40 protein-coding genes and 1 riboswitch are annotated in these 43,378 nt (G+C 66.8%); of the genes, 31 read left to right on the top strand and 9 right to left on the bottom strand.

Translation table 11 applies throughout. From position 1 onward, the window contains the following. The 5 genes from PHI64_RS16240 to PHI64_RS16220 form a co-directional block, all read right to left on the bottom strand. A partial coding sequence (locus PHI64_RS16240) for an LON peptidase substrate-binding domain-containing protein (RefSeq protein ID WP_299884791.1) occupies nt 1-521 on the bottom strand: 521 nt, incomplete at its 3' end. Between the two features lie 46 nt (nt 522-567). Continuing rightward, on the bottom strand, nt 568-1,239 hold the full coding sequence (locus tag PHI64_RS16235) for a flavin prenyltransferase UbiX (RefSeq protein ID WP_299884788.1): 672 nt from the start codon (nt 1,237-1,239) through the stop codon (nt 568-570). Between the two features lie 76 nt (nt 1,240-1,315). Next, nucleotides 1,316-2,818: a sodium:solute symporter family protein gene (locus PHI64_RS16230; RefSeq protein WP_299884785.1), complete on the bottom strand. Its 1,503-nt coding sequence runs from the start codon at nt 2,816-2,818 to the stop codon at nt 1,316-1,318. A gap of 63 nt (nt 2,819-2,881) precedes the next feature. Beyond that, nucleotides 2,882-6,166 (bottom strand): EAL domain-containing protein, encoded by a 3,285-nt coding sequence (locus PHI64_RS16225; RefSeq protein ID WP_299884782.1) that lies wholly within the window; start codon nt 6,164-6,166, stop codon nt 2,882-2,884. Nucleotides 6,167-6,185: 19 nt separating this feature from the next. Then, on the bottom strand, nt 6,186-7,181 hold the full coding sequence (locus PHI64_RS16220) for an ABC transporter substrate-binding protein (RefSeq protein WP_299884779.1): 996 nt from the start codon (nt 7,179-7,181) through the stop codon (nt 6,186-6,188). A gap of 179 nt (nt 7,182-7,360) precedes the next feature. Between PHI64_RS16220 and PHI64_RS16215 the strand changes: the two genes are divergently transcribed. From PHI64_RS16215 to PHI64_RS16065, 31 genes are all read left to right on the top strand, one after another. Continuing rightward, nucleotides 7,361-8,374, top strand: a complete 1,014-nt coding sequence (locus tag PHI64_RS16215; protein ID WP_299884776.1) for a peptidase U32 family protein — start codon at nt 7,361-7,363, stop codon at nt 8,372-8,374. Nucleotides 8,375-8,379: 5 nt separating this feature from the next. Beyond that, nucleotides 8,380-9,285, top strand: a complete 906-nt coding sequence (locus PHI64_RS16210; protein ID WP_299884773.1) for a U32 family peptidase — start codon at nt 8,380-8,382, stop codon at nt 9,283-9,285. A gap of 22 nt (nt 9,286-9,307) precedes the next feature. Continuing rightward, a complete protein-coding gene (locus PHI64_RS16205) occupies nt 9,308-9,778 on the top strand; it encodes an SCP2 sterol-binding domain-containing protein (protein ID WP_299884768.1) in 471 nt (156 codons plus the stop codon). Nucleotides 9,779-9,876: 98 nt separating this feature from the next. Beyond that, nucleotides 9,877-10,959 carry a VanZ family protein gene (locus tag PHI64_RS16200; RefSeq protein WP_299884766.1) on the top strand — a complete coding sequence of 361 codons (1,083 nt, stop codon included), beginning with the start codon at nt 9,877-9,879 and terminating at the stop codon, nt 10,957-10,959. A gap of 79 nt (nt 10,960-11,038) precedes the next feature. Continuing rightward, complete coding sequence (locus PHI64_RS16195) at nt 11,039-11,347, top strand: (2Fe-2S) ferredoxin domain-containing protein (protein WP_299884763.1); 309 nt, start codon at nt 11,039-11,041, stop codon at nt 11,345-11,347. Between the two features lie 2 nt (nt 11,348-11,349). Beyond that, nucleotides 11,350-11,988, top strand: a complete 639-nt coding sequence (locus PHI64_RS16190; RefSeq protein WP_299884760.1) for an alpha/beta fold hydrolase — start codon at nt 11,350-11,352, stop codon at nt 11,986-11,988. Continuing rightward, entirely contained in the window at nt 11,985-12,593 is a 609-nt protein-coding gene (locus tag PHI64_RS16185; RefSeq protein WP_299884757.1) for a glutathione S-transferase, read from the top strand. Before PHI64_RS16190 ends, PHI64_RS16185 begins: the two co-directional genes overlap by 4 nt. Next, nucleotides 12,593-13,537, top strand: a complete 945-nt coding sequence (locus PHI64_RS16180) for an ATP-binding cassette domain-containing protein (protein ID WP_299884754.1) — start codon at nt 12,593-12,595, stop codon at nt 13,535-13,537. The genes PHI64_RS16185 and PHI64_RS16180 overlap by 1 nt, the downstream gene beginning before the upstream one ends. A gap of 17 nt (nt 13,538-13,554) precedes the next feature. Further along, nucleotides 13,555-14,949: a diguanylate cyclase gene (locus PHI64_RS16175; protein ID WP_299884751.1), complete on the top strand. Its 1,395-nt coding sequence runs from the start codon at nt 13,555-13,557 to the stop codon at nt 14,947-14,949. Between the two features lie 6 nt (nt 14,950-14,955). Beyond that, on the top strand, nt 14,956-15,747 hold the full coding sequence (locus PHI64_RS16170) for an ABC transporter permease (protein ID WP_299884748.1): 792 nt from the start codon (nt 14,956-14,958) through the stop codon (nt 15,745-15,747). Between the two features lie 3 nt (nt 15,748-15,750). Beyond that, nucleotides 15,751-16,089, top strand: coding sequence for a divalent-cation tolerance protein CutA (gene cutA, locus PHI64_RS16165; RefSeq protein ID WP_299884745.1), 339 nt, complete (start codon nt 15,751-15,753; stop codon nt 16,087-16,089). 60 nt (nt 16,090-16,149) lie between these two features. Further along, nucleotides 16,150-17,967, top strand: a complete 1,818-nt coding sequence (locus PHI64_RS16160; RefSeq protein ID WP_299884743.1) for a protein-disulfide reductase DsbD — start codon at nt 16,150-16,152, stop codon at nt 17,965-17,967. Between the two features lie 86 nt (nt 17,968-18,053). Continuing rightward, nucleotides 18,054-18,153, top strand: a riboswitch (S-adenosyl-L-homocysteine riboswitch). Nucleotides 18,154-18,256: 103 nt separating this feature from the next. After that, a complete protein-coding gene (ahcY, locus tag PHI64_RS16155) occupies nt 18,257-19,669 on the top strand; it encodes an adenosylhomocysteinase (protein WP_299884740.1) in 1,413 nt (470 codons plus the stop codon). 92 nt (nt 19,670-19,761) lie between these two features. Further along, nucleotides 19,762-20,601 carry a methylenetetrahydrofolate reductase [NAD(P)H] gene (metF, locus tag PHI64_RS16150; protein ID WP_299884737.1) on the top strand — a complete coding sequence of 280 codons (840 nt, stop codon included), beginning with the start codon at nt 19,762-19,764 and terminating at the stop codon, nt 20,599-20,601. A 147-nt stretch (nt 20,602-20,748) separates the two neighbouring features. Further along, nucleotides 20,749-22,821 carry an EAL domain-containing protein gene (locus PHI64_RS16145; protein WP_299884734.1) on the top strand — a complete coding sequence of 691 codons (2,073 nt, stop codon included), beginning with the start codon at nt 20,749-20,751 and terminating at the stop codon, nt 22,819-22,821. 248 nt (nt 22,822-23,069) lie between these two features. Beyond that, complete coding sequence (locus PHI64_RS16140) at nt 23,070-23,348, top strand: DnaJ domain-containing protein (protein WP_299884732.1); 279 nt, start codon at nt 23,070-23,072, stop codon at nt 23,346-23,348. Further along, the gene (locus tag PHI64_RS16135; RefSeq protein WP_299884730.1) at nt 23,345-23,857 is read left to right on the top strand and encodes a hypothetical protein; all 513 of its coding nucleotides are present in this window, start codon (nt 23,345-23,347) and stop codon (nt 23,855-23,857) included. The genes PHI64_RS16140 and PHI64_RS16135 overlap by 4 nt, the downstream gene beginning before the upstream one ends. A 12-nt stretch (nt 23,858-23,869) precedes the next feature. Continuing rightward, complete coding sequence (locus PHI64_RS16130; protein WP_299884728.1) at nt 23,870-24,640, top strand: hypothetical protein; 771 nt, start codon at nt 23,870-23,872, stop codon at nt 24,638-24,640. A 45-nt stretch (nt 24,641-24,685) separates the two neighbouring features. Continuing rightward, nucleotides 24,686-25,915, top strand: coding sequence for a hypothetical protein (locus PHI64_RS16125; RefSeq protein WP_299884727.1), 1,230 nt, complete (start codon nt 24,686-24,688; stop codon nt 25,913-25,915). Nucleotides 25,916-26,651: 736 nt separating this feature from the next. Continuing rightward, nucleotides 26,652-29,186: a nitrite reductase large subunit NirB gene (gene nirB / locus PHI64_RS16120; RefSeq protein WP_299884724.1), complete on the top strand. Its 2,535-nt coding sequence runs from the start codon at nt 26,652-26,654 to the stop codon at nt 29,184-29,186. A gap of 10 nt (nt 29,187-29,196) precedes the next feature. Further along, on the top strand, nt 29,197-29,535 hold the full coding sequence (nirD, locus tag PHI64_RS16115; RefSeq protein WP_299884722.1) for a nitrite reductase small subunit NirD: 339 nt from the start codon (nt 29,197-29,199) through the stop codon (nt 29,533-29,535). A gap of 162 nt (nt 29,536-29,697) precedes the next feature. Next, nucleotides 29,698-30,510, top strand: a complete 813-nt coding sequence (locus PHI64_RS16110; protein WP_299884719.1) for a formate/nitrite transporter family protein — start codon at nt 29,698-29,700, stop codon at nt 30,508-30,510. A 26-nt stretch (nt 30,511-30,536) separates the two neighbouring features. Beyond that, nucleotides 30,537-32,276, top strand: a complete 1,740-nt coding sequence (locus tag PHI64_RS16105; protein ID WP_299884716.1) for a bifunctional protein-serine/threonine kinase/phosphatase — start codon at nt 30,537-30,539, stop codon at nt 32,274-32,276. 89 nt (nt 32,277-32,365) lie between these two features. After that, nucleotides 32,366-33,250 carry a ModD protein gene (modD, locus tag PHI64_RS16100; protein WP_299884714.1) on the top strand — a complete coding sequence of 295 codons (885 nt, stop codon included), beginning with the start codon at nt 32,366-32,368 and terminating at the stop codon, nt 33,248-33,250. Then, nucleotides 33,217-33,918, top strand: coding sequence for a L,D-transpeptidase family protein (locus tag PHI64_RS16095; protein ID WP_299884711.1), 702 nt, complete (start codon nt 33,217-33,219; stop codon nt 33,916-33,918). The genes modD and PHI64_RS16095 overlap by 34 nt, the downstream gene beginning before the upstream one ends. A 65-nt stretch (nt 33,919-33,983) precedes the next feature. Then, entirely contained in the window at nt 33,984-35,234 is a 1,251-nt protein-coding gene (locus tag PHI64_RS16090) for a nucleoside recognition domain-containing protein (RefSeq protein WP_299884708.1), read from the top strand. A gap of 260 nt (nt 35,235-35,494) precedes the next feature. Then, on the top strand, nt 35,495-35,728 hold the full coding sequence (locus PHI64_RS16085) for a hypothetical protein (RefSeq protein WP_299884705.1): 234 nt from the start codon (nt 35,495-35,497) through the stop codon (nt 35,726-35,728). 431 nt (nt 35,729-36,159) lie between these two features. After that, complete coding sequence (locus PHI64_RS16080) at nt 36,160-36,738, top strand: YfbM family protein (protein WP_299884702.1); 579 nt, start codon at nt 36,160-36,162, stop codon at nt 36,736-36,738. A gap of 64 nt (nt 36,739-36,802) precedes the next feature. Continuing rightward, the gene (locus PHI64_RS16075) at nt 36,803-37,123 is read left to right on the top strand and encodes an antibiotic biosynthesis monooxygenase (RefSeq protein ID WP_299884700.1); all 321 of its coding nucleotides are present in this window, start codon (nt 36,803-36,805) and stop codon (nt 37,121-37,123) included. 5 nt (nt 37,124-37,128) lie between these two features. Beyond that, nucleotides 37,129-37,521: a VOC family protein gene (locus PHI64_RS16070; protein WP_299884697.1), complete on the top strand. Its 393-nt coding sequence runs from the start codon at nt 37,129-37,131 to the stop codon at nt 37,519-37,521. A gap of 7 nt (nt 37,522-37,528) precedes the next feature. Beyond that, entirely contained in the window at nt 37,529-37,732 is a 204-nt protein-coding gene (locus tag PHI64_RS16065; protein ID WP_299884694.1) for a hypothetical protein, read from the top strand. A gap of 24 nt (nt 37,733-37,756) precedes the next feature. Here PHI64_RS16065 and PHI64_RS16060 read toward each other — a convergent pair whose 3' ends face one another. From PHI64_RS16060 to PHI64_RS16045, 4 genes are all read right to left on the bottom strand, one after another. Further along, entirely contained in the window at nt 37,757-40,153 is a 2,397-nt protein-coding gene (locus PHI64_RS16060) for a TonB-dependent receptor (RefSeq protein WP_299884692.1), read from the bottom strand. Next, on the bottom strand, nt 40,150-40,668 hold the full coding sequence (locus PHI64_RS16055) for a YfiR family protein (protein WP_299884794.1): 519 nt from the start codon (nt 40,666-40,668) through the stop codon (nt 40,150-40,152). Before PHI64_RS16055 ends, PHI64_RS16060 begins: the two co-directional genes overlap by 4 nt. 18 nt (nt 40,669-40,686) lie before the next feature. Beyond that, nucleotides 40,687-41,949 (bottom strand): diguanylate cyclase, encoded by a 1,263-nt coding sequence (locus PHI64_RS16050; RefSeq protein WP_299884689.1) that lies wholly within the window; start codon nt 41,947-41,949, stop codon nt 40,687-40,689. Between the two features lie 226 nt (nt 41,950-42,175). Continuing rightward, entirely contained in the window at nt 42,176-43,162 is a 987-nt protein-coding gene (locus PHI64_RS16045) for an integron integrase (protein ID WP_299884687.1), read from the bottom strand. Between the last annotated feature and the right edge of the window lie 216 nt (nt 43,163-43,378).

Raw genomic sequence — 43,378 nt, 5'->3', positions numbered from 1 at the left:
GGGCGGGCCTGCACCGGGATGGGCAGGATCTCGGCCAGGCGGTAGCCCACCCAGGTGGCGTCGTCAAAACGATGGGGCAGCTGAAAGGCCTCCTCGCCCGCGTCGGCCACAATGGCCCGGAGCAGGGGCAGCACATCCTCAAGGGCTTGCGGCACGGGCTGCACCGGCGGTTCGGGCAGCAGGGTGATGTGCGCGGTGAGCAGGCGGTCGGGGCGGGTCGTCTGCTCCACGATGCGGAAGCGCTCACCACCTTGGGCGGTGATGAAGAGCAGGCCGGGCTTGTCCATGTCCCAGCCGGTGATGCGGGCTATCGTCCCTACCCCGTGGGGGACCGCAGGCGCACCCACCTCGCCGCCCTCACGGATCAGGCACACGCCGAAGGGCGCATTGGCCCGCATGCAGCGGGCCGCCATGTCCAGGTAACGCGCCTCGAACAGCTTGAGAGGCAGCACCCCGTCCGGAAACAGGACTGTGCCCAGGGGAAAGAGGGGGATCTCGACGGTGTCGACGGTGGTGCTCATGCTTCGCGCTCCTGACGGCCTGCTCCCGGGGGTACCGGGGAATGTGTCACTGCTGCGACGGGGGCGCGGGCATGAGCTCGGCCACGGCCGGCACCTCCCCCCAGCGCGCCATCAGGGCGTGGGGCACGGCGAGTTGATCAAGGATGCGGGCAATGACGAAGTCCACCAGGTCTTCGACGGTTTTCGGGTGGTGGTAGAAGCCCGGATTGGGGGGCAGGATGACCACGCCCATGCGCGCCAGGCGCAGCATGTTCTCCAGGTGCAGGGCCGAGAAAGGTGTCTCCCGGGGCACCAGGATGAGCTTGCGGCCTTCCTTGATGGCCACGTCGGCGGCCCGTTCGATGAGGTTGCCGGCCAGGCCGGCGGCGATGGAGGCCAGGGTGCCCATGGTGCATGGGCACACCACCATGGCATCCGGCGGGTTGGAACCGGAAGCCGGCGGCGCAAACCACTCCTCGCGGCCAAACACCCGCAGCTGCCCCGGCGCCGCGTTGAAGCGGGCGCCGAGCTGGGCCTCCACCTCATCGGGGCGGGCCGGCAGGGCCAGGTCCATCTCCTGCCGGGCAACGATCTGGGCCACCTGGGAATACAGCAGCCACACCCGGCAACCGGCGGCCAGCAGGCACTCCACCAGGCGCAGGCCATAGGGCATGCCCGAGGCCCCGGTGAGGGCGACGGCGACGGTCTTGTGGGCAGACGGCAAGGCGCTTGGGGTCAAGGCTGAAGAGTCCTGGTTATCGGCGGGCATCCGGAGAACAGACGCGCCGGGGCGCCCGGGGTTCCCCGCGCTGCGCTCAATGGCGGTGGATGGCGCCGATGCCTTCGTGGGCGACACCATGGGCGGCCGCGACATGGTGGCCACGGCGCAGGCTGTCGTGCACCTCATGGTCATGGGGCAACCATTGCTTCACCAGCGAACCGGCGATCATGCCAATGACACTGGCCAGCAGCCCGGCCAGCTGGGCCGGGATGAAGGGGTCGTCACCGCCGGCGATGTGCACCGTCAACCACACGCCCACGCCGCAGCAGATCGAGGTCAGCGCGCCCTGATTGGTGGCACGGCGCCAGTAAAGCCCGCACAGCAAAGGGATGAAAGCCGCCACCAGGGTCACTTGGTAGGCGTTCTCCACCATCTTGAAGATACTGGCGTCGGAAACCATGGCGTAGAGGGTGACCAGCACCGTGAAACTGAAGGTCACCACACGCATCCACAGCAGCAGCTTCTTGTCGGTGAGATTGGGCAGCGCTGGCCTGAGGATATTCTCGGTGAAGGTCACCGAGGGAGCCAGCAGGGTGGCCGAGGCGCAGCTCTTGATGGCCGACAGCAGGGCTCCGAAAAACAGGATCTGGGCCACCAGCGGGGCCTTGGACAGGACCAGCTCGGGCAGGATCATCTGGGAGTCGGTGTTGATCAGGCGCGACACCATGGCTGGGTCGATGAGGGTGGCCGAATAGGCCAGGAACATGGGCACGAAGGCAAAGGCGAAATACAGGGTGCCACCGAGCACCGAACCCCACACCGCAATCTTCTCGGATCTGGCCGACTGGACCCGCTGGAAGACGTCCTGCTGGGGGATGGACCCGAGCATCATGGTTACCGCGGCGGCAATGAAGGCGATCACCTCTTTCGGATCGGCCGCCGGGAAGAAGGCGAACTTGCCTTCGTTCATGGCGTGATTCACCACTACGCCGACACCGCCGGCCAGGCTGCTCACCTCACCGCCGATCCACAACATGCCGATGACGATGATGATCATCTGCAGAAAGTCGGTGACCGCCACCGCCCACATGCCACCGAACAGGGTGTAGACGAGAATGGTGATGGAGCCGATCCACATGCCCGCCACCTTGCTGATCTCGCCCCCCGACACCACGTTGAAGACCAGCCCCAGGGCAGTGATCTGCGCCGCGACCCAACCCAGGTAGGAGATCACGATGGCGATGGTGGTGAGCACCTCGACCCCCCGACCGTAGCGTTTCTTGTAGAAGTCGCCAATGGTCAGCAGGTTCATGCGGTAGAGGGGCGCAGCAAAGAACAGGCCTACCAGAATCAGGCACATGGACGAACCGAAGGGGTCGGCCACCACGCCGCGCAGGCCCTCGTTCAGGAAGGTGGCCGGCACCCCGAGCACCGCCTCGGCCCCGAACCAGGTAGCGAACACCGTGGCGGTGACCATGTAGAAGGGCAGATGCCGGCCGGCGACGGCGAAATCCCGCGTGTTGCGGACCCGGGTGGCGGCAATGAGGCCGATAGCCACCGAGATCAGCCAGTAGACGATGACGAACCAGAACAGCATGGGGCAAGGAAAAGCGTGGGGGACGGACCGATTATAGGGGCGCCGGGCCCGGCGGGGGCGTCCTCAGCGCACCAGTCTTGCGGCAAAAACATCTGCTGGTTCGGCCCGGCCATAGTGCCACCCCTGGAACTCGTCACAACCCAGCTCCCGCAGGGTGGCCGCCATGGCCGGAGTTTCAACCCCTTCGGCCACCAGCTCCAGTCCGAGGTTGTGGCCTAGGCCGACGATGGCGGCGACGATGGCTTTGTCCTCCGGCCCCTCGTTGATCTCGCGTACGAAGGATTGATCCACCTTCAGCTTGTCGAGGGGGAAGCGCTTGAGATAGGCGAGGCTGGAGTAGCCGGTGCCGAAATCGTCGACGGCGATGGAGAGGCCGAGGGCCTTCAATTCGGCGAGCTGGCGGGCGGCCCGCTCCACATCGCGCATCACCATGCTCTCGGTCACTTCCAGGGTCAGCCAGCCGGCCGGCACATCATGGCGACGCAGCACCGCCGCCACCGTCTCGACAAAATCCGCCCGCCGGAACTGCAGGGCCGAGATGTTGGCGGCCACCGGCACCAGGCTCCGCCCTTCAGCCCGCCAAGCAGCCAGCTGGGCACACAGCATGTCGAGCACCCGGTTGCCGATGGGCAGGATCAGGCCGCTCTCCTCGGCCAGGGGGATGAAGCGCCCCGGCGACACTTCGCCCAGCTCCGGGTGGGTCCACCGCAGCAGCGCCTCGGCGCCGACCAGGCGGCCGTCTTCGGCGGCCACCACCGGCTGGTAGTGCAGGTGGAGCTCGTTGCGTTCGAGGGCACGGCGCAGGGCGTGCTCCAGGGACAGGCGCTCGCTGGTCGGGGTGGTCACCCCATCGGCAAAGAACTCGATGGCATTGCGCCCCTCCTCCTTGGCGCGGTACATGGCCATGTCGGCCCGGTCGAGGAGAAGGTCGGCGTCCTCGCCGTCCTCGGGCCAGACCGCCACGCCGATGCTGCCGGAGAGGGTGAACTCGCAGCCGGCGAGATGAAAGGGCGCTTCCAGCACCCCCAGCAGCCGCCCGGCCGCCCGGGCCTGCACCTCGCGCCCGCCCTTCACCGGCATCACCACCACGAACTCGTCCCCGCCGTGGCGCAGCGCGCACTCGCCCTCGGCCATCACCGACTGCAGGCGCTGGGCCACCTCCACCAGCAGCTGGTCGCCGATGTGATGGCCCAGGGTGTCATTGACGTTCTTGAAACGGTCCAGATCCAGAAAGCACAAGGCGACCCCACAGGCCTCACTTCGCGCAGCGGCGATGGCCCCGCTGACCGTGTCCTCAAGGGCGGCCCGGGACGGCAGACCGGTGAGAAAGTCATGGCTGGCCAGGAAGCGGATGCGTGCTTCGTCAGCCTTGCGTTGGCTGATGTCGGAGAAGACGCCGACGTAGTGGGTCACTTCACCATCCGGCGCGCGCACCGCGCTCACCGACATGTCCGCCGGGAAGGTATCCCCGGCGCTGCGACGAATCCACACCTCGCCCTGCCACAGCCCGCCCTCCGCCGCCACATCACGGATGGCAGTGGCAAAACCACGGGGGTGGTGTTCCGGATCGAGGAGCACCAGGGGTTTGCCCCGCACGGCCTCCTCGGACAGCCCGGTGAGGGTGGTGAAGGCCCGGTTGATCATCACCACCTGCCGGTCCGGCGCCACCACCACGAAGCCCTCGGAGTTGTTCTCGAAAACCCGCGCGGCCAGGTTCAGGCTCTCATCGCGACGGTAGTTGCGCAGGGCGAAGCCGATGTCGGTGCTCATCTCGTCGAACAGACTGACCGCGGGAGCATCGAAGAACCCGTCCGCCGCACTGCGCAGCACCAGCACCCCCTCGCCGCCCTCCTCGGCGCGGATCGGGAAGACCGCACAGGAGCCGTGCGCCGACGGCGCGCCTGCAACGCAGATGCCGGCGCCGGCCATGGCCGCGCCGTCATTGAAGACCCGGGCTTCGGTCGGCACCCCACCCGGCAGCCCCCAGGCACCACCGAGCACGGCCCCGGCGCCCTCGCCCGACGCGGCCACCGCCTTGAGCTCGCCGTCCTCACGCAGGCCGATCCAGGCCAGGTCCAGGTCACCGAACTCGACGGCGATGCGCGCCGCCTGAGCCAGCAGGGTGGCCGCGTCGCGGGTATGCACGATGGCCTTGTTGGTGGCCGACAGGGCCTGGTAGAGGTGCTTCATGCGGCGGATATCGCGGGCGTTGTCGCGTGCCGGCTGCAGGTCGTAGCAGGACCCGACAAAGCCGGCAAACACGCCATCACCATCGAAGAAGGGGGCGCCGTGGTCGGCGATCCAGTGGTAGCTCCCATCAGCAGTGCGCAGGCGGTATTCGCTGGTCAGTTTGCGGCGGGTGAGGAGGGCAGCCTTCCAGGCCTTGAGACAGGCCTCCTGGTCATCCGGGTGCACCCCGTCGAGCCAGCCCCAGCCCTGCTCCTCGGCCTGGCAGCGCCCGGTGAAGTCATACCAGGCCCGGTTGAACCAGTCGCAGTCGCCGTTGATCTTCGCTCGCCAGGCCAGATGGGGGAAGGATTCCAGCATGGCCAGGTGCTGGTCACTGGCCCGGGCCAGCTGCCGGTTACGGGTCCGCAGGGTGAGCAGCAACTCGTTGAGGGCCTCGGCCAGCTCGCCAATCTCATCCCGGCGCATCACCGGCACGGGCAGATCGCCACCTGTCTCCCGACGATGGGCAAGGACGCCGCGAATCGCCCCCGCCGGGCGCAACACATAGCGCGCCACCATCAGGTAGAACAGCCCGGCCACCGCGCTGAGCACGGCCCCCAGCCACACGGACAGCTGGATCACCGTATCCCGGGTGGCCTGCCACAGGCTGCCGGCGTCGAGCTGCAACTGCAGCACGCCGTCTTCGAGACGCCCGCTTTCCCCGTCGGAACCAACCAGCAGCAAGGGCTCAAGCACGTCCAGGCGGCGCTCGGTCATGTCCAGCCGACGCCAGCCCTGGCGGGACTGCAGAACCTCACCGAGGCGGGCAACGATGGCCGGCTCCAGGGCATCGGCCGGCTTGCCATGGAGGCCGTGATCGCTGGCTGCCACGACACGCAGGGGCGAGCCGGCCAGCAGGGTCACCCGGCGCACGTCCCGAGAGGCCCCAAGGGTGGAGATGAAACGGCGCAAGTCGGCGGGCTCGCGGGCCGTCTCGGCCGCCGAATACACTGCCGCCGCCATTACGTCGGCGCGCTGATCCACGAGGGTGCGGAAACGCTCCAGGATGTTGGCATAGAGAATGCCGACCAGCAGCACCAGGCCCATCGCCCACACCCCCAGCAGCGGGCCCATCAGGCGCCAGCGCAGGGACAGGAAACGTGGTGTCCTCACACTCATGCTCCAGCGCCGCCCGGCCTCATGCGCGGATGCCGGTGGTGGCAATCAGCTCGCGGGCGATCAGAAAATCCTTGAGGGTCCGGCTCTGGCGCAACTGGGCCAGCGCCATCATGGCGCCCTGGAGCTGATCAAGGGAACGCTCCACCGGGCCACCGGGAGCGAGCAGCTGTGGCTGCTCCTTGCGACTCACGTAGTGCAGGCCGGCGAGGGTCTCGCGCAGCTCTTTGATACTCATGTTCTCGCGGTGAGCCATGATGGCGTGGGCCTCATCCGGATTGGCCTCCATGAAGGCCATGGCCCGGTAGTAGGCGCCAACGAAGGCCTGCACCTCATTACCCCGGCGGGCCACGAAGCCCCCGTCGAAGACCAGTGTATCCACGACCTGGCCCGGCACCTGGCCGCTGTGGAAGACCACCTTGCCGCCCTTTTCGAGCAAGCGATTCGATTCCGGCGGAAAGCACACCGCCGCCGCCACCAGCCCGTCGGCAAAGGCGGCCGGCATGGCGTTCTGCGGCATGGGCACCAGGGCCACGTCACGGACGGTAAGCTGCACGCTGGCCAAGGCCAGGGCCAGCAGCTGGATGTGCAGGGTGCCAGGTTCGATGGCCACCCGGCGCCCGCGCAAATCGGCCAGGCTCTTCACCGAAGCGGCTGCCACCAGAACGTCGGCACCGTCCGAGTAATCCACCACGGAGGCGATCTGCGGCCGCAACCCGGACTGATCGGCCGCCAGCAGGATCTCCACCAGAGTGGCCCCGCAGCCATCCACCTGCCCCCGCTCGAAGGCACGCCGCGAGGCACCGATGGAGGTCAGATCCACCAGCACCACCTCGATACCCGCATCGCGGAAGTAGCCCTTGTCCCGGGCCACGTAGAGGGGGTCGTAGCCGGGCCATGGGTTGGTGGCGAACTTGATCGGCTCCTGGTAACTGGCACTGCAGCCGCTGCCGAGCAGGAGGCAAGCCGAACCAAGTCCGGCACTCAGAAATCGACGGCGAGGCAAGGAGGAAGGCATGGCCCGGGCAAGTCGTGTGAATACCCAAAGTATGCCCGAGCCGAAACCGAAATCCCATTCTACGAGGAGGGACTTCACATCACCCCAGCACATCCGAACCACCCCGTTGACCCCGGTCAAGGCCGGGGGGTGCCGCCCCGCCTATAGTCCGCCCGCGTCATTTCCGCTGCCCGCCGCCCATGACTTCTCCCCGCCCCATCGAGCTGGTGTGCCCTGCCGGCAGCCTGCCCGCCCTCAAGACCGCCATCGACCACGGCGCCGACTGCGTCTATCTCGGTTTCAAGGACGCCACCAACGCCCGCAACTTCAGCGGCCTCAACTTTGACGACAAGGCCATGGCCGAGGGCATCCGCTACGCCCACGATCGGGGCCGCAAGGTGCTGCTGGCCCTCAACACCTATCCGCAGACCGACAACTGGCAGCGCTGGACCGGCGCCGTGGACCGGGCCGCCACCTTCGGCATCGACGCGGTGATCCTGGCCGACCCGGGCCTCATGGCCTACGCCCGCAAGACCCACCCGGACCTGCGTCTGCACCTGTCGGTGCAAGGCTCGGCCACCAGCTACGACGCCATCAACTTCTATTACGAGCACTTCGGCATCTCCCGCGCGGTGCTGCCCCGGGTGCTGTCCCTGGCCCAGGTGGAGCAAGTCATCGCCAACACCCCGGTGGAGATCGAAGTCTTCGGCTTTGGCGGCCTGTGCGTGATGGTGGAGGGGCGCTGCGCCCTGTCGGCCTACGCCACCGGAGAATCCCCCAACTGTGACGGAGCCTGCTCGCCCGGCAAGCATGTGCGCTGGGAGCAGACCCCCAAGGGCATGGAGACGCGCCTCAACGGCATCCTCATCGACCGCTTCGCCGACGGCGAACGGGCCGGCTACCCGACCCTGTGCAAGGGCCGCTTCGAGGTAGGCGACGAGACCTACTACGCCATCGAGGAACCCACCAGCCTCAACACCCTGGAGCTGCTGCCCGAGCTGGCCCGTATCGGCGTGCGCGCCATCAAGATCGAAGGCCGCCAGCGCAGCCCGGCCTACGTGGCCCAGGTCACCCAGGTATGGCGCGCCGCCATCGACCGGGTATTGGCCGGCGGCCAGCCCTTCCGCATCGAGCAGGCCTGGATGGCCGAGCTCAACAAGGTCTCCGAAGGCCAGAGCCACACCCTTGGCGCCTACTACCGCCCCTGGAAATAAGCACGATGAAGATCGCCCTCGGCCCCCTGCTCTACTACTGGCCCCGCCAATCCACCCTGGCCTTCTACGCCGACATGGCCGACGCCCCGGTGGATGTTGTTTACCTGGGCGAGACCGTGTGCTCCCGCCGTCATGAACTGCGCCTGCCCGACTGGCTGGAAGTGGCCGAGATCCTCACCGCGGCCGGCAAGGAGGTGGTGCTCTCCAGCCAGGTGCTGGTGGAGTCCGAGTCCGACCTGAAGACCCTGCGTCGCATCGTTGCCAACGGCAGCTTCCGGGTCGAGGCCAACGACATGGGGGCCGTGCGCCTGCTCTCCAGCGGTGACGCCCCGGCGCGCAACTGGATCGCCGGCCCTACCCTCAACATTTTCAACCCGACCACCCTCAGCCTCTTTGCCGACCTCGGCGCCACCCGCTGGGTCGCCCCGCCGGAGATGTCCCGGGATCAGATCCGCGCCCTGCGCGACGGGCTGGGCCACAACATGGAGGTGGAGATCTTTGCCCACGGCCGTCTGCCCCTGGCCTATTCGGCCCGCTGTTTCACCGCCCGCCACTACAACCTGCAGAAAGACACCTGCGAGTTCCGCTGCCTCCAGTTCGCCGACGGCATTCCCCTGAAGACCCGCGAAGGTGCTCCCTTCCTGACCCTGAACGGCATCCAGACCCAGTCCGCCCAGGTGCACACCCTGCTCGGCGACCTGCCCGCGGTGTGCGCCGAAGGTGTCGACCTGCTGCGCGTCAGCCCCCAGGGCCAGCACACACTCGAGATTCTGCAGATCTTCCGCCAGGCTCTCGACGGCCTCATCCCGCCTGCCGACGCCCTCCACGAGGCCCTCCCCCTATTGCCCGCCGAGCCCTGCAACGGCTTCTGGCACGGCCGGCCGGGTGTCGACCAGCACATCCCCGCCTGAACCTCCTGCGGAACTCCACACCATGAAGATCCCCGCCTTCACCCTGCCTGCCCCCCTGGCCCGCGTGGGCGCCCGCCTGCCCCAGCTGCCGCCAACCCTGGCCCTGGTGGCGGGCCTCAACCTGGCCCTCGACCGGGTTCTGCCCCGGGACACCCTGGAGCCCCTCGCTGGCAAGCGCCTGCTGCTCAAGGTCACCGATGCGGGCATGGCCCTGCGCTTCACCCTGACACCGCGGGGCTTCAGGCCCCTCCTCGACAGCGGCAGGCCCGACCTCACCATTTCTGCCACGACCCGCGACTACCTGGCCCTGGCCCTGCGCGAGGAAGACCCGGACACCCTGTTCTTCAGCCGGCGCCTGCTGATGGAAGGCGAAACCGACCTGGGCCTGCTGGTCAAGAACACCCTGGACGCCGTGGACTGGGACAGCGTGAGCACCCGGCTGGCGGCCCTCAAGCTGCCCTTTGCCAGGCAGCTGTTTGCCAGGGCGCACTGACCCGCAGCCCCTGCCGCAGACCATGGCCTTCCTGGCCAGATCCTTACTCGGCCTCATCCTCGGGCTAGAATGGCCCCGACGCGCCATTCTCCCAGCCCATGCCCCTTCAACGCCGCAGCTCCCCCCTTGCCGCCTATTTCGCCGCTGCCATCGGAGTGCTGATCGTCTACGCCTGCCTGCATCCCTTTTCTGGCTGGCGTGATCCGGGGCTGCCGGCCTTCGAGTTCCTCAGTGCCCCCTGGCCGCGCTACTACACCTGGGTGGACCTGACCGTAAACGTGATTGGCATCGTGCCCTTCAGCTTCGCGCTGGTCTCGGCACTGCTCGGGCGCCTGCCCCGCGCCGGGGCAGTGGCCCTGGCCGTGCTCCTGACCTTCCTGCTCAGCCTGTCGGTGGAGACGCTGCAGAACTTCCTGCCCAGCCGGGTGCCCTCCAACGTGGACGTGGGCTGCAACACCCTGGGCGGGCTGCTCGGCGCCCTGGCCGGCGGGCGCTGGGGCGGCAGCCTGTTCCACCCACGCAGCGGCCTGACCCGCTGGCGGCGCAAGCGTATCGTTGCCGGCCACCCCGGGGAGCTCGGCCTGGTGCTGATGGGCCTGTGGCTGCTCACCCTGCTCACCCCGGGGAACCTGCTTTTTGCCAGCGGTGACCTGCGCCCGCTGCTGGATCTGCCCACGCCGCTGCAGTTCAACCCGATGCGCTTCGTCAAGGTGGAAGCCGCCATCGCCGCCTGCCAACTGGTGGCCGTAGGGCTGACTGCACGCTGCATGATGCGTCAGTTCAGCCCGTGGCCCCTGGTGCTGCTCGTTCTTCTTGGTCTTGGCGCCAAGACCCTGGCGGCGGCGGCCTTCTTCTCCCCGGGTGACCCCTTCCACTGGGCCACCCCCGGCGGGCAGCTTGGGCTGGCTGCCGGCGCCGCCCTGCTCGGCGTCAGCCTGCTGCTACCCGCCCGCAGCCACACCATGCTGGCCGGGCTGGCCCTGCTGCTGGGCACTGCCCTGGTCAACCTGGCCCCCGAGAACCCCTTCCTGCCCAGCGACATCGCCCTGGTCCCTCAGGGCAATTTCCTCAATTTCCACGGTCTGACCCAGCTCACCGCCAGCCTGTGGCCCTTCATCACCTTCGCCTACCTGGGCCTGCTCGGCGCCAGCACCCCGCGGGACGGCTTTCGCAACCACTGAAAGACGCCACCGGGCAGGCGATTGATTGATAATCGCGGACACATTCAGGGCCAGATTTGACGCCCCCACCGGAGACCCCATGAGCTACTTCAAGCACCACGTATTCTTCTGCTGCAACCAGCGCCCCGAGGGTGAGAGCTGCTGCGCCGCCCAGGGCGCGGTTGAATTGCAGACCTACGCCAAGGACCGGATCGCCGCCCTCGGCCTCAAAGGCAAGGGCAAGATCCGCATCAACAAGGCCGGCTGTCTCGACCGCTGCGACGAAGGCCCGGTGCTGGTGGTGTACCCCGACAACGTCTGGTACACCCTGGTGGACAAGTCCGACGTGGATGAGATCATCTCCGAGCACCTGCAGAACGGCCGCATCGTCGAGCGCCTGAAGATCTGAACATGGCCACCGAGAACGCCCTCATCCATGGCCCCGCCGGGCAGATCGAGCTGATCATCGACACCCCCGACCACGTGCGCGGCATCGCCCTGGTGTGTCACCCCCACCCTCTGTTTCACGGCGCCAACACCAACAAGGTGGCCCATACCCTGGCCCGGGTTTTCCGTGACCTGGGCTACGCCGCCCTGCGCCCCAACTTCCGTGGCGTCGGCAAGAGCGAGGGCGTCCACGACAACGGCATCGCCGAAACCGAGGACATGCTGGCCGTGATCGCCTGGGCCCAGAGCCGCTGGGGCAGCCTGCCCCTGGCCCTGGGGGGCTTCTCCTTCGGCGCCTACGTGCAGACCCGGGTCGCCGCCCGCCTGGCCGAGGGCGTCACCCCGGCCAGCCGCATCGTGCTGGTGGGTACTGCCGCCGGCCAGGTCACCGGAGCCCGCAGCTACACCACCCTGCCCGTGCCCGACGACACCCTGGTCATCCACGGCGAGAAGGACGAGACCGTCGCCCTCGCCAACGTGCTGGAGTGGGCCGAACCCCAGGAGCTGCCCGTCATGGTGGTGCCCGGAGCCGACCACTTCTTCCACGGCAAGTTACACATCATCCGCAAGCTCATCGACCGCGCCTGGGAACCCCTGTCATGAAACTCGTCGCATCCCTCACCAGCCCCTACGCCCGCAAGATTCGCGTGGCCCTGGCCGAAAAAGGCCTGTCCTTCAGCCTGGAGGTGGACATCCCCTGGCTGGCCGAAACCTCGGTGCCCGACTACAACCCCCTGGGCAAGGTGCCCGCCCTGGTGGCCGATGACGGCGAGGTCTGGTACGACTCCCCGGTGATCGCCGAATACCTCGAAACCCTGGGCGGCGCCACGCTACTCCCCGCAGACCGGCTGGCCGCCCTGCCGGTACGCCAGACCGAGGCCCTCGCCGACGGCATCACCGACGCCGCAGTGGCCGCCTTCCTCGAAAGCCGCCGGCCCGCCGAACAGCAGGACAACGCCAGCATCGAACGCCAGATCACCAAGATCCACCGTGGCCTGGCCGCCCTCGACCGGCACCTGGTGGCACGCAAGGGCATGGCCGGCGCCAGCCTCAGCCTGGGCGACATCGCCGCCGCCTGTGCCCTGGGCTACCTGGACTTCCGCTTTGGCCACCTGGTGTGGCGCAGCACCCACCCCGAGCTCGCCGCCTGGGCCGCCGACATACTGGCCCGGCCGTCCTTCGTCGCCACCACCCCGCCCCCGGTCTGATGCCCCTCGAGATCCGCAGCCTCGTCAAACGTTTCGGCACCGGCCCCGACGCCCGGGAGGTGGTGCGCGGCCTCGATCTGAAGCTCGAACGGGGCGAGTGCTTCGCCCTCCTCGGGCCCAATGGCGCCGGCAAGACCACCACCCTGCGCTGCGCCCTGGGCCTGGCTGAAGCCAGCGCCGGCAGCATCCTGCTGTGCGGCCTGCCCGTACCGGCCCAGGCCCGCCAGGCCCGCGCCCGGGTCGGCGTGGTGCCTCAGACCGACAGCCTCGATCCGGATTTCACCTGCGCCGAAAATCTCGTCGTCTTCGCCGGATACTTCGGCATTCCCGAGCGTGACATCCGCCCCCGGGTGCCCGAGCTGCTGGCGTTTGCCGGCCTGGAGGGCAAGGACAACGCCCGTATCCAGTCCCTCTCCGGGGGCATGAAGCGACGCCTGACCCTGGCCCGGGCCTTGGTCAACAAACCCGAGCTGCTGATCCTCGACGAGCCCACCACCGGCCTCGACCCGCAGGCCCGCCACCTGATCTGGGAGCGCCTGCGCCGCCTCACCGCCGAAGGCACGACCATCCTTCTGACCACCCACTTCATGGATGAGGCCGAGCGCCTGGCCCACCGCCTGGCCATTCTCGACAACGGCCGCCTCCTCGCCCAGGGCAGCCCGCGGGAGGTCATCGCCGCCCACATCGAGCCCCAGGTGGTGGAAGTCTTCGGCGACTGGACCGGAGAAGGCGCCACCTCCGGCGCCGCGGCCTGGGCTGCACGCCATGCGGATGCCCTGAGCCGGCGCTGCGAGATCAGCGGTGAAACCGCCTTCTGCTACACCGACGACGCCGCTCCGCTGCTCGCCCACCTGGCCCACCAGCCAGGGCTACGCACCCTGCACCGGCCAGCCAACCTCGAAGACGTTTTCCTCAAGCTCACCGGCCGGGAGCTGCGGGATTGAGCCCCCGGCGGCATGCCATGGACAGCCCGGCACCGGACACCTATCCTGAAACGATGTCACCGGGCTTCTCTCCCCTTCCGGGCAGCCTCGACTGCGCAGCCATCCTGGAACAGCTGCCACTAGCCCTTGCCCTCGTCGACCCTGGCAACGGCCAGTTCATCCGCAGCAACGCAGCCTTCCGCCAGAGCTTCGGGCTCCCTACCCGTCCTTATCCGGACTGGTGGAGGCAGGTGCATGCCTCCCCGCTCCTCCCCCCGGACACCCCCTGCGTGTGCTCTCCGCCCCCCGACGGCAGCGCGCGGGACGACATCGAGTCCGACATGCTGGGCATTGATGGCCGCCCACGGCACCTGCGCACCCAGGCGCGGCGCCATGGCCACCTGCTGCTACTGTGTTTCGTGGACCTGACCGACAACGACAGCCGCCAGGATCTGCTGCGCCAGGCCCTGGCCGAAATGGAAGCGCGCTCGGTCACCGATCCGCTCACCGGGCTCCTGACCCGCCGACGCCTCGAAGAAGCCTCCCTCAGCGAGATGCACCGCTTCCGCCGCTTTGGCCACCCCATCTCGCTGATCATCGCCGACATCGACCACTTCAAACACATCAACGATACCCACGGGCACCCGGTGGGCGATCAGGTGCTCGTCGATTTCGCCCAGCGCCTGAGCAGCGAATGCCGCGACCTGGACGTGCTCGGACGCTACGGCGGCGAGGAATTCATCGTCCTGCTACCCAGCACGCCCCTGGCCGGCGCCATCACCCTGGCCGGGAAGCTGCGCCTCGCAGTCTGCCAGCAGCCTTTTGCCCAGGTCGGCACAGTCACCGCCAGCTTCGGGGTAGCGGAGTGCGTTTCGGAGGAACACTGGAACGCCTGGCTGACCCGCGCCGATCGTGCCCTTTACGCCGCCAAGCATGCCGGACGCAACCGGGTCGAGGCCGCTCCCGAAAGCGCCTTCGACGAACGCAGCATCAAGCATCGCAACCGCCTCGACCGGCTGACCTGGGAAGATGGGCACTGTGTCGGCGACCCGATCATCGACGCCCAGCACCAGAACCTCTTCGAACTCGCCAACCGCCTGCTCAACCTGGTGCGCGAGGCGGGCCCGCCGGCCGAGATCCACGCCACCATCCGGGCCCTTTCCGATGCCACGCGACGCCACTTCCGCGACGAAGAGGCCATCCTTGCCACTGTCGCCTACCCGCGCCACGAACAGCACGCCAAGGCTCACCGCGTCCTGTCGGCCAAGCTCGACGCCCTCTCCGGCCAGAGCGCCATGGGCACCCTGCCCACCGGCAAGCTGATCGAGTTCCTGGCCTACGATCTGGTGGATCACCACGCCCTCGGTGCCGACCGGGACTTCATCCCCTGGCTGCGGCGCGGCCCCCGCGACCCGGCCCCCCTCGACGACTGACCCCCGATGCCCCACGTCACTGCCCATTTCGGCCCACCCCGCCTGTCCCTGAGCTTTCTCGCCGTGTGGCGGCGCAACTTCCTGGTCTGGAAGAAGCTGGCCCTGCCCTCCATCGTCGGCAACCTGGCCGACCCGGTGATCTACATGCTGGGCCTGGGCTACGGCCTCGGCCTGCTGGTGCCCGAGGTCGAGGGCGTGTCCTACATCGCCTTCCTGGCCGGCGGCACCCTGGCCTACTCCACCATGAACGCCGCCACCTTCGAGGCCCTCTACTCCGGCTTCTCGCGCATGCACGTGCAAAAGACCTGGGAGGCCATCATGAACGCCCCGATTGCCCTCGACGACATCGTCGCCGCCGAACTGGTATGGGCGGCCTCCAAGTCCTGTCTGGCCGGGGTCGCCATCCTGGCGGTGATCGCGGCCTTCGGCTTCACTGCCTCGCCGCTGGCCCTGGCCGCCATCCCCGTGGTCTTCCTCACCGGCCTGTGCTTTGCCGCCCTCGGCCTGATCATGACCGCGCTCGCGCCGAGCTACGATTTCTTCATGTATTACTTCACCCTGTTCATCACCCCGATGACCCTGCTCTCAGGGGTATTCTTTCCCCAGGGCCAGCTCCCCGACAGTGTGCAGCTCATCGCCTCGGCCCTGCCCCTGAGTCACGCCGTCAGCCTGATCCGCCCCCTGCTGCTGGGTCAGGTGCCGGCCCAGATCGGTCTGCACCTGGGCGTCCTCGTCCTCATCACCGTGCTGGCCTTCTGGCTGGCCTTGGGCCTCACCCGCCGCCGCCTGCTCAAGTAAGCCATGACCACGCCCGAAGAAGCCCTGCTCGTCCTCACCAACCTGCCCGACGCCGACACCGCCAAGGCCGTAGCTCGTCAGCTGGTGGAACTGCGCCTTGCCGCCTGCGTGAACATCCTCGCCCCCTGCACCTCGGTGTACCGCTGGCAGGAGCAGATCGAGAGCGCCACCGAGGTCCCCCTGCTGATCAAGACCACCCTGCTGCGCTACCCGGCCCTGCAGGCCGCCCTCACCGAAGCCCACCCCTACGAACTTCCGGAGATCATCGCGATCCCACTCCACAAGGGCTTGCCCGCCTACCTGGCCTGGATCGGCGCCGAAACCGTCGAACACCTGCCCTGATCCATCGATTCTTGATCCATCCGGGGGCCGCCTCCCCGCGGCCCCCGTAAACTGCCGTCCATGATCCGATTGCCCGCCCTCTTCCTGCGCCTCGCCCTGGCCCTTGTTCTGACCTGCACCGGCCTGCTTGCCCACGCCCAGGAACCCCTGCCCGTCGAGCAGGCCTTCCGCGCCTCGGCCCGCGCCCTCGACGACAAGACCGTGGAAGTGCGCTTCCAGATCGCCGACGGTTACTACCTCTACCGCCACCGCTTCAGGTTTGAAGCCGACGGGGTCAGTTTTGGCGAAGCCGCCCTGCCCCCGGGCAAACCCAAGAAAGACGACGCCTTTGGCGAAGTGGAGATCTACCGCAAGGAGCTGGTGCTCACCCTGCCCGTGAGCGTCGGCCAGCCTCCCTTCGACCTGCAGCTCACCAGCCAGGGCTGCGCCGACATCGGCATCTGCTACCCGCCGCAGACCACCGCCCTCAAGGTCGCCCTGGCCAGTGGCGGCGGCACGGGGGGCTTCCTGGCCCGCGCCCTGGACCGGGACGAAGCGCCCGTCAGCAGCACGCAGGAGCCCGCCCGCCCCCCCATCGCCGAGCACGACGAATCGGGGCGCGTCGCCCGCCTGCTCGACGGCAGCGGCACCGCCATGATCCTGGTGAGCTTCTTCGGCTTCGGGCTGCTCCTCACCTTCACCCCCTGCGTGTTCCCGATGATCCCAATACTGTCCGGGATCATCGTCGGCCACGGCCATGCCATCTCCAAAAGCCGCGCCCTGGGCCTGTCCAGCCTCTACGTGCTGGGCATGGCCCTCACCTACGCCGCGGCAGGCGTGGCGGCCGGCCTGTCCGGCACCCTGCTGTCGGCGGCCCTGCAGAACCCCTGGGTGCTGGGCGGCTTCGCCCTCGTCTTCGTGGTACTGGCCCTGTCCATGTTCGGCTTCTACGAGCTGCAGCTGCCCACAGCCCTGCAGAGCCGCCTGTCCGACAATGCCAACCACCAGAAGGGCGGCTCCCCCGGCGGCGTCATCGCCATGGGCGCCCTGTCGGCCCTGATCGTCGGGCCCTGCGTGGCCGCCCCGCTGGCCGGCGCCCTGCTCTACATCGCCCAGACCGGAAACGCCGTACTGGGTGGCGCTGCCCTGTTCACCATGGCTCTGGGCATGGGCGCACCACTGATCCTCGTCGGCGTGCTGGCCCGCAGCGCCCTGCCCAAACCCGGCCCGTGGATGGAAGGCGTCAAACGGGCCTTCGGCGTGATGTTGCTGGGCGTCGCCATCTGGCTGCTCACCCCGGTGCTGCCGAGCATCGTGCCCATGCTGGCCTGGGCCGGCCTGCTGGTGTTTTCGGCCATCTACCTGCACGCCCTCGACCCCCTGCCCACCCATGCCGGCGGCTGGCAGCGCTTCTGGAAGGGCTTCGGCGTGCTCGCCCTAATCGCCGGCGCGGCCCTCTTCATCGGCGCCCTGGCCGGCTCCCGCGACCCGCTGCAGCCCCTGGCCATCCTCCGCGCCCAGGCCGCCAGCGCCCCCGCAGCAGCCCACCCGGCCTTCCAGCGGGTCGCCTCGGTGGAAGAGCTCGACCAGATCCTCAAAACCGCCACCCGCCCGGTGATGCTCGATTTCTATGCTGATTGGTGCATCTCCTGCAAGGAGATGGAGCGCTTCACCTTTTCCGACCCGGCGGTGGCCCGCCGGCTGGAAGGCTTCCAGCTGCTGCAGGCCGATGTCACCGCCAACAACGATGCCGACAAGGCTCTGCTCAAACGCTTCAAGCTCTTCGGCCCGCCCGGCATCATCTTCTTCGACGCCGCCGGTGCCGAACGCAAGAACCTGCGGGTAGTGGGCTTCCAGGACGCGGAAACCTTCGGCAGGGCGCTGGAGGCCGCCCTGTAGGGACGACTTGGGCGACTGAAGTCGCCCCCACAGACGGCAGGAAATTCTCAAGAAACCCGGCCCCGATCCGCTATAATCCCGACCCTTGATTCGAGGAGCGCTGCAAGACCGCCGGGTGCAATGCCCGCCGTCCCAGGCTCGATGTCAGTGCCAGACCAGCGGCACCAGAAACCGCGCTCACCCGTCCATGCTTTGTCTGCAAACCCGTGCCGGGCACGGGGAGACGTGGTGAGCCCTTGATGATCAGCCACCCGTAGTCCCTTCCCGGCCACACGTTCGAGGAAACCTCATGAACACTGTGGCTGAAAAGTTCACCGATTTTGTCATTGCCGATCTCTCCCTGGCCGACTGGGGCCGCAAGGAGATCAAGATCGCCGAAACCGAGATGCCCGGCCTGATGGCCATCCGCGACGAGTTCGCCGCGGCCCAGCCCCTCAAGGGCGCGCGCATCACCGGCTCCCTGCACATGACCATCCAGACCGCCGTGCTGATCGAGACGCTGACCGCCCTCGGCGCCGAAGTGCGCTGGGCCTCGTGCAACATCTTCAGCACCCAGGACCACGCCGCGGCCGCCATCGCCGCCCAGGCCATCCCGGTGTTCGCCGTCAAGGGCGAGTCCCTGGCCGACTACTGGGACTACACCCACCGCATCTTCGAGTGGGCCGACGGTGGCTACAGCAACATGATCCTCGACGACGGCGGCGACGCGACCCTGCTGCTGCACCTGGGTGCCCGCGCCGAGCAGGACCTGTCCGTCATCGCCAAGCCGTCTTCCGAAGAAGAAACCATCCTCTTCGCCGCCATCAAGGCCAAGCTCGCCGTTGACCCGACCTGGTACTCTGTACGCCTGGCCGCCATCAAGGGCGTGACCGAAGAGACCACCACCGGCGTGCATCGCCTGTACCAGATGCACCAGCGCGGCGAGCTGCGCTTCCCGGCCATCAACGTGAATGACTCGGTCACCAAGTCCAAGTTCGACAACCTCTACGGCTGCCGCGAATCCCTGGTGGACGGCATCAAGCGCGCCACCGACGTGATGGTCGCCGGCAAGGTTGCCGTGGTGTGCGGCTACGGCGACGTGGGCAAGGGCTCGGCCCAGGCCCTGCGCGCCCTGTCCGCCCAGGTGTGGGTCACCGAGATCGATCCGATCTGCGCCCTCCAGGCCGCCATGGAAGGCTACCGCGTGGTCACCATGGAATACGCCGCCAGCCTGGCCGACATCTTCGTCACCACCACCGGCAACTTCCACGTCATCACCCACGACCACATGGCCGCCATGAAAGACCAGGCCATCGTCTGCAACATCGGTCACTTCGACAACGAGATCGACGTTGCCTCCATCGAAAAGTATCAGTGGGAAGAGATCAAGCCCCAGGTGGACCACGTCATCTTCCCGGACGGCAAGCGCATCATCCTGCTGGCCAAGGGCCGCCTGGTTAACCTGGGCTGCGGCACGGGTCACCCGAGCTACGTGATGTCCAGCTCCTTCGCCAACCAGACCATCGCCCAGATCGAGCTCTTCACCCGCACCGCCGACTACCCGGTGGGCGTTTACACGCTGCCCAAGCACCTGGACGAGAAGGTCGCGCGGCTGCAGCTGAAGAAGCTCAACGCCCAGCTCACCGAGCTGACCGACGAGCAGGCCGCCTACATCGGCGTGGCCAAGCAAGGCCCCTACAAGGCCGAGCATTACCGCTACTGAGCCCGGCCTACCGGAGCGGGCCCAGCCCCGCTCCGCCGCCGTGACCCACGCCCGCCCGGCATGCCCTGCCGGCGGGCCTGCGAGGAACCACCGTGCCCACCCAGATCCCCATTTCCATCGAGTTCTTCCCGCCCCAGACCGCCGAGGGCGCCGACAAGCTGCGCAGCACCCGGGCCAAGCTGGCCGAGTTGAAGCCGGAGTTCTTCTCCGTCACCTTCGGCGCTGGCGGCTCCACCCAGGCGCGCACCTTCGAGACCGTCTTCGAGATCCGTCGCGAAGGCCATGAGGCCGCCCCGCACCTGTCGTGCATCGGCTCCACCCGTGACCAGATCCGCGCCATCCTGCAGCGCTACCAGGACGAAGGCATCCGCCGCATCGTCGCCCTGCGCGGCGACCTGCCCTCCGGCGTGGGCGACCCCGGCGAGCTGCGCTACGCCAACGAGCTGGTGGAGTTCATCCGCGCCGAGACCGGCAGTCACTTCCACATCGAGGTGGCCGCCTACCCGGAATATCACCCCCAGGCGCGCAGCCCCAGAGACGACCTGCTGGCCTTCAAGCGCAAGGTAGACGCCGGCGCCAACTCGGCCATCACCCAGTATTTCTACAACCTGGATGCCTACCTGCACTTCCGCGACGAATGCACGGCTCTGGGCATCGATGTGCCCATCGTGCCGGGCGTCATGCCCATCGTGTCCTTCTCGAAGCTGGCGCGCTTCTCCGACGCCTGCGGTGCCGAGATCCCGCGCTGGATGCGGCGCAAGTTCGAATCCTTCGGCGACGACAGCGACTCGATCAAGGCCTTCGGCCTCGACGTGGTCAGTGACCTGTGCGAGAAGCTCATCGCCGCGGGCGCACCGGGCCTGCACTTCTACAGCATGAACCAGGCTGGCCCCACCATCGCCCTATACGATCGCCTCGGACTCACCCGCTGACGGTGACGACCCCGGCCAGCCGGGGTCGTTTCTTTCAAGTTTCGGCATCCCATGCCGATATCCCCGGGAAATCAACCTTTCCCGGCCATGGAACTGCACACCCCTTTTCACCCCCATCCCGGCTCCCGCCTCCGGAACAGGGAAGCGGTGTTACGCAAACTCCTCGCTCGCCCGACAGATGGCTTCTTTGTCGTGGACGCGCAAGGCTGCTTCGTCGAAGTCGACGACACCCTCGGGCAGTTGCTGGGTTACGGCGTCGACGCGCTCATCGGGCGCCCCACGACCGATTTCGTTCATCCTGCCAGCCAGGCCCCCCTGCGCCACCAGATCGAGCGCATCACCACCAGCGAGCGACGCAATTACCGCCTCGACCTGCTGCACCGGGACGGCAGCGTCATTCCCGCCCTGATCAACACCATCACCACCCGCAACGCCACAGACGGCACGGTCAGCGGCGCCGCCGGCTTCATCACCGACCTGCGCGACACCTGCGACAAGCCCCCGCTGGCGGGCCACGATAACGCCGACACCCAGGCCGCCCGCCACCACTACAGCCAGCTGCAACTGGCTGCAACCGTCTTCAGCGAGAGCCGCGACGCCATCCTGATCACCGATGGCCAGCGCCGGGTCATCTCGGTCAATCGCGCCTTCACAGCCCTTACCGGCTACAGCGCCGATGAAGTCGCCGGCACCGAAGCACCCCTCATCGCCGCCAGCCATCACGCGCCTGGCTTCCTGGACGTACTCCTCGACGAGTTGGCCCGTACCGACCACTGGAACGGCGAGGCCTGGAACCGCCGCCGCAACGGGGCCATATTCCCCCAATGGCTGTCGATCTCCACCGTGCGCGATGACAACGCCGAGATCCTCCACTACGTGGCGATGTTCTCCGACCTCAGCGAACGCAAGGCTGCCGAGGAGCGTGCCGACTTTCTCGCCCGCCACGACCTGCTCACCCGCCTGCCCAACCGCTTCCTGCTCCGTGACCGGGCCGAGCAGGCCTTTGCCCATGCCGTACGGGCCGAAACCCGGGTCGCCCTGCTCCTCCTCGACCTGGACCACTTCAAACAGATCAACGACAGCCTCGGCCACCCGGCGGGCGATGCCCTGCTGCAGACCTTTGCCGACCGCCTGAGCAGCACCACCCGCGACACCGATACGGTCAGCCGCCAGGGTGGCGACGAATTCCTGGTGCTGCTCACCGACATCCGCGACAGCGACGACATCGCCCCCATCGTGGAAAAGATCATGCACACCCTGGCTCAACCCTGCCTCCTCGCCGGCCAGGAGATGAGCATCTCGTGCTCGGTCGGTCTGGCCGTCCACCCGGAAGACGGCACCGACTTCGACACCCTGATCCGCAACGCCGACGCGGCCATGTACAACGCCAAAGAAGCTGGCCGAAACACCTTCCGCTTCTACTCCCAGCAGATGAACGAGGACGCGGTACAGCGCCTCGACATCCAGAATCGCCTGCGCCGGGCCCTTGAGCGCAACGAATTCGTCCTCCACTACCAGCCCCTGATCGACCTGGGCGACAGCCGCATCGTCGGCGCGGAAGCCCTGATCCGCTGGAATTGCCCCGAGCTGGGCATGCAGCCCCCCGGTGTGTTCATCCCGGTGGCCGAAGACAGCGGCCTGATCGTCGAGATCGGCGAATGGGTGCTGCGCGAAGCCTGCCGCCAGGCCCGCGCCTGGCAGGATGCCGGGCACCGCGAGCTGGTACTCGCCGTCAACCTTTCTCCCCTTCAGTTTGCCCGCGGCAACCTGGTGGAGACCGTGCGCGAGGCCCTGGCCGACAGTGGCGCCAACCCGGCCCTGATTGAACTCGAAATCACCGAGAACGTGCTGGTCAAGGACACCGAGCAGGTGCTCGCCACCGTCCGCCAGCTCCACGCCCTGGGCCTGCGCCTGGCCATCGACGACTTCGGCACCGGCTACTCCAGCCTCGCCTACCTGCGCCGCTTCGCCGTCGAAAAGCTCAAGATCGACCAGTCCTTCGTGCGCGACCTGCCCACCGATCCCGACGCCGGCGCCATCGTGCGCGCAGTCATCCAGATGGCCAAGAGCCTCAAGATCGCCGTGCTGGCCGAAGGCGTCGAGACCGCCGACATTGCCCACGACCTGCGCCTGCTCGGCTGCGACTACGCCCAGGGCTACTACTTCGGCCGCCCCATGCCCGCCGACGCCTTCATCGAACGCCTGCCACCACCGCGCTGAGGCCCGTGGGTTCACCTGGAATCATCCGCCCTCACAGGCAAGGCCCTTCCAGTGGGATCGAATTCAATCGACCTCCGCAGCCCGGGCCACAGACAAGCCGCTCACTGGAAGTCCGAGGTCGAGTGAATTCGACCCCACGCCCTCCAGCCGCCCGGGTAACCCGGCGACGCCCGGGCCCTTTACCTTATAATCAGGGGCTTCCCATGACCCGCCCCTGATCTGCCCGGGCGTCTTCCCCGTTTAGCGCCATGCGTGACCCCTACGAAACCCTGGGCATTTCGCCAACAGCCGCGGCCGACGACATCAAGACGGCCTACCGCAAGGCGGCCCGCCTGTACCACCCGGACCGCAACCCCGACCCGGGCGCCGCCGACCGCTTCCGTCACATCCAGGCGGCCTACGACATCCTCTCCGACGACGCAAAGCGGCGCGATTACGACGCCCTGCGCCGGCGCAACCTGATTGACGATCCCCTGCAGGAAGCCACCTCCCTGTGGGCCTCCTACATTGAAAAGGTAATTTCTTGACCTCGTTTTACTTTGAAGACATTTTCGAGCGCTACGCCAGCGAGATCGACGACCTGCGTTCCGACTCCGAAGGCAAGGATGTGCTCAACAAGCGCGTGCGCGACAAACACAAGGAATTCTCCTTCCTGCTCGGCATGATCGACACCGCCCCCGAGATGGTTGCCCCGGCCTTTCACGGCGCTTTCGGCTTCAGCGGCGGCAATCTCCTCTACGCCGCCTCCAACAGCGAACCCGGCGACGACGGCTTCCCCTCCTGGGCCGAGCTTGAGGCCGGTCTCGACATCGCCCCGTGGGCCCGTCCCCTGATCAACATCTGTCTCGACAAGGACGGCGGCGAGAGCTTTCTCGTCACCACTGCCGTGCTCGAATGGCTGCTCGGCAGCGGCCTCAGCGCCCGCTCGGCCCCCGAGAGCAGCCGCGACGAGGAAGACGAAGACCACACCGACGACCTCGGCGAAGCCGGCGAAGAGTGGATGTCCGAACAGGGCTTCGACGCCGTTGACCGTTAAGAAAGACTGTTCATGACCCAGCTAGTCATCAAGGAAACCCGCGAACTCATCCTCGCCGGCGAGATCGCCCAGGCCGAAGCCCACCTGGTCGTCGTTGCCGAACAGGAAGGCGATCACGCCCTGGTCGAAGTCCTCGACGAGATGGCCCCCAAGGACGTCCTGGCGGTGATTCGCGAATTCGATGCCAGCAAGGAATCTGTGGTCAACCTGCTGGTCAGCCCGGAACAGTTCGTTCAGGCCATCGTGCTCGAACGCCAGTACGGCGAGCCCATCGAAAAATACGTGCCGCGCCTGCGCAACACCATGAACGCAGTCATGCACCGCAACCCGGCCTCCTGCGCCGAGGTACTGGACTGCCTTGTGGAGCACGACGATGGCGTCCGTGTGCTGGCCGACTACTTCACCGACCACTACGACGCCCTGCTGGCCCTGGCCTACCACGGCGTCTTCGAGGCCGAGATCGACCTGGAAAAGGCCTTCGCCCCAAAATCCGCCATCACCTGGGACGCCGAGCGCGTGGACGAGCTCGACCAGGGCCTGGAGATCGGCGACGCCATCGAGATGGTGCGGGTGCGCATGTCGCGCTCCGAAGTGGCCGACGCCGACTGGATGGAAACCGCCTGGGTGCTGCGCCACGAGTTCTCCGACACCTTCGAGCTGCTCATCATCGAGATCCAGGACCGCCTGCACCGCGCCGCCGAAGCCGCCAAAATGCCCCTGCCCGAATCCGGCGAGCCCGGCGTGCCGAAGCTCGACGAGGACGACGAGGAATCCGCCATCTGACCTGGAAACCACGCAGCGCCCCCGCGGCGCGGCGCCCCGCACACGATGTTCGCTGATAACGCACTCACCACCGTCGACACCCGCCCCTATTTCGAGCGGGTGCTGTGCCACGCACTCCAGGAAGGCCTGGTGGACGGCCCCCGGCTCGACGCCCTGCGGCGCGAAGGCGCCAAGGGCATCGTGCAGCTGGCCACCTATTTCGGCACCCCCAACCTGCGCCCGGAACTGGAAACCGCCCGCACCCGGCTGGTGACCCTGGTGAGCCTGGCCCTGGAGGCCGAATCCGGCGGCAAGATCGACGTAGCCGGCCGCCTGCTTCGCGACAAAACCCTGCTGGCCCTGTCCAAAGCCGGCGCCGACCGCCTGCGCAAGCTGCACACCCTGCCCACCGAGCGCCTCCTCGGCGCGCCGGAGATCTTCCGCGAGAGCGAAAAGGATTTCCTGGCCAAGTGCAGCGCTGAAACCCCCATCACCTACGCCCGCTACCTGGCCGAACAGGCCGGCCGAGAACGCAACCAGCACTACATCGACGCCACCTACTGGCTCGCCGGCAAGCTCGGCGTGGAGCGGGACGACGCCGACGAGTGGCACGTGTTCTGCGAATCGGTGATCAACAGCGCGCTGCTGGTCCTCCTCACCGAACGCAAGCCGGCCGGCTTCTTCAGCGTCGAGCGCTTCATGAAGCTCCATGAAGCCGCCCGCAAGAAACGCAGTGCCAGCTTTCCAACCCTCGACATCTGGCTCGAAGACGCGCCCCCGGCCGTGCACAGGCTGATGACGCGGGAAACCGAGCGCTTTGTCGCCGAAGTCCTGCCCATCATCCGCGACATCCCGGCCACCGAGATCTACCGTAACCAGGACCGCTTCTCCGGCCTGTTCTTCTTCGACACCAGCTCGGTCAGCGAGATCACCCACCACGACAAGGCCTGCGCCGAGGCGTGGACCCGCATCACCGGCAACCAGGGCGATCACACCGATGTGCAGTGCGGCGTACTGCTGATGATCGCCACCGGCCTCGAACCGACCCGCAGCCTGCTCAAGCGCGACGCCACCCGGATCTGGGACAACTTCCGCGAATCCGGCTTCAACGACGCGGCCGTCACCCGCTTTATCGAGAACGTCGTGCCTTTCGAATACCAGTCCGATGTGCGCCGCCTGTGGGACGACGACCTCGGCCCCGAAGCCCGCCAGCAGCTCGACAGCGACGACACCACCCTGGTGATGAACTACCTGCAGGAAACCTGCCGCGCCAGCTGGAAGAAGAAAGCCGGCTGAGGCGGCCTGCCGGACCGCCCCCCCCCCCGCAGGCCCTTGGCTGGAGGGCCCGCCAGGCTAGGGGAGCCTTGGCTGTCGGGGGGAAGCGCTTTACACGCCTTGCGTCAACGTCGCGGGGTTATTCCATTCGAGCGCGAACCGGTGAGGCCTTACTGACCGGCTTTCCGATGTTTTGCGTGACATTGGCCGGTGACTCTCCCGTGGGGTCGAATTCATTCGACCTCGGACCCGGATCAAAGGCATGCCGATGATCTGGCGGACTGCGGTCGAATGAATTCGACCCCACAGGAGTAGCGGCGCAGACTCCAGCTTGTCAGGCGACTCCGCGAACTGCGGCGCCCGGGTTCATCCCCCCTTCCTCACGGCCCCGTCCGCCGGGCCGGGCGGATCCCCCATGCGCCAATGTGGACACCGCAGCGCACCATTTTGGCGCCTAGACCGGCCAGGATGGGTGCCCGCCCACCCGGAAACCCGCTGATTCAGCGAAAACCCGACCCGGCACGATACCTGCTAACCCCTTCTTGCCCGCTGGCAGTGCCGCCGCGGGCCTAAGTGCCTCCGCCAACGACGGCGGAACCCGAGCGAGTCGCGTGCGCAAGCACCCGCCACCTCGTTGTTCCAACCCGATTTCGATCCGCGTTTCGCGGGGGCCATGATGTCTGCGCCGCTCATTCTCCGAGCCCGGCACGGACATCCCGCACGGTCCCCAGGGAGACCAGGACGTGCAGGATTAATCATGAAAATCATTGTTGTTGGTCATGGCATGGTGGGTCACAAGTTCCTCGAAGAACTTCACCTCCAGGCATCCGTCCCCACCGAAGTCACCGTGCTGTGCGAGGAGCCTCGTGCCGCCTACGACCGGGTGCATCTGTCCGAATTCTTCGCCGGCAAGAGCGCCGACGATCTCTCCCTGGTGGAGCCCGGCTTCTTCGACAAGAGCGGTTTCTCCCTGCGTCTGAAGACCCGCGCTGCGGCCATCGACCGGCGCCACAAGACGGTCACCACCGCCGATGGCGAGGTGCTGAGCTACGACAAGCTGGTGCTGGCCACCGGCTCCTCGCCCTTCGTTCCGCCGGTCAAGGGCAATGACCGCAGCGACTGCTTCGTCTATCGCACCATCGAAGACCTGGAAGCCATGACCGAATGCGGCGCCCGATCGCAAAGCGGCGTGGTGGTGGGCGGTGGCCTGCTCGGCCTGGAATGCGCCAAGGCGCTGCGCGACCTGGGCCTCGAAACCCATGTGGTCGAATTTGCCCCGCGCCTGATGACGGTGCAGGTGGACGACGACGGCGGGCGCATCCTGCGCAGCAAGATCGAAGAGCTGGGCGTGCGCGTGCACACCAGCCGCAACACGGTGGAGATCACCGACGGCGCCCGTGCCCGTCATCGCATGGTCTTCAACGACGGCAGCCATCTGGAGGCCGACATGATCGTGTTCTCCGCGGGCATCCGCCCCCGGGACGAGCTCGCCCGCCAGAACGCCCTGGCAGTCGGCCCCCGCGGCGGCATCGCGGTGGACGACCACCTGCGCACCAGCGACCCGGACATCTACGCCATCGGCGAGTGCGCCGCCTGGAAGGAGCAGCTCTTCGGCCTGGTCGCCCCCGGCTACGACATGGCCCGCGTGGTGGCCCGCCACATCACCGGCCACACCGACGCCAGCTTTGCCGGCGCCGACATGAGCACCAAGCTCAAGCTGATGGGTGTGGACGTGGCCAGCATTGGCGACGCCCAGAGCAAGACCCCCAACTGCCGCAGCTACCGCTACACCGACGAGCGCAAGCAGATCTACAAGAAGATCGTGGTCAGCGAAGACGGCAAGCGCCTGCTCGGCGCCGTGCTGGTGGGCAACGCCGACGAGTACGGCACCCTGCTGCAGATGGCCCTCAACGGCATCGCCCCACCGGAAGACCCCGAGTTCCTGATCCTCCCCTCCAGCGACGGCAAGGCCAAGCCCGGCCTGGGTGTGGATGCCCTGCCCGACGGCGCCCAGATCTGCTCGTGCAACAACGTCACCAAGGGCCAGATCTGCGCCGCCGTGGGCGAAGGTGTCACCACCGTCGGCGACATGAAGGCCTGCACCAAGGCCGGCGCCACCTGCGGCGGCTGCGTGCCCCTGGTCACCCAGGTCATGAAGGCCGAGATGGCCAAGCGCGGCATGGCGGTGAACAACCACATCTGCGAACACTTCCCCTACTCCCGTCAGGAGCTCTTCCACCTCATCAAGGTGGGCGAGATCAAGAGCTTCGACGAATTGCTGGAGAAGCACGGCAAGGGCCTCGGCTGCGACATCTGCAAGCCCGCCGCCGCCAGCATCTTCGCCTCGTGCTGGAACGAGTTCGTGCTCAAGAAAGACCTGGCCGCCCTGCAGGACAGCAACGACTACTTCCTGGGCAACATCCAGAAGGACGGCACCTACTCGGTGGTGCCGCGCATGGCCGGTGGCGAAGTCACCCCCGACGGCCTCATCGCCGTGGGCCAGGTGGCCAAGAAATACGGCCTCTACACCAAGGTCACCGGCGGTCAGCGGGTCGACCTGTTCGGTGCCCGCGTGGAGCAGCTGCCCTTCATCTGGGAAGAGCTGATCGCCGCCGGCTTCGAATCCGGCCACGCCTACGGCAAGAGCCTGCGCACCGTGAAGAGCTGCGTCGGCTCCACCTGGTGCCGCTACGGCGTGGGTGACAGCGTGGGCTTCGCGGTCGATCTGGAAAACCGCTACAAGGGCCTGCGCGCCCCCCACAAGATCAAGTTCGGCGTGTCGGGCTGCACCCGCGAGTGCGCCGAAGCCCAGGGCAAGGACGTGGGCATCATCGCCACCGAGAAGGGCTGGAACCTGTATGTATGCGGCAACGGCGGCATGAAGCCCCGTCACGCCGAGCTGCTGGCAGCCGACCTGACCCGGGAACAACTCGTCCAGTTGGTGGACCGCTTCCTGATGTTCTACGTGCGCACCGCCGACCGCCTGCAGCGCACCAGCACCTGGCGCGACAACCTGGAAGGCGGCCTCGACTACCTGAAGGACGTGGTGGTGAACGACAGCCTGGGCCTGGCTGCCGAGCTGGAAGCCCAGATGCAGCGGGTGGTGGACACCTACCAGTGCGAATGGAAGACCGCCGTCACCACGCCGGAGGTGCGCCAGCGCTTCCGTTCCTTCGTCAATAGCGAGAAGACCGACGAGCACATCGTCTTTGTGGAAGAGCGCGGCCAGATCCGCCCCGCCCGCCCTGAAGAGCGCACCGCCGACCTCGACACCCTTGCCACGCCCGCCTGAGGAGCCCGACATGAGCAATGCCCCCCTCGCCTGGACCACCGTGTGCCCGGTGGACGACATCCTGCCCAACACCGGCGTCTGCGCCCTCGTGGAGGACCGCCACGTAGCGGTGTTCCGCATCGGCGACGCCAGCTTCTACGCCATCGACAATGTGGACCCAAAGTCCGGTGCCAGCGTCCTGTCCCGGGGCCTGGTCGGCAACCTCGGTGAGCACATCGTAGTCGCCTCGCCGCTCTACAAGAACCACTTTGATCTGGCCACCGGCGCCTGTCTTGAGACCCCGGAATACTCGGTGCGAGCCCACAGCGTACGCATCGAGGGCGGCCGCGTGCAGGTCGCCCTGGGCTGATCGCCCATGTCAGGGGAGCGTGCAGGGGCGATTTCAGTCGCCCGCGGACTCCGGTGAACGGCTTGCCCGTGGATGACGTGGGGATGGACGACTGAAGTCGCCCCTACATCGCCCCAACACGCCCCTGCACAGCCCCCTCAACAACTTTGAAAAGGTAATCCCATGGCCTATCTCGCCCCCGCCGAGTTCGTCACCAAAATGGTGGACGCAGGTGAATCCAAGCTGCTCATGTCCACCCGCGACACCCTGATCCGGGCCTACATGGCCGGTGCCATCCTGGCCCTGGCCGCCGCCTTTGCGGTCAGCGTGTCGGTCAACACCGGCAACCCGCTGATCGGCGCCCTGCTCTTTCCGGTGGGCTTCTGCATGCTCTACCTGCTGGGCTTCGACCTGCTCACCGGCGTGTTCACCCTCGCTCCGCTGGCTGTGATGGACAAGCGCCCTGGCGCCACCTGGAACGGCGTGCTGCGCAACTGGGGCCTGGTGTTCACCGGCAACTTTGCCGGCGCCCTGACCGTGGCCGTGTTCATGGCTGTCATTTTCACCAATGGCTTCACCGAGGCCCCCAACGCCATCGGCCAGAAGATCGGCCACATCGGCGAAGGCCGCACGGTGGGCTACGCCGCCCACGGTGCCGGCGGCATGCTGACCCTGTTCATCCGGGCCGTGATGTGCAACTGGATGGTGTCCACCGGCGTCGTCGCCGCCATGATGTCCACCAGCGTATCGGGCAAGGTCATCGCCATGTGGATGCCCATCCTGGTGTTCTTCTACATGGGTTTCGAGCACAGCATCGTCAACATGTACCTGTTCCCGTCGGGCCTCATGCTGGGCGGCAACTTCACCTTTATGGACTACATGATCTGGAACGAGATCCCCACCGTGCTGGGCAACCTGGTGGGCGGCCTGACCTTCGTCGGCGCCACGCTCTACTCCACCCACTACAAGACGGCCCCCAAGCGTCGCGCCGCCTGATCGCCCCCGCCGCCAGGAAGCCCGGCATGTCTGCCCCCGGCTTGCGTGTCAGCCTTGGCCAGGCTTCCCTGGCGGCCGACGATCACATCAACCAGGATTTTCACGGGGCCTGCCTGCCCCGCGGACACCAGCTCGCCGGCAAGGGCATCGTCCTGGCCCTGGCCGACGGCATCAGCACCAGCCAGGTCAGCCAGCTGGCCAGCCAGACCGCCGTCCGCTCCTTTCTCGAGGACTACTACGCCACCTCCGAAGCCTGGTCGGTACGCCGCGCCGCCGAGCGCGTGCTGAGTGCCACCAACGCCTGGCTTCATGCCCAGACCATGGGCAGTGATGCCCGCTTCGAGAAGGACCGGGGCTATGTGTGCACCTTCAGCGCCCTGATCCTCAAGGGGCGTGAGCTGCACCTGCTGCATGTGGGTGACTCGCGCATCTACCGGCTCCACCCCCAGGCCCTCGAACAACTCAGCGACGACCACCGGGTCGGTCTGTCGTCCACCGAGTCCTATCTGGGCCGCGCCCTGGGCGCCGGGCCCTACGTGGAGATCGACTACCGGGGCTGGGAGGCCGAGGCCGGCGAGGTCTATCTGCTGGCCACCGACGGGGCCTACGCCCTGCTCCAGGCAGCCGACGTGCAGCAGGCCCTCGCCACCCACCCCGCCGACCTGGATGCCGCCGCCGCCGCGCTGGTGGCTCTGGCCCAGGCGCGAGGTTCCGACGACGATGCCACCCTGCAGCTCCTGCGCATCGACAGCCTGCCCGCCCGCGATGCCCCCCACCCCCAGCTCGGCCGCGAGGGGCTGGCCCTGCCGCCCACCCTGGCCCCGCGCATGAGCTTCGAGGGCTTCACCATCCTGCGCGAACTGCAGGTAAGCGCCCGCAGCCACCTGCACCTGGCCATTGACGAGCAGAGCGGGCAGCCCTGGGTCATCAAGACCCCCTCGGTGGACCTGCAGCAAGACCCGGAATACCTCGACCGCTTCGTCCTTGAAGAGTGGATCGCCCGGCGCATCGACAACCCCCATGTGGTCAAGGCCTGGCCCGGCGACCGGCCCCGCAGCCACCTCTTCGTGGCCATGGAGTTCATCGAGGGCCAGACCCTGGCCCAGTGGCGGGTGGATAACCCCCAGCCCGGCCTCGACAGCGTGCGCGGCCTCGTCGCCCAGATCGCCCAGGGCCTGCAGGCCCTGCACCGCCGCGAAATGCTCCACCAGGATCTGCGCCCGGAGAACGTGATGATCGACCCCCAGGGCACGGTCAAGCTCATCGACCTGGCCAGCGCCCACGTGGAAGGCCTGGCCGAAACCCACCGGGATGCCCTGGCCTGTGCCGTGCCCGGCAGCCTGCAATACACCGCCCCGGAAGTCCTGCTGGGCGCGGCCGGCAGCCCGCGCAGCGAGCTCTTCGCCCTGGCCACCCTCAGCTATCAGCTCCTCACCGGCCAGCTCCCCTACGGCCTCGACGCCCCCCGGGTACGCAGCCCCGACGATCTGCGCCGCCTGCGCTACGTGCCCGCCCGCCACCACCGGCCCGACCTCCCCGCCTGGGTGGACGCCGTCCTCGCCAAGGCCCTGCACCCCAGCCCAGCCAAGCGTCAGGAGGTGATCTCCGAGTTCATCCAGGATCTCAAGGCCCCGGGCAGCGAATTCACCCGGCGCAGCAACCCGCCCCTCATCGAACGCAACCCGGTGATGTTCTGGAAAGCCACCACCGCGCTCCTGGGCCTCGCGGTCATCGCCCTGCTGGCGCTGCGCATCCTGACGCACTGAAGCCCCCCAGACGTGCGCAACACATCCGGCTTTTCACGGATTTCCCGTCTGGCTATGCTGAAGGGCGTCCGCGTCCGCCCCCAAGGTCCATGCCCAACCCCTACACTCTCACCGACATCGAGCTCGACGCCCTGCTGACCGACGACGCCCCCTGGGGCGACGCCACCTCGTGGGGGCTCGGCATCAGCACGCTCCCCGGCCGCATGCACTTCCACGCCCGCCACGCCCAGGTGGTGTGCGGCAGCGAAGAGGCCGCACGCATGGGTGTGTTGCGTGGCCTGGAGATCAAGGGCGAGGTGGTGCCCAGCGGCACGGTGGTAGAGCCCGGCACCCCGCTCCTGAGCTTCACCGGCCGCGCGGCCGACCTGCACCGGGTGTGGAAGCCTGCCCAGACCCTGATGGAGTACGCCGGCGGCATCGCCAGCGCGACCGCCGAACTGCTGGCCGCCGCCCGCCGGGGCAACCCCCTGGTGCGCGTAGCCTGCACCCGCAAGCACCACCCTGGCAGCAAATCCCTCTCCGTCAAGGCCATCCTCTGCGGCGGGGCGGCCCCCCATCGTCTAAGCATCTCCGACACCCTGCTGGTGTTTGCCGAGCACCGCGCCTTTCTCGGCGATCTGCAGCCGGCCCAGCTCATCGCCCGCCTGAAACAGGCCTGGCCCGAGCGCCAGGTGGTCGTGGAAGTAGCCAGTGCCGACGAGGCGGCCCGCTGGATGCATGCCGGCGCCGACGTCATCCAGCTGGAAAAATGCGCACCGGAGATCATCAGACAAGTGGTCACCCGGGCCGGCACCGGGCGCTGCCAGATCGCCGTCGCCGGCGGAGTGACCCCGGACAATGCACAAGCCTATGCCGCAACCGGGGCGCAGATCCTGGTGAGCAGCGCCCCCTACCAGGGCGCACCACGGGATGTGGCGGTGACGATGGAGGCGATCCCCCCATGCCCACCACCCCTCACACCCGCCCTCAGCTGAGCCGCACCATGCCAGCCCGCCACAACACCCAGCTCCTGCTCTGCCTGGCCGGGCATGCCGACGCCACCACGGGGCACTTGCAGCCCTTCGAACGGCCGCCGGGCGGCGCATGGCAGCCGGTGGGTGAGCTCATCCCCGTCACCCTCGGCCGCAGCGGCCTGGCCTGGGGCCGGGGGCTGCATCCCGCCCAGCCGGGGCAACAGAAGCAGGAGGGCGACGGGCGGGCGCCCGCAGGCGTGTTTGCCATCACCGCCCTGTTCGGGGCCGCCCCGGCAGGGGACTACCGCCTGCCCTATCACGCCACCCACCCTGACCTGAAATGCGTGGACGACCCCGCCTCACGCCATTACAACCGCCTGGTCGACGCCCGCAGCACACCCCGGGACTGGACATCCTGCGAGGACATGCTGCGCCGTGATGCCCGCTACACCCTGGGCGCCGTGGTGGCCCACAACAGCCACCCGCCCCTGCCGGGTGCTGGCTCGTGCATCTTCCTGCATGTGTGGGAGAGCCCCACCACCCCCACCGCCGGCTGCACCGCCATGGGCCTTGCCCCCATGACCCGGCTCGCCCGCTGGCTCGACCCCGCCCGCCAGCCCGTACTGGCCCAGTTAGCGGAGCCGGACTACGCCGCCCTCCAGGCCGCCTGGGATCTGCCCCGGCGGTGACAGCCCCCGCCCGCGGCGGCTAGACTGCCGAGCTTTACCGCCTAGGGCCGCCGGCCCCCCGCACCGTGCTCAACCGCATCTGGGTCGCCTTCGTTCTGGTCGGATTCCTCGCCGCCCTCGTGCAAACCCTGCAGGGCGACATGAGCGTCTTCGGGCGCCTGCTCAGCGGCCTCTTCGACACCGCCAAAACCGGCTTCGACATTGCCATCGGCCTGGTCGGCATCATGAGCCTGTGGCTGGGCATCATGAAGATCGGTGAAAAGGGCGGCCTCATCCAGCTCTTCGGCCGCCTGGTGGCCCCGTTTTTCCGGCGCGTCTTCCCCGACATCCCCACCGGCCACCCCGCCAGCGGCAGCATCGTGATGAACGTCTCCGCCAACATGCTCGGCCTCGACAACGCTGCCACGCCCCTGGGCCTGAAGGCCATGCGCGAACTGCAGGAGCTCAACCCGCACAAGGACACCGCCAGCAACCCGATGATCATGTTCCTGGTGCTCAACACCGCGGGCATCACCCTCATCCCCACCTCGGTCATCGCCATCCGCCAGAGCATGGCGGTACAGCAGGGGCTCACCCACTTCAACGCGGCGGACATCTTCCTGCCCACCCTGCTGAGCACCTTCATCTCCTTCACCGCCGGGCTCATCGCCGTGGCCGCCTGGCAGCGCATCAACCTGCTGTGCGCCCCGGTTCTCGCCGTATTTGCCGGTTTTGCCGCCTTGATGGGCGCCCTCTACGCCTGGCTCGCCCCTCTGCCCCCCGAGCAGATGGCCCAGACCATCGGCCTGCTGGGCAGCGGCACCATCCTGTCCCTCATCGTCCTCTTCGTCGGCGTGGCCGCCTGGCGCGGCGTGGACGTGTATGAAGCCTTCGTCGAAGGCGCCCGCGACGGCTTTGGCGTCGCGGTGCAGATCATCCCCTACCTCATCGCCATGCTTGCCGCCATCTCCCTGTTCCGCAACAGCGGCTGCATGGACTACCTCATCGACGGCATCCGCAGCGTCGTGCTGGCCCTCGGCCTCAACGCAGACTTCGTCCCCGCCCTCCCCGTCGGCCTCATGAAGACCCTCAGCGGCAGCGGCGCCCGCGGCCTGATGGTGGACGTCATGACCACCCACGGCGTCGACTCCTTCCCCGGCCGCCTCGCCGCCATCATCCAGGGCTCCACCGAAACCACCTTCTACGTGCTCGCGGTGTACTTCGGCAGCGTCAACATCACCCGCATGCGCCACGCCGTCGCCTGCGGCCTGATCGCCGACTTGGTCGGCCTGGTCGGTGCCATCGGCGTGGGGTATCTGTTCTACCACGGTGGGTGAGCGGCTAAGGCCTCCATGGGGTCGAATTCACCCTACTTTCCTCAGTTTGAAGTCGTCTGCCACCTTGGGCGCCATGGCCTTTCCCGTGGGGTCGAATTAATTCGACTCCACGGGAAAGCTGCTGCCGCACAGGCCGTTGATCACCTGCATTTTCTGTCCCCTCTGACCTGCCGGATGGAGATTCGACCTCCTCACAGGCACCGGCGCCACACTTGTCATAGCCCGTGAGGTGTCGTTAAATCCGCTGGCATATGAAAATCATGGCACCCATGACCTCTCTTGCCTTTCGGATCAGCCTCAACAAGAGCCGCGACGAGATCGAGAGCATGCTGGGACCGTCGATGGACACGCCCTATTTTCAGAGCACCGGGCGGGATCTGATATACGCCACCGGCCCGCAACGCGATTCGGTGTTTGGCTTGGATTCCGAATGGCTGCTGATCTGGCTGGATGAACAGGGGGCTTACAAACGCCATGCGATTGTCACGGATTGAAAATATGCGCAGGCACCTCCGTGCGTTGAGATCGGGCTGCGCTTCAACAAGCCCGATTCAACGTCTCGCTCTCATCGTCTTCGCCGGACCCGTATTGATGGGCTTACAGATTGTCGTCTCGCAACTCCTTCCACCAATTGGGGCTATTTTCTTTCTCATCACCATCATGTTCCTTGAAGCGATAGAGAGCCATGGCATACCTACCCTTCAAAGCTCACCCGATGGGTGGCCAGTTCCGACCCCAGTGGGGTGGAACCATGCCGTCGCACTATGGTGGATCTTCTGGTCGGGAGGATTGGCAGTCGCCTTTCTTTGGCGCACCTGCAAAGGCTGGTGGTTCCAGAGATGAGTCCTCTGTCGCACCCAATTTCAAGCACCTCGGATGGTCCGGATGAGCATCAAACCAAGACACTCTCCACGGAGAACACTCCATGAGCATGCTGTGCAACATCTATCGAATCACGCCGGAGCAGGCCGAGCACTTGAAGCGCCTTCCTGACGCCGTCGGCGATCTGCTTGGCCTTGAGGCGCCCGCCCCGAGGCGGGGGTTTTTCTCGCGTCTTTTCGGGAAGCCCGCCGCCCCCCCTGCCGCCGTCTCCGGAAAGCTCGAACCCGTTTCCGCCGCCAACACCTTTGAACTGGAGCAGACCTGGCACATCCTGCATTTTCTGCTCTCGGGCGGTAACGCAGAGGGCCCCTGGCCCTTGGCCTTCCTGATGTCTGGCGGCGTCGAGGTGGGCCCCGATCTTGGCTATGGCGCGGCCCGGCTGTTCAACCCCGCTCACACCCGGGAGATCACCGCGTTTCTGGGCTCGGTCTCCTTGCAGATGCTGGAGGCCGCCTACATCCCCGAAGCCATCGAAGCCGCCGAGATCTACTGGCGCCCTTCGACCGATACGCAGGAGCAAAGGCAACAACTGGACGATCTCTGGCGCGTGCTCGCGGAACTGCGGGCCTTTTACGAAACCGCAAGCCAGGCGGGCAATGCGACCCTCATTTCCATCTACTGACTGCCGGCGGGCTCGACGCGATAACATCCGCGCAATCACTCAACTCCCTTCCGAGCCCATCGCCATGTACTCATCAACTTTCATCTTCGCCAAGAAGGAATACGACGAAGATTTTTATCGCCTGGACGAGGCCATCGCCCAGGCCGCCAAGGACATCCCCGGCTACCTGGGTGAGGAAACCTGGGAGAACCCGAGCACCGGGCTCATCTCCAACGTGTATTACTGGGACAGCCTGGAGGCACTGCAGGCGCTCATCCAGCACCCGACACACCTGGAGGCCAAGGGGCGCCAGGAGAACTGGCTGGCGGGATACCAGGTGGTGATCTCCCAGGTCATCAAGACCTACGGCGACGCGAAGCTTCCCCAACTGTCGTTCCTGAGGTGATGCCCGTGAAACTCGCCTACACCATCATTTACGTGCCCGACGTGCCCGCCTCCCTGGCCTTCTGCGAGGCGGCCTTTGGCATGAGGCGCAGATTTCTGCACGAGAGCGGCACTTACGGCGAGCTGGAAACCGGCGACACGACGCTGTCCTTCGCTGCCCACGCGCTCGGCGACATGAACTTCTCAGGCGGCCATGTGCATGCGGACACCTCGGCCCAGCCCCTGGGTTTCGAGATCGGCCTTGTCACCGACGACGTAGCACAGGCCCATGCCCGCGCCCTGGCCGCCGGTGCCCGGGAGATGGCGCCCCCGGTGCAGAAGCCCTGGGGGCAGACGGTGTCCTATGTGCGCTGCCCGGACGGGTTGCTGGTGGAATTGTGCACGGCCGTCGGGGGCTGAGCGGGCCATGCTGCCCGTCAAGACTGTTCTGACCTGCCTGCTCGCGGGCCTCCTCATCAGCCCACCTGCCAGCGCCGAGCCTGCCCTTTGGCATCTATGGCAGAGCAAGCTCTCCGGCCGGCTGATGTGCGCCCAGACATCGCCAGGTGAAGGCTGGATCCGACTGCGTGGCCCGTTCCGGGATGCGGGTTGCCGCAAGGCGGCGGCATAGAGATCCGCGAGCCTCCTTCTGCTTCTAGAAGCTCACTCCCAGCCGCAGGTAGTAATACGCGCCGTTGTAGCCGAAGGGCGCGTACTGGGAGTACTGGATCACCTTGCCCGCCCCCACGAGGCTGTCGTCGGTCCGGCCCCATTTGTCGGGTCGGGCGTCGAAGAGGTTGACGGCGCCCAGGGCCAGGCTCACGTCCTTGGCAAGGCGCAGGCACAGCTCGGCGTCGAGGGTCCATTTGGCCGAGAAGGCCACCCGGTCGTAGGCACTGACGCTATAGAACTTGCCGAAGCGGTTGAGATTGAGCACCAGGTCGTAAATGCCCTGGCTGTATCGTGACCACAGCTTGATGGCGTCGGCGGGTTGGCTGCCTTCGATCAGCACCCGGGTGAAGGGGTCGAGGATCAGGTCGGTCATGTTGACACCCAGCACCTCGGGCGCCTGGTTGACCTCGGTGATGCGGGTGCGGCTGCGCTGGTAGGCGGCCACCAGCTTGAGCCGGGCGCTGTTTTCCAGTTGGCGGCTGTAGTCCAGACGCAGGTCGAGGCCCCGGGTGCGGGTACCAATGGCGTTGGTGAAGTACACGGCGCCGTCGATGTTGTTCTGGGCCAGCACGGCGGCGGCCTGGGGGCTGAGGGACGACAGGCTGTAGGCCGAGATATAGCCAGTGGGCAGGATGCGGTCGTGGATGTCGGTGACGAACACGTCAGCGCTGGCGGTGAGCTGGGACGAAGGCTGGAAGACCATGCCCAGGGTCAGGTGGCGCGACTTTTCGGGCTTGAGATCGGTGGCGCCCAGGGCCCGTGCCACCGGGTGATCGACCGCGAAATTGCCCCAGAACTGTGCTGCGGCGTCGTTGCTGTTGCGGTAGGTGCCGGTGTACGAAAAATGACTCTGGGACAGGGACGGCGCCCGGAAGCCGGTGCTCACGCTGCTGCGGAAGAGCAGATCGTCGGTGGCGCGGTAGCGCAGGGCCAGCTTGCCGTTGAGGGTCGAACCAAAGTCGCTGTAATGCTCAGCACGGGTGGCTGCATCCAGGATCAGGCGCTCCGTGACGCCGTATTTCAGGTCGCCATACAGAGAGTGGGCCTGACGCTTGGCCGACACGGCGTTTTCGGGGCTGAAGCCAGGAAAACCCTGGGCTCCATAGGCAAAGTTATCAGCGGAGCCCAGCATGTATGAAGCCGCATCACCCTTGAAAATGCGGTAGTGCTCCTGGCGGAACTCGTAGCCGCCGGCCACGGTGTGGCGCCCGATCTTCTTGCTGAAATCCGCGTTGAGGATCTGCTGAGTGTTGCGGGTGGCGCCGCTGTCGAAGGACGTGGGCGTGGCCAGGCCGAGGGAGGTGTTGAGGGAGTTATTGACGTAGAAGTGGTAGTCGTTGTGCCCGTGGGTGTAGCTGATGTCCCAGCGGGCGCCGTCATCGAGCACACCGCGCACACCCGCCGTGGCGGAAAAGTCCAGAATCTTCGGTTCGATGCGCGGAAGGAAACCGTCCGGGTAGAGCGCCGCAATGTTGCGGTCGTCGCCAGCCGTGCGGTAGAAGGCGCCGGCACTGCTGCGGCGCCGGTCATACAGGCCATGCAGATACAAGGTGGCGTCGCCCCGGGGCAGCTCGGCATTAAGGGCGAAGAGGCCGTCCTGGGTGTCGGCATCGCCAAAGTGGGTGTTGATGCGGCCTCCGTCGTTGACGTCCGGCCCGGCCCGGTTGGTGGCGCCCCGATCGCGCCATTCGGCAGTGAGATTGACGAAACCATCCCCCGCCAGCGGCAGCGTGTGAAACAGGGTGCCCTGCCGGGTGATGCCGTCGCCCTCTCCCGTTCGCCCGTAAGTCACCGTGGCCTGGCTGCGCTGGCCGTAGCCCTTGAGGATGATGTTGATGATGCCGGCGATGGCGTCGGAACCATACTGGGCCGCCGCGCCGTCACGCAGCACCTCCACCCGCTCGATGGCGCGCAGGGGGATGGTGGCCAGATCCACCCCCGAACTGCCCCGCCCCACCGTGCCGTTGTTATGCAGCAGCGAACTCTGATGCAGCCGCTTGCCATTGACCAGTACCAGCACCTGATCAGGGCTGAGGCCGCGCAGGGTGAAGGGCGGCGCGTGGTCGGTGCCGTCGGTGATGCTGGGGCGCGGAGCGTTGAAGCCCGGCACCAGCATGGCCAGGGCGCGCTGCAGGTCGGGCTGGCCGGTGGACTGGAGCTGGGCCGCGGTGATGATGTCGATGGGCACCTCGGCATCCAGCGCATCCCGGGCGCCTCCACGGGAGCCGACCGCGGCCTTGGCCTGGGTTTCCACCTGCAGCAACTGGTCGAGCGGGCGGCGGTAATAGTCGTTGGTTTCCTGAACCGCCTTGTCGGCGGCCAGGGCCGTGCCAGCCCCCGCCAGGGCAACACACAGCACGACGCGATGGGGGGCACTCATGGCTTGTCCCCCCGCAGAACGGTGGCAATGGTCAGCAGGGGCGCACCGATGCGCAGGCCCGACTTGAGGGCCGCCGCGTGGTTGATCTTGATGCGCGCCTTCTGCTCGACAAAATCCAGCTGGATGATGCCGCCACTCTCGGCAAAGCCCTTGGCCTCGCTGATGGTCAGGATGCCGTTGCGCTGGGCGTGGTCGATGGCGGCAGCCCGGGCGGCCGAGCTGGCCAGGGTGATGAACAGGGCGTCCGTCTCGCCCACCTGCTCCAGCCGGGTGGCGTAGCGCAGCTCGATGGGCTTGTTGTGGATGCGCTTGTCCCGGTACAGATCATCCAGCAGGCTGCCGAAGGGGTTGTCGTCGAGCAGGGTGATCACGAAGCGGTCCCGGGGTTTGGCCGGCCACTCGATGTAGCTCGCAAAACGTCCGATGAACACCGCCTCGAGCTTGCGCTCCTCGTCGCCCGCCCATGCCCACGGCGCCTGCAGCAGCAACATCAGGCCCAACAACCCCGGAAACATCCTCACCCCGCTCTCCCCTCAGCCCACCACGTAACGGTTGCGACCGGCCTCCTTGGCGCGGTACAGGGCCTTATCGGCCGCGCGGATCATTTTTTCAATATCGTCCTGGGCAGACTGGGGCACCGCCGAATGCACCCCCAGGCTCACGGTGACATGAAACGACGCCTCCGCCGTATCGCGCACCTCCCGGGCCTCAACCCCCGCCCGGATGCGCTCCGCCATCGCCGCGGTGGCCTCCGGCGTCCCGCCATCACAGACCACCAGAAACTCCTCCCCCCCCAGCCGCGCCACCAGATCGTAATCCCGGGCATTGGCCTGGAGCACCCGGGCCACGTCCTGGATCACCCGGTCGCCCACGGGGTGGCCATAGCGGTCATTCACCGCCTTGAAGGCATCGATGTCGAGCATGATGATTCCCAGCGGCTCCCCCTTGCGCTGGGCCCGGGCCAGCATGGTCTGCAGCGTCTCCATGGCATGGCGGCGATTGGCGAGCCCGGTCAGGGCATCGGTAGTGGCCAGCAGGCTGAGGCGCTCGTCCCGCTCGCGGATGTCGGCCAGCATCGCGTGAAAACCCGCGTAAAGCGTACCGAACTCATCCCGCCGATCGGCCTTGAGATCGGCACGGTAATTCTTGGTGCGGGCAACATCCTGCATGGCCCCCACCAGCTTCATGATCGGGCGGGTAAACAAGGACTGCAGCTTGACCGACAAAAACAGCAGCAGCACCAGCGTGAGCACCGACGTGACGACCTGCAGCAGCACCAGCTCGCGAATCCTGGCCCACATCACCCCGGTGTCGGACACCACCGCCAGCACCCCGATGGGCGCCCCCTCAAAGAACACCGGGCGCAGCACCCCCATGAGATCGTTGTCGATGTGCTCCACAAAGCCATCAACCCGCCCCAACGCATCGGCACTGCCCAGAATCCTCGCCTGCACACCGGCCTGCAAGCGCGACACCAGCGCCCCGGACAGCCGGGCCGCCCGATACTCGGCCAGCGGCCGCCCCGACTCATCGTTGACCACCGCCAGCAAAACGTGTGGATCAGCCCGCAGAGAGGCCAGCATGGTGTTGGCACTACCCGCATCGCCAAAGGCCAGCGCCGCCCGCATGTTTTCACTGATCACGTCGGTAAGCTGATGCAGCACACGCAACGACGCCCGGGACTCGCTCAGGTAAGTTGAATAGATCGTGATCGCCGACGAGATCAGCAAGGCCAGCGCCGCGCTCAGGCCAAGCAGGACAATCAGCTTGTAGCGAATCGAGATCCTGTCAAACATCTGCTCTGCCAGTCATGCGCCTGCGTGGATCATCGGGGGCCGAGAGCACCCGCAGGGCTGTTCTTGTTTATTGTTGTGTTCGGGCCTAGGCCCGGCGTGTCTGCAGCGCGCAGCCTCAAGGCCGCCCGGGAGATGTTACCCCAAGCGCGGGCGTGATCCTGCCTGTTGCAGGCGGGGGTGTCTATCGTGGGGTGGGGGTTGCAGGGACAAGGGAAGGGACAGGGGCTCAGACCGCGTCAAGGGGCGACACCACCCCGCGCCCGCCCCTGTTGAGGACATGGGTATAAATCATCGTGGTGGCCACATCCGCGTGGCCCAACAGTTCCTGCACGGTGCGGATGTCGTAGCCCCCCTGCAGCAGGTGGGTCGCAAAAGAGTGGCGCAAGGTATGCGGTGTTGCCGGCTTTGCCAACCCAGCGGCCTGCACCGCCTTCTTCATCGCCCGCTGCAGCAACTTCTCGTCCATGTGATGCCGCCGCTCGGCGCCGCTGCGCGGATCGACAGAGTAGCTCCCCGCCACAAAGACGTACTGCCAACCCCATTCCGAAGCTGCATTCGGATACTTGCGCTCCAACGCATCAGGAAGATAAACCGAGGCCTTGCCCCGGCGCAGATCATCCTCATACACCACCCGGCGATGCGCCAGATGCGCGCGCAAAGGCACAATCACGCTCTGCGGCAGCATCGTGACGCGATCCTTGGCGCCCTTGCCATCCCGCACCACAATCTCGGCGCGCTCGAACTCCACATCCTTGACCCGCAGACGCACGCACTCCATCAAGCGCATACCCGTGCCGTACAGCATCTGCGCCATCAGCCCGTGCGTGCCTTCCATCCGGGCCAACACGGCATTGACCTCGCCGCGCGTAAGCACCACGGGCAGACGCGCAGGGCGTTTGGCCCGAACCACCTTGTCGAGCCAGGGCAGGTCCATTTCAAGGACTTCCCGATACAGAAACAATAGTGCCGACAGGGCCTGATTTTGCGTAGCAGCAACCTTGCCCGACACGGCCAAGTCCGTCAGAAACGCCTCCACCTCAGCCACCCCCATCTCCCGGGGATGTCGTTTGTCATGAAAAAGAATGAACCGCCTTGCCCATTGGACATACTGCACCTCCGTCCGTATGCTGTAGTGCTTGAGACGCAAGCGGTCCCGGAGCTGGTCAAGCAACTTGGGTGGCTGGGGGGCATCGCCGGATAGATATTTACTCATGATTCAATAAAATCAAATACTTGAAATATGAATCATTACGTTATACACCTTTATGACAATGAGTATACACCGCGTGCGGTGTATACTGGACGTTGAACTAAACCGCTGACGCGGTGGCCGGTGCGCAAGGCATTTGGGATTTCCATCGTGCTTGGCGAGCACCGTCTTTCGAGCAGTTTTCCCAGCAAACTTCGCCGCTTGATCGATCCTAAAACC

It is taken from the genome of Zoogloea sp., assembly GCF_028689785.1.
GTDB lineage: Bacteria > Pseudomonadota > Gammaproteobacteria > Burkholderiales > Rhodocyclaceae > Zoogloea.
The sequence above is the reverse complement of the archived record's forward strand: the minus strand, read 5'-3'. Positions and strand labels throughout refer to the sequence as shown.

What these genes read in the sequence shown, in the direction of transcription:
- PHI64_RS16160 (WP_299884743.1), top strand. Translation starts at nt 16,150, where the DNA reads ATGATCCGATTGCCCGCCCTCTTCCTGCGCCTCGCCCTGGCCCTTGTT.
- PHI64_RS16195 (WP_299884763.1), top strand. Translation starts at nt 11,039, where the DNA reads ATGAGCTACTTCAAGCACCACGTATTCTTCTGCTGCAACCAGCGCCCC.
- modD (WP_299884714.1), top strand. Translation starts at nt 32,366, where the DNA reads ATGCCCAACCCCTACACTCTCACCGACATCGAGCTCGACGCCCTGCTG.
- PHI64_RS16190 (WP_299884760.1), top strand. Translation starts at nt 11,350, where the DNA reads ATGGCCACCGAGAACGCCCTCATCCATGGCCCCGCCGGGCAGATCGAG.
- PHI64_RS16215 (WP_299884776.1), top strand. Translation starts at nt 7,361, where the DNA reads ATGACTTCTCCCCGCCCCATCGAGCTGGTGTGCCCTGCCGGCAGCCTG.
- PHI64_RS16060 (WP_299884692.1), bottom strand. Translation starts at nt 40,153, where the DNA reads ATGAGTGCCCCCCATCGCGTCGTGCTGTGTGTTGCCCTGGCGGGGGCT.
- PHI64_RS16180 (WP_299884754.1), top strand. Translation starts at nt 12,593, where the DNA reads ATGCCCCTCGAGATCCGCAGCCTCGTCAAACGTTTCGGCACCGGCCCC.
- cutA (WP_299884745.1), top strand. Translation starts at nt 15,751, where the DNA reads ATGACCACGCCCGAAGAAGCCCTGCTCGTCCTCACCAACCTGCCCGAC.
- PHI64_RS16230 (WP_299884785.1), bottom strand. Translation starts at nt 2,818, where the DNA reads ATGCTGTTCTGGTTCGTCATCGTCTACTGGCTGATCTCGGTGGCTATC.
- PHI64_RS16130 (WP_299884728.1), top strand. Translation starts at nt 23,870, where the DNA reads ATGACCCAGCTAGTCATCAAGGAAACCCGCGAACTCATCCTCGCCGGC.
- PHI64_RS16055 (WP_299884794.1), bottom strand. Translation starts at nt 40,668, where the DNA reads ATGTTTCCGGGGTTGTTGGGCCTGATGTTGCTGCTGCAGGCGCCGTGG.
- nirD (WP_299884722.1), top strand. Translation starts at nt 29,197, where the DNA reads ATGAGCAATGCCCCCCTCGCCTGGACCACCGTGTGCCCGGTGGACGAC.
- PHI64_RS16045 (WP_299884687.1), bottom strand. Translation starts at nt 43,162, where the DNA reads ATGAGTAAATATCTATCCGGCGATGCCCCCCAGCCACCCAAGTTGCTT.
- PHI64_RS16095 (WP_299884711.1), top strand. Translation starts at nt 33,217, where the DNA reads ATGCCCACCACCCCTCACACCCGCCCTCAGCTGAGCCGCACCATGCCA.
- PHI64_RS16170 (WP_299884748.1), top strand. Translation starts at nt 14,956, where the DNA reads ATGCCCCACGTCACTGCCCATTTCGGCCCACCCCGCCTGTCCCTGAGC.
- PHI64_RS16185 (WP_299884757.1), top strand. Translation starts at nt 11,985, where the DNA reads ATGAAACTCGTCGCATCCCTCACCAGCCCCTACGCCCGCAAGATTCGC.
- PHI64_RS16105 (WP_299884716.1), top strand. Translation starts at nt 30,537, where the DNA reads ATGTCTGCCCCCGGCTTGCGTGTCAGCCTTGGCCAGGCTTCCCTGGCG.
- PHI64_RS16210 (WP_299884773.1), top strand. Translation starts at nt 8,380, where the DNA reads ATGAAGATCGCCCTCGGCCCCCTGCTCTACTACTGGCCCCGCCAATCC.
- PHI64_RS16175 (WP_299884751.1), top strand. Translation starts at nt 13,555, where the DNA reads ATGGACAGCCCGGCACCGGACACCTATCCTGAAACGATGTCACCGGGC.
- PHI64_RS16225 (WP_299884782.1), bottom strand. Translation starts at nt 6,166, where the DNA reads ATGAGTGTGAGGACACCACGTTTCCTGTCCCTGCGCTGGCGCCTGATG.
- PHI64_RS16125 (WP_299884727.1), top strand. Translation starts at nt 24,686, where the DNA reads ATGTTCGCTGATAACGCACTCACCACCGTCGACACCCGCCCCTATTTC.
- PHI64_RS16110 (WP_299884719.1), top strand. Translation starts at nt 29,698, where the DNA reads ATGGCCTATCTCGCCCCCGCCGAGTTCGTCACCAAAATGGTGGACGCA.
- PHI64_RS16065 (WP_299884694.1), top strand. Translation starts at nt 37,529, where the DNA reads ATGCTGCCCGTCAAGACTGTTCTGACCTGCCTGCTCGCGGGCCTCCTC.
- PHI64_RS16220 (WP_299884779.1), bottom strand. Translation starts at nt 7,181, where the DNA reads ATGCCTTCCTCCTTGCCTCGCCGTCGATTTCTGAGTGCCGGACTTGGT.
- PHI64_RS16205 (WP_299884768.1), top strand. Translation starts at nt 9,308, where the DNA reads ATGAAGATCCCCGCCTTCACCCTGCCTGCCCCCCTGGCCCGCGTGGGC.
- nirB (WP_299884724.1), top strand. Translation starts at nt 26,652, where the DNA reads ATGAAAATCATTGTTGTTGGTCATGGCATGGTGGGTCACAAGTTCCTC.
- PHI64_RS16080 (WP_299884702.1), top strand. Translation starts at nt 36,160, where the DNA reads ATGAGCATGCTGTGCAACATCTATCGAATCACGCCGGAGCAGGCCGAG.
- PHI64_RS16200 (WP_299884766.1), top strand. Translation starts at nt 9,877, where the DNA reads ATGCCCCTTCAACGCCGCAGCTCCCCCCTTGCCGCCTATTTCGCCGCT.
- PHI64_RS16050 (WP_299884689.1), bottom strand. Translation starts at nt 41,949, where the DNA reads ATGTTTGACAGGATCTCGATTCGCTACAAGCTGATTGTCCTGCTTGGC.
- PHI64_RS16085 (WP_299884705.1), top strand. Translation starts at nt 35,495, where the DNA reads ATGGCACCCATGACCTCTCTTGCCTTTCGGATCAGCCTCAACAAGAGC.
- ahcY (WP_299884740.1), top strand. Translation starts at nt 18,257, where the DNA reads ATGAACACTGTGGCTGAAAAGTTCACCGATTTTGTCATTGCCGATCTC.
- PHI64_RS16140 (WP_299884732.1), top strand. Translation starts at nt 23,070, where the DNA reads ATGCGTGACCCCTACGAAACCCTGGGCATTTCGCCAACAGCCGCGGCC.
- PHI64_RS16075 (WP_299884700.1), top strand. Translation starts at nt 36,803, where the DNA reads ATGTACTCATCAACTTTCATCTTCGCCAAGAAGGAATACGACGAAGAT.